Here is a 56287-nt window from a genome sequence, read left to right on the forward strand (position 1 = left end):
TCGCCTCTTACGGCTGGTATTCGTTTCGCCCGACGCGCATCGATCCTCCGGATCTGCTGCTGCGCTTCAACCGCGACTACGTCTATATGTACAAGGGATTCACGCATGCTCGCTATCGCGGGCAGCGGCTCCACGCGATCGGGATGACGCTGGCTCTGCAACACTATCTCGGTAAGGGATACAGGGGACTGATCTCCTACGTCGAGTCGAACAATTTCGACTCGCTCAAGTCGGTCTCGCGGATGGGATATGAGGAGTTCGGCTCGATCTATCTGATGAGGATTTTTGGCCGCTACCTCACGCATGCGAGCCGCGGCTGCGAAAGCTTTGGCTTCGCCCTCGAGGAACTGTCGGCGGAACCCGCCGGATTGTAGCGGCATCCGGCCCAACCCATTCTCTCCCAGGGAGCCGATCTACAGCGCAGGCCATCGAGGTCAAAAGGAATCAGACGCGACCATTTTGCTTCCTCGGGCTGCCCATCCTTTTCGGAGCGTAGCATGAAATATCCTAGTTTCCGAAATGCAAGCGGCAGGTCCAGAAGTGACCGAATGTGTACGGTGGCGCCTTGCAGTTGCTCCAACGTATGCGAGGTAAGAACCGCAATTACCCGCATGCCGGCTTTCAAACCGGACGCTACTCCGGCCGGGGCATCCTCGAGTACGATACAGCCCTTTGGCGGGACAGGCTCGGAACCGGCGGACGCTTCATGTTCTCAACGGCCGAGGGAGTAGGTCGGTCATTGGGGTATCCCCAAGGCCACGCAGCCTGTACTAAGCCGATAGTGCATCGGCCAGAGCACGCAGCAGTTTCGCGCCGTCGCCGGACCAGGCGCTGCCGTGCATGCACGCCAGGGTGGTCGGCTCGGTGGCGGCCAGCCGCTCGAGGAGCGCATGGGTATCTCGCCCGTGCGAGAAGTAATCCATTTTCTGTCGGAATGCCTCGCTGGGTCCCAGGATGTCCGTTTCCGTGACCGGGGGTAGATTCGCGCCGCCCTGCGTGAACAGATCGCCGCAGAGCAAGGTGCGGGTTCGTTCTTCCATCAGGAAGCCGCATTCCCAGGCATGGGGCAGATGGGGCGTATCGAGCCAGCGCACGCGATGTTTGCCCAAGGTCAGCGTCTCTCCGTCTGCGAGCGCCCGAGGAGCCCGATCGGCCATATCTTGGATGGAGACCATCGCCGCAACCGAACCGCACACGGGCACGGATCGAGGGGACACGGCAAGCCATTCATTGAGTGATCCACACTCGTCAGCCTCCACGTGCGAAAAAGCGATGTAACGAAGCCGTTCGACCGGCAGTATGCTCGCCACGGCTTCACGCACCAAAGGAAACATCTTTCGAGGCCCGGCGTGGAACAGCAAAGGCTCATCGTCGACGATGAGATATTGGTTGAATGTGAAGCCGCCTGCGCCTTCGATCACCACTGGCGTATTGATGCGGTAAATCCCTTCGGAAACTTCATGGACGTTGGTCCCCGATTGGCTATTCGTAACAGTCATGGCATTCTCCTTAATCCTTAATTATGCGGTTCATGATGGGAAAATAGGTCCTCGTTATCCAAGGCTGGCGATAACAGGTTAATTCGAAAAAGAGAAAAACGTTTCCTAAGCCCAGAGTCCCTATTGATCGTCCTTCTTAAACGCTTTTCTCAATGGGCTTTCCCATCACCATGACGCTTTTGTTTTCATGAAATCCTAATGATGAGTAGAAGCGCTAAGGGATATTATCTCTATGGGTAACCAGGTATATTCTTGATACTCCACTTTCTCTTAGCATTTCCTCAAGCGTCATCGTAAGAGCTGTGCCGACTTTTTCCCTTTGAATGGCTTTGCTGATACATATTTCTTTTAGGCAATAAGGCGTAGCGAAATTCCATCGCTTAACTCCTTCAAAAAGAAAGCCACATGTATCGTCGATACTTATTACCTTGATAGCGACTGCTTTAGGAAAAGCTAGAAAGTCACTCGGCTTTTCAAAGGTATTGTTCGGCGTCCATTCTTCATTCCAGGGAAACTCATGAAAACTAGCGACATATAGATCAGAACAACGGACTAAATCACCATCATCAATGTTCGAAAACATTATTTCCATCGTTTTGTTCAAGCTATTGCTTCAGTAGCGAAAAAGGGGGTAGACGCCTAAAATACCAGTATATGACCCTATTTTTTTCCGTTTTGATAACAGACCAAGTCGAACCCGCCGACGGACAATGGTAGCGCCTCGATAAAATTGACGGAAAATTTTGCAAACTTTAGCCTATTCTGAAATTCTTGCAGATAGTCCTCCATGAGTAGTTTCCAGCAACTTTTCTCCTCAAAACGCCGACCCCAAGTTAGTTGTGAGTCCTGCAGTCTCGGCAGACTCTGCATTCCGCAGGGCCTTAGCGAGCAAGAAGTGGAGTTGGTCAGCAGGATCGTGACAATCAATCGCACGCTCGGCAAAGGCGACTATCTCTATCACAGTGGGGAGTGGTTCCACCGCTTTCTGGCGCTGAAGTCCGGCACGGTCAAACTGGTTACCCTGGACGGCGCAGGCAACGAGTATGTCGTCGATTTCGTGATGCCAGGCGAACTGCTGGGCTTCGACGGACTCAGCGGAGAGCGTTATACCTGTTCCGCGATTGCTTTGGAAACGGTCAGCTACTGCGAGCTGCCGCCTCATCAGCTGGAACGGTTGGGACGGGAAATCCCCAAGCTTTCGCAGATATTGTTGCAGCTTTCCGGAAGTCAATTCCAACTGGGCATCCAGCGGGTTGTCCTTAGCCGCCGCCAGGCCGACGAACGTTTGGCGGCGTTCCTGGCGCATCTTTCCGAGCGCCATCGAAAGCGAGGATTCTCGCCAACGGAGTTTCGTCTCAGCATGACCCGGCAGGAAATCGGAAATTATCTCGGTCTGGCACCGGAAACCGTAAGCCGCCTAATGAGTCAATTCGAGGCGAGCGGGCTGATCCTGGTACAAGGCAAGATGGTCCGCATACTCGACATGGACGGCTTGCTGCGATTCTGCCCACAATGATTCATTACCCGCTTTCCCCCGAAAAACTGATCTGGATCAGTTTAGAGCCGCTCAGCGGCTGACCTGAAACAAAATACCCGCCATCCCCTTTCTTTATGATCTTCGCCACGGTCAGACCTCTTCAAGGTCGCGCCGTTGCAATGATCAAGAGCTGTTCGCAGCTCGTTCGACAAGAACCAAAACATATTGATTTTAGGGGAGCACACGATGGCTACTAGCGATTTCGATATGCAGCAAGAGGCAAAAGCGACTCCTGCCGTCGGCGCACAGGAGAGCGATGCGCCGCTGCTCAACAAGCGCAATCTTTTCGGCGGCGTTGCACTGTACATCGCCTTCTACGTCTGGGTGCGCTGGTATGAAGGCGTGTACGGTTGGGCGGCCGGTCTGGACTCGTTTTCACCGGAATTCGAGACGTACTGGATGAACTTTCTATACACCCAGATTGTGATCGAGGTCATTGTGGCGTCTCTTCTGTGGGGGTATATCTGGAAAACTCGCGACCGCAATCTCGCCGCCGTGACGCCGCGCGAGAACCTCCGCAGGAATATGACCCATCTGGTTTGGTTGTGCCTCTACGCCACGGCAGTGTACTTCGGCGGAAGTTACTTCACCGAGCAGGATGCAACCTGGCATCAGACCGTGGTGAGGGATACCGACTTTACGCCCAGCCACATCATCGAATTCTATCTGTCCTATCCGATTTACATCATCACCGGATTCGCCTCGTTTCTCTACGCAAAAACCCGTTTGCCGTACTTCAGTGTGGGCATCTCTCTTCCCTACATTGTCTTCACCGTCGGCCCGTTCATGATTCTTCCGAATGTCGGTTTGAATGAATGGGGCCACACCTTCTGGTTCATGGAAGAATTGTTCGTGGCACCGCTGCATTACGGCTTCGTCGTATTCGGCTGGTTCGCACTGGCCATCTTCGGCGTGCTCTTGCAAATCATGGATTGCGCCAAACAGCTGATGGGTAGGGAAGTGTGCGATGCGATCGACGCCGGTGTGTTGAAACTTAGGTAAGATATCCTCCAAGCTCGCACTTTAGTGCATGAGCAAGGCGGTTTTGCAGAGGGGTGCAAAACCGCCTTTTTTATTCCTTCTTACGTCATAACGCCTCTGGTATTTCTTTGGCTTCGTGCGGGTTATGGCAACGGCATTCCAATCCGCAGAAATGCCGGTCTGGCTTTTCGGCCAATGAAGAACAGTACCGGTATGCTCGCCAAAATGACTGCAACACTCGCTGGACCAAACCACGCGAATTTGTCGGTGCTGATAGATCCATCCTGCACTCCAACATACAGCAGCATGCTGCACACCGCCAGATTGAATAACAAAGCTGTTGCCGTGCCTGGCATGTATTGGCGCAACGCAATGGTTGCCAAGACATGCGGAAAGAAGACATTCAGCAGCATTGCCAACGCGTAGCCGGCTATAGCGTAGGCTGCCATGGCTTGCGGGCCTTGTATCGAGGAGAGATATGCGACTCCATAGGCAAGAAGCGCAAGGACTGCCGCAGCGAATCTGAACTCAAACGCACTCACTGGAGCGCGCCACCGACCGCCGCGCATAGACCACTTCGGTAAAAGCAGCGCTTCTTCGGCATTGTGCAGAGTGACGGCAACTGCAAACAGCCAACCAAGCGTTGAGTAGGTCATGGAAAGCTAATGCCCCGGTTCACCACCGCAGCCACCGGAGGGGACGCCGGCGAATCGCGTAGAGTTGCTTCTTGCTTTCATGCATTAGCACTCGATCCTCAAGCAGGGCAAGGTGTCCGGGACCAATCCCAAGCAGCCGCTAATCGTTCATCAGTTCAAATGACCCCAAGGGCAAAGCGCATCCGTTCAACAGAACATCGACCCGGTGCGTCCCGGTGTAATGTTTGCGCGTCGTCATTTCGGCCAAGGAAATAGTCTTCCCCAGTTGTACGGTTTCCTGAGGCGCGAGCTCGATAGTTTTTAATTTGAAAACCTTTGGACTGGTCTTTCCGTTAGCCTTCACAAAATGGACGCGGAAATCCACCAACACACGCTGCCGTTGCGAATCGGTGTTTGTGATTTCAAAGGCGATCGCCACCGAGCCCCCAATCATGGGGCGTTCAGGGGTGATGCTCGCTTTGTTTACCGATACCTTTGCATTTTTGCCGAAACCCAGAACCTCAAGAACTCCCGGTTCGGCACGCTTCACGGCTGAACGTAGCGCATGATGGATGAGCCAGCGTCTTTCATCCGTCGCATCCTTCATCCACCGGTGTGCGGTTTCGACAAGTATTAACGGATGGTCTTTACCGATATCGTTCAGATTATTTGCCACGGAACGGCGCACATAAAGTTCCGGGTCGTCCTTTAGCAATTCAAGCAGTGCCAACACCGGTCGGGGGTCTTTCTGGAAAGACCGCAGCCGGGGCGCCCACGGCAAGCGGGGACGCGTTCCCTCGGATACGAGGCGACGAACATGGGGACTTTGGTCTTTCGCCCAAATCGTAAGGCGAGCAAGCGTTGCTTCCGGATACCGCTCCAAGAATGGCCGAATGCTGAACTCGGCAGAAAATCGTTGCGTCAGCTCGTATTGGGCGTGCATCGAAACCTCGAAGTGGTCGAGCCCGTATCCCGCAACAAAGCAAACGTGCGGAAGATACAGGAAGGGCGCCATTCCGAAGTTTTCGGTCTTTTCGAGTTTCGGACCGAGCGAGTTAATCAGTATCTCGACGGCCTCCGCATAGTCGTCAGGCAAATGGCGGCGAAGCGCCTGTGCGATCTTCAATCCACGACGCATCAGATCGAGAGATTCGTATCCGTCAAGAGCGTCTCTGATGAAGGCGTCAGCAGAGAATCGATGAAATTTCGCAGATATCATCCCGGCAATTTTGCCGGGCACGTCCACTCCGAATTGATTCTTGAGCGGTTCAGCCAAGCGAAGACTCCTTGTATAAGAAACTGTTCGAATTCACCGGGTCGTTGTGAGTCGCGCGAAACGCCGCTTTGCGACGAAACCGGCGGGATGACGGCTTGGACGGCAAGCTCATCGGTGATTCACCGCCAGTTTTACGCCGAACTCGACGAGCCGCCCGCCGCAAGCCGAGTCGCGGGTTCGGGATAAACTGGGTCAGGCTATTTTTGTTTGACCCCGCCTGGTTCCGTTTCAGTGAGCATAGCCACTTCGCCTAAAGAAATCTGTACCAAATTACAAACGTCTGATTCTTTCAGCGAAAAACCGCATTCCATCAATTACGCGATGGCGTCGACAGTCGGGCATTCCGTCGTTTCATGCGGCGCAATATCCGGGTACGCCACGTCCTACGCAAGCCGACCCTTGTTGTGACCTGTAAAGTGGTGAGGCGAGACGATGATCCGAGGGCGGACCTCAAGAGCCGGCTGCACCCGGTTGTCGGGCGTCGCCGTGCCCTTTCTCCCATTCGGCGATACCGCCAGGCACAGTGTAAAAAAGCGGGTGCGGTTCCGGAATGCGGACGCGGGCGATCCTAGCCAGCCATCCCGGATCGCGTGCTTCCAACTTACTCAGTAGATGCAGCCACTCGAATTCCAGTTGTCCGCGGCTTACCGCGATACGGCCGTCTGCCCGCGAGCGACTGATCTTTGTCGCCGCAAACCGGTAGCCGCGGCTTGCCGCCTCCGCGTAGACCGCCCTTAGGTACTCGGCAAGGAATCCGACCGGGTCAGGCTGGGTGCGAAAACGATGAAGTTGCGGGTGATGAACGTAGCCCTTCGTTTTTCCTTCGAGTACGGCCTGGGCAAGCAGGGCCTCCCGCCACAATGTGACCAGACCGCATGAGTCGAGATATTTCGGATGCAGACTCCAGAGCCTCATAGCCGCTACTTTTTAACTGTTGTTCAACCAAAAACCGACACCGAGAACGACGCAAGAGTTCGCAGCTTCGAGGTGTATAAGTTGATGGCTAGTTGAGGCGTTTATTGTTTGACTTCGGCCGCTTCCGTTTCACAAAACGAATCACTTGGCACAATCCGAAGCCAATACGAAAGCCCGACCCGTTCACAGGCTGACCCGCCCGACACGGTGAGTTTCCGGGGATATTGGTGGTACGCCCATTACTTTACGCTTGGCGCCGTGATCAGCAACAACGGCCGTCAGGGTCTCGCTGATGCCGGCGCGATCGGAGGACGTACCGTGCCCGGGCACAGGCTTCCGGGAGGACAACGCGACGGCGGCGCCGGAAAGCCATAGAGCGTGTCGCCCGCGAGCGCATAGACCCTTCCGTTGGCGGAGATCGCCGGCGACGAGAGGCCGCCGCCTTCCCAGAGGAACTCCTCCACCACTTGAAGGCTTGCCGCGTCGATGGTGTACAGCTTGTCCACGCCCGAGACGAAAATATGAGTGCGCGATGCCGCCGCGGGCGCGATCGATTCCGACGCGAGCGGGATGTGCGGATCAACGACGCCCACGTTCGGATAGGTGCTCACCAAGGTGACCCCGCCGGCCCGGTCCACCATGACGATCTTGCCGTCTCCGGTGATCGTCGGCGTCGTGCCGGTGTGGGGTACGACAACCTCCGTCCAGTCGACCGGATGCGGTCCCGCGAATAGAACCCAGCCTTGCGAATCCGAATTGCCGCGCACGACCGAATGCCCGTCGCCGAGCATGACGGGCGAGGACATGCTGATTCCCCTTTCATCGTTGGTGATGTGCTTGCGGAAGTTCTCTTGAAAGCCGGCCTCCGGCGAGAAGGTGTAGCCGACGATGTTCTGATAATTGTCGGCAACGACCACGAACGGCTCGTTACCGATCGATGTGAACAGGGCCATGCTCGGCATTGGCGGATTGACTTCGGGCGGCAATTCGTTGGGCTCCGGTATCGGTACCGTTTCCTCGAGAAAACAAGGAGGAAGAAAGAAGAATATCCCACACAAAGTCTCGCCGACGCTCGCGCCGCCCGTTATGTCGCCGTAATCCACGGTGGTGACCGGCTGGTTGAACAGAACGCCGCCGCCGGTGGAAAACGCCACGATGCTGATCACGTGGCCGTTGTAGCTACGGTGAAGGACCGGCACGAGGATGACTTCGGTCGCACCGGAGCGCCAGATGTTGGGCGCCGCGCTTGTCACACCCGTTCCGAATTGAGCCGGCGTGAGGGTGCCTTCCGGAAAGGGGGCCGCCCAAAGCATGGCGGCGGTGGAAGTGAATCGATACAGGGTCAACTCGTTACGGGTGACTACCTGGCCGCCGCGATGATCGCGCACGGTCCTCGCGCCGATCACATAAATCGAGCCATCGGCGCCGATGACCGGCGAGGCCACGATTTCATGGCCTGGCGTGTCGCGCATCCATTTCAACGTGCCGTCCGGTGCGAACGCTTTCAGCAGACCGGCCCGATTGCCGAGATAAACCGTACCATCCGCGGCGATGACGGGGCCGGCGCCTATTGCAAACGAGCCGAGATCGGCGACGCGCACCAGGTCGTTTGCAGCGGGTGCCGTATCCACATTGACGAATCCCCTGTTGGCGGCATCGCCGTGCGCATGGTCCCAGGTTGCCGTCGCGCCCGACACTGCCGAGAGCAAGAACGCGGCAAGGATGATGTTTCGAACCGAACAGAGTTGCCTGTGCAGCATGGCTTATTTCCGCTCGTCCAGATTCTCTAAAGGGTCAATGGACGGATCAGACGTTTACCGTTCATTTCGGCGGCTTCCGTTTCACTCGGCATCGTCGTTTCGCGCGAAGAGATCCTAGGCCTATAGCAAAAGTCTGCCCCCCAAAAAGAAGGACCGCGATGGCCAAACCTACGGGCCCCTTTGCTTCCGCAAATCAATAAGCCCACCAGTATCCCGGTCCCCACAGTTCCCAATTCATGGCGGCATCCTCGTTCATTTCGGCGGCCATTCTTTGGTCTTCGGCGATTCTCTGTTGCGTTGCCAATCGCTGGTAGCGCTGGTAAGCCTCCTCCGGCCCCCAGTAAACGCACCGGCACGTCGTGGCATCGGCGTAGACGTAATACACCGTGCCGTCCTTCTCGTGCGGCACCAGCTTGTGCTGGGTCAGGCTCTTAACATGGGCGAGCTTGTCCGGGGTGTCGGCGGGTTTTACCTTGAACCCTGCCGCGGCCAGCAATTGCTCGGTGTCCCTCGCCCGGTCGGCCTCCATCGTTGCACAAGACGAACAAAGCCCACCCAGCATCGCAAAGGCCAAAACCCCGGAGAAAATGCGCGGGTTGAAAATACGCTGCGTGTCCATGTTTGAATCACTCCTTTGATCGAAACCTGTCAGCCATTCCTTGTGTGACACCTCTCCACCGGGAATATATCCACAGATATCTACAAATAAGCCCGACCGTTTCCCGCCGTACCCATTTGCCAATTCGGCAATACTGCCGGGTGCCGGGTAACACAAAGCGGGTATGGCTCCGGGGTGCGAACGCCGATGATCCCAGTCATCTCGGATCGCGCGTTTCCAACCGACTGATGAGATGCCGCCATTCGAATTCCAATTGTCCGCGGCTTACCGCAATATGGCCGTTTGCTTGCGAAAGCGCTGAAGTTGTGGGTGATCAATAGCCATGTCTTTCCTTCAAGTATGACCTAGGTACGCAGACCCTCTGGTCGTAAAACAATTAGGCCGTATGGGTCGTGATATTTCGCAATAGGTGGGACATTCGTTTTACTGGCAAACTATGCCGGGTTTCCTAGGCGTTGATTTGAGGTGCATCGAACAGCTTGAGAACCGTCTTGCGCGAGGCGGACCAGCTATGCCCAGAAAAATGAACTCCGAAGCTTCAAAAAAAGAATAAGGACAACATCATGCCCAGCATTTACCAACTCAAACCCCTGTTCCAGCAAAGCCTGAGCGGCATCGTTCGAAAACTGGCGGCTATCGGTGTTACGGCCAATCAGATCACGGTATTGGCGGCGGCGCTTTCCGTCGCTCTGGGCGCGGCGCTGGCGTGGTTTCCGCAGAGCGCGTCATTGTGGCTGAGCTTGCCGGTCTTTTTGTTCGTGCGCATGGCGCTCAATGCCATCGACGGCATGCTGGCGCGGCAGTACGACCAGCAAAGCGCGCTGGGCGGGCTGCTCAACGAAGCGGGAGATTTGGTCTCCGATGCCGCGCTGTATCTGGCGTTCGCGATTTTGCCAGGCGTCCATGCCTGGCTGGCGGTGGCCGTGGTCCTGCTGGCCTGGCTGACCGAGTTCGTCGGCGTGTGCGCCGTGACGGTCGGCGCCTCGCGCCGCTATGACGGTCCCATGGGCAAGAGCGACCGGGCGTTCGTGTTCGGCGCTTGCGGGTTGGTCATCGGGTTGGGGTGGCCTGCCGGGTCCTGGCTCAATGTCGTGCTGACGGTCGTCGCCTTGTTGTCGCTGGTTACGGTGTTGAACCGCGCTCGCGCGCTCCTGGGGGAGGTTCAAGCATGAATTTGACGCACCTGCCCGATGTGTTGCTGTATGCGCTGGCCGGCATATTTCTGCTGCTCGCCATCGCTTCGATAATCACTTTCCTGCTCCCGAAGCGGTATCCGAACAAGGACTACACCGAGCTGCGGCTGCGTGTACGCACCTGGTGGCTGATCGTCGCCGTGTTCTGCCTGGTGGTGGTGTCCAGTCCGTCGATGGCGGTGGTGGTGCTGGGGCTGGTGAGCTTTCTCGCCTTCAAGGAATACCTTTCGCTGATCCCGACGCGCCGTGCCGATTATCGCGTTCTGTTCTGGGCCTATCTCGCCATCCCGGTTCAGTACTACTGGGTGCACATGGCTTGGTACGGCATGTTCATCATCTTCATTCCGGTATACATGTTCCTGTTCCTGCCGTTGCGCATGGTGCTGGCCGGCGATACACAGGGGTTTCTGCGATCGGCCGGCATCATCAGCTGGGGTTTGATGACCACCGTGTTCTGTCTCTCGCACATGGCTTATCCGCTGGTGTTGCCGCAGCCGGTGGGCGCGCATTACAACGGCGCGACGCTGCTGCTGTTTCTGGTGGTGCTGACGCAACTCAACGATGTCGCGCAGTATCTCTGGGGAAAGAGCCTGGGCAGGCGCAGGATCGTCCCGAACGTCAGTCCCAACAAGACCTGGGCGGGTTTCCTCGGAGGCGTTGCGACCACGACGCTGCTGGCCTGGCTGATCGCACCCTGGCTGACGCCGCTGACGGAGATTGAGTCGTTGTTGGCGGGGCTTTTGATCGGGATTTGCGGTTTCGTCGGCGACGTGGTCATCTCGGCGCTGAAGCGCGACATCGGCGTCAAGGACAGCGGCAGTTTGCTGCCCGGTCACGGCGGCATCCTCGATCGGTTGGACAGCCTCACCTACACCGCTCCGTTATTCTTCCATTTCATCCGTTATCTGCACTACTGATCATGCAGCGCCTGCTCCGCCTGTTATTCGTCCTCTTGGTGGCGCGTCCCGTCACCCTGTTCGTGCTCGGCCTCAATATCCGCAATCGGGAACGGCTGCCGGTGCGCGGCCCGGCGATCGTCGCCGCCAATCACAACAGCCACCTGGATACCCTGGTGCTGTTATCGCTGTTTCCGTTGCGCGATATTCACCGGGTACGTCCCGCCGCAGCGGCCGACTACTTTCTCAGCAAACCCTGGCTCGCATGGTTTTCGCGCAATTTCATCGGCATCGTGCCGGTCACGCGGGGCGGCGGGAACCGCCATCACGATCCCTTGAGCGAATGCCACGAGATACTGGCCCAGGACGGTGTACTCATCATCTTCCCCGAAGGCACCCGGGGCGAGCCGGAAACCATGCAAAAACTGAAGTCCGGCATCGCCCATCTCGCCATGCACTGCCCGCAAGCGACGGTCGTTCCCGTGTTCACGCACGGACTGGGGCGAGCCATGCCCAAGGGCGAGTGCCTGCTGGTGCCGTTTTTCTGCGATATGTTCGTGGGCGAACCGATGCGCTGGACCGGCGACCGGCGCAGCTTCATGGAACTATTGGAGTCGCGGTTCAGGTCCTTGCAATCCCAACTGAATCCGGTAAATCACCTGTACGAAGGCGCCACCAATGCCCCCGAGTCGCACCAATGAGCGCCGCTTTACAGCCACGGCGGAGAATTCCGGCATTTTTGACAGGCTGAGTCCCCATCGCCGGTTCTCGGTCATGCAGCCGTGCCGGCGCTTAGAGCGTTTTCTTCTCGTTCGTACGACAAAACAGGCTCGGCGGAAGTGGTTGGCGCCTTCGGCTGGGGTGAATTGATTCAAGCCTTCGTAGGTCGGCAATCCTTTGCCGACGAAGACGCTCGGCCGGGACGTGGCGTCGGGAAGGGGGGCTTCGGCGCTCCAATCGCAAACGGTCATCCCAGGAGCGCTGGGATGACCGTTTGCGATTGGAATGGATTCCCGACCGACTCGCGAGTGCCCGTATAGCCGACGTAGCCCGGATGAAGCTTGCGGAATCCGGGATGATCGGCGCTTCTACCTCCCCGGATTTCGCTGCATTTCATTCGGGCTGCTCGCTGTATGGGACTCATTCCCGCACGACATGCCATCCCGATTCGCTGGGCCGGAATTTCAGTTGACCGTGCTTGAGCGGAATCACGGCGCTGCCGCTCTCGACCAGCGGCAAATCGGTGGGCAGTTGTTCGAGGTCGGGCGAGAACCATTTCCAGCCGCTCCCGCGCGGCAGCTCGGTGCCGAACTCCAGCGGGTTCTGCAGCCAGACCAGGTCGGGCAAGCGCTGCTGCTCCGGCAGGCTCATATACCACCGTATCCAGCGGCTGTCGCGCGAATATCCCTGCTGCACGTATTCCTCCTGCCATGCGGGCAGTTCCGGCGCGGATTGCATGACGATGACCGTCGGTTCGATCGAGACGATGAAGAAGCGATAGGGCGCCACGCGCTGGGAATAGGTCACGATGGTGTTGCCGTAATCGTCCTGGTGGTGCACGTCGCCGGGCTGCAGCTGTTCATAGACGCTATAGGTTTCGAAGGTGCCCGCTGCGGGCCAGGCATTCATCGCGCGGTGTTTCTCTAGGAAGGCAAAGGCCTTGTTTGCCGTGTCGAGCGGGTACTCCTTGCGCCACGAGTTGGAGCCCCACGCGGGGACGCGGGTGATCCCGTTGTTCCAGTCCCAGGATTTGAGCGAATAGTAGCGTGCCTTGCGGCCGGGCGCCGCCCATGGCAGGTCTGAGTTCGTGGCGATTTCCTTGGCGAAAAAACTATTGAGCACGGCAACCTCGATCCAGGGCAGGGCGGCCAGGAAAACCCCGAGCGCGAGCAGTGCGCCGAGTACCAAAAGTATGATCGTGACGATTTTCATGGGCGCTGCGCCCGCATCCGGCGTGTCATAAGTCAGCAATCGTAGCCCCCTTCCTGTTTCACGGTCACTCCGGGAAAGCCGGCGAGCATTTGCGCGGCGTCGCGGATGGCGCGCGAGCCGTGTCGCCCGTAAACGGACCAGACTCCGAGCTGCAGCATCGCATAGCCGGGCCCCTTGGCCGGCTGCAGGTCGACCCAGGTGGCCTGCACCGGTTGCCCGAGCTCGAACATCACGCTGTCCCGCAAAGTCGAGGCGCACCAGATGCCGTTCGACTCGCTGCTCCAGAGTGCGAAGCTGTGCGGGTTGAGCTTGGCGGCGATATTGGCAGGGGTATCCAGAAGTGTGGGTTGGTACAGGCTGATACGCGCCTGGCGTGCGGCCAGCGCCTGAGGTGTGGCGTCTCCCGTCAGCCAGTACGCGTTCTGCGGCCAATCCAGCACGAAGGTCCGCAACTGCGACGGCCGTTCGGCCATGGCCGTCAGCCGGGCGACGCGAGCACGCCATTCCTCGATATAGGGTTGCGCGGCCAACTGCTCGTTCCAGCTCAACCACAAGGTGCCGGCGGATTGGCCGCCGTCGACTTTACGCAACCCGCCGTAGATCGAGAGACCGACGCTGGTCTCGGGACGTACCCAGCGGGCATAGAACGGCACGCAGTCGGCCGGATCGGCATAGGACGGGATTTCGGAACGGCTCACCTGGTCCGGTGGTCCCAAGCGTTCGGACAGGGGCGCGGCCCAGATTTCGGGCTCGGGCGTTCCGGTCCCTGCGGGCGCCAGCTCGAAATCGACGCTCGTCACCGGGCGATCCGTCGCGGGTGCCTCCAGGTGGACGTTCACCGCCGCAAAGCCGTAAGCGCTCGCGCAGAGCAGCCTGACTTCTTCCGCCCTGTGGCAACCGTGCCCCGGCTGAATGCCGAGCTGCCGGCACGCTTCCTCGAGCGTCGCGCCCCAGGGAACGAACTGATCGCCGATCCCAAAGCCCTTCTGCAGATTCAGCATGTGGATTCCCCCTCCCGTAACGAAAACGATGCGGCGAGTATAGTCAACGGGGCGGGTGTCGGCGTAGCGTGCGCCCCGGCCGTAGTGCGGAATAGGGTATTCCCGCATTCCGCCGATGGAGCCGCTTCCCATGCGGCGGAATACGCGGGTGCGCTGGCATTCTACATGAGCTGAATTTTGAGTGAGGGGATTTCTATGTCCTTGAGGAAGCTCTGAACAAGTGGATTCCGTTCATGTCCCTTCGACAGGCTCAGGACAGGCCTGTCGAAGGGCTTAATCAGAGCTTCCTTAACATGGTAGTCCAGCCGACATTTGGAGCGCGGCGCAAAACGGTCGGCTGGAATGACAAACTAGGCCCTGTGCTCCCGATGTGCCACCGTATCCGATTGGTAAGCCGCTCAACGGCGCCCCTCGCATTTGACCTCTTCCTTGAACTCCTCACGGCTGGCTTCAAGCTTAACCTTTCGGGGGCACCAGCATTGCTAAGAACTTGCGCAAATGGAACACCGCGGAATTCGCGTCCGTGCTGACGGGTTTGTTAGGACTCCCGTTTCGCTTCCCCCCATGGGTACAGCTTCGGGATATACAGTGTCAGCGCCGTTGCGATGACAACAGCAACGACGGTGCCGACAATAAACAGCGTCCAGCTCATTGGCCGGATAGCGCCAAGCGCGACTATCAAGAATAGGATGGGCAGATCAAGAAAATGTGTGAAAGTGGGAATCCCTTCGCCCCGGGCCTTCTCGAGCTCCGGCGTAATCGCGCCCGCCTGCAGGGCCTCTCTGGTGATGCGCCGCAGGCGCATGAAGTAAAAGCGGGTGACCGTATTGCCCTCGACAAACTCGAAGGCGAAGAGCACAACCATTCCGAGCAACCAGGGAACTTGCACGAAATTCCAACCGCCATAGAACTCGATCATCATCCAGGTTCCAGAAGCCAGCAGAAGAAGGGCTCCCGGTACAACCAGTCCATCGTAGAACACTATGGCCAACGCCTGTGCTCAGCCGCTGGCAAACCGCACATCGGTTTACCAGTTGGTTGGAGCGGATTTTTGGGTGCGATGGACCTCAATGAACCACTTCGGCCTGATTCGCCAAAAGTCCGTGCGGACATGGCTTGCAAGCGCCTTCTTGGAGTCCAGCACAACGGGACCACGAGGCCCGCGCCAGAAAACAGCCCAATGCCAGAAAGGCCGACCCTGCTCCAAGTGCCACCTGGTGGAGAGAAGGGCAAGTGTAGGTAAAGACTCCCAAGACTGAAACAGCGACTCATCGGGCGAAGCATCAAGCCCGAACTGCCGCAGAAGCGTGCGAACATGATGCGTTTCTGACCAGAGGCGCCGATCCTCCGCGAAAATGCCGAGACTATTCGCCACAGCCTTCGCCTGTTTGTAAGTGACTCCAACGAGTGCAGCGACGTTCGCGATGCCGCATCCCGTTATCTCCTCCTGAATGACCGGTTTCATAGCAAAACCTTCAGTTTGCGCCCGCCGGTTATGGAAAAGCCCTCGCGTTCATAGAACGCCAGAGTTCTGTCAAATTGTGGCAGGGGAGGGGTTGTTACCTCCAATCGAGTCCAGCCACGTGACGAGCCGAACCCCTTGGCCTGAGATACAAGGCGAAGACCCAATTCATCCGAGCGGTACTCCGGCCGAACGTAAAGTTCGGGAATGGTGCCAAATGCTCCCTCCGCGTAGAGGGCGTAGCTTTCATAAAGGGAAATGAACCCTGCTGGCCTTCCATTTTCGTTGCGAGCGACAAAGACGAAATATTTCTCTTGATTAATGAAGTCCGTCAGCCTAGATGCTGTTTCGGCAAAGTTGAAGTTGAACGCCTGAATTCCGATGGCGTTCGTGATTTCAGCCAGCAATTCGCCAACCATTTCGGCGATTTCCACTGCATCCTTGGCAGTGGCTCTTTGGATGGTGATCTCTGTGCTCATTTCATGACACCCAACGTTCGCCATAACCGGCGTGGTTAGGCGGTTTATCGTTTTGTGCTTTCATGTTGCTAATGCTCGTCTTCGAACTGTGACCATTGCCATTAATGACATACATGCCGCAGCTATAGCTGCGGGAAACAGAACCGTCGTGACCGAGTAACTTTCAAGGGCCAAAATTACGAGGACATTACGGGCCGCGAACAAGGCGAAAAATAGCAATGACTCTGAATGCGGGGAACTATATGCCTTCCTCACCGTTGGTCCAAACCCCAGAATATCTACAGTGGTAAGAATGACGACAGCCCACAGTGGGTCTGATGTAAAGTACCAAAGCGGTAACGAAGACAGCGCCGAAACGAAAAACATCCAATCGGTTCTTGTGATCGTAATGTCCGTGCGCTTCACGTAAGCCAAGACCGCGACAAAAATGGTGATGCTTCCCGAAACCCCGATGGGCCAAGCACCAATTCCACCTTTTCCTTCAAGTTGGGCAAGAAAAACAACGAAGGTTGTCGCGCCCCAAATGACCCAGGAAAAAACATGGGGTCGGGTTGCGCCGCTAACGATTGCGCGGATATAGGGAACAAAGGCCGCAAAAGTGAGAGCAATTGCGACGGCGCTCAAAATCTCTTTATACGGTTGGGTCCCCATGCTTTTATTCGCCTAACGATGCTGTGGAAAAAGCCAGTTTTCGAACATTTTTGCGTCTGTAACTCGTTGATTGGTTGTGGACTGGGTTTTCGAGTAGGGCGTTTTTCTACATTCTCAACGTGAAGCTTGAGGTGCGTGGAAACAGGCGGCAAAGCCGGCTGTCGGAGTGCCTCGCTCGAAGTGAAAGTTAGGGTTATAACTGGCCACAGACTGGACCGTATTCATCCTCATCCTCCATTATGCAGCCAAGCCAAAGACGAAGCGCCTCTGCACGTCTTCCGGTCTGATTCTTCTTACACCAGTTGACTGCGCGGTTTGTCCATTCTGTAGGAGCCATTGTAAGCGCCCCCTGTATTTCACAACTCTTGAGCCAAGCCCTTTGTACGGCCACTATTGCCAGCGCAAAAACGACATGTGCCAATCTCGGTGACATACCTGCCCCCAGTGACCAAGCTCGGCCGCAGCCTTACCGGAGCGAAGCGAAGCGGAATCAAGGCCGTCGACCGAAGCGACCCGTTATGTCTTCCCCTGCGGGAGGCCTTGCACGAACCAATCAAACATTCCGACGGATGTGACGACACCATCAGAGTCTCTGACCTCTACATCGACGGTGATGGACGACCGCCGTTTCTTTTCAAACTGCTCTTTGAATTTTGAAACGGCCTCTTCGGATACGGCTGGGAACGCGAAAATAGCACTGCTTGCCGGCCTTTTGAATTTGACATGGGATTCTCGCAGGACCGGCACAACCTTCCCCGCAAGCTCGGGAAACAGTCGTTGCAGTGCTTCGCCACTGGCTGTCTCGGCAAGCGCGAACTGTGCGCTCGCATGTATCGTGTTCAAGTGGTTTTGCGTTGACGTGCTGAAGGGCAGTTTAAGCGTTCCTTCTTCCGTTCGGCATATCCCGACCTTCTCTATAAAGGGAATTGCAGTAACATCCATGCGTCTTTCCTTTTAAGGTTAAGGCGGGGGGCGCGCCCCTCTTGTCGGAGGGGGGCAATCGACGACGCTCGTGAGGTCCGGAGACTTTGTCCCGACCGCAGGCGAGCGGCCTTACCACGGCGTTCTTCCATCTCGGATTCCCGAATTCACCGCACGGCGTTCTGGTAAGCCGCGAGCATGTTTGGGTCCTCGATTGAGCCGTGATGGTGAAACTGCAGCCACCGTCCTTTCACTCTGCGGAAAATCCGTGTCGTACGGATCGCCAAGTCCAGCCTCATACCATCAACCTCGATCCAGCCTCGCTCTCGGCCCACTACGTAGAACAGATCGCCTGCCTCGTGCAGCGTATAGTCGTAGAACTCGAAATGGTACTGCGAGCGGAACCTGAAGAGACGCTCGTAAACCGAGCGAATCTCCGGCCAGCCCCGTTTGACGCCGCCCAGGGGGTTGTCCATGACCGCTTCCGCAGACTGGTCCCAGTTTTGGGCCATCAAGTTCAAGTCGCGGTTGTTGATGGCTCGATAGAACTGGGCGAGAACTTGGCGAGGCTGGCCTAAATCACCTAAATCCTCCTGACCGGTAACCGGCGCCTGGGTGGGCTCAATGCGGCCCAAGGGGGTATCTGCCTGTCGTGTCCTTGCCGCCGAGGCATTCGGCGGCAAGGACTTCGCCGATGCCACGGCAGCTATCGAACCTAATGCCGCGAGAACGATCACAAACGTGCGAATCATTCAATGTGTCTCCTAAATTTCACGAGGGACTCCTCCGTTGCTTTTGTCGCCGGCTGAGGTTTGACATGAGAGGCGACCGGGCCGCAGACCGGGGGAAGTCCATTGATGGAAGGCTTAGGTGCCCGGTTTGTCATAGAGAACCATTTGCGTGCAGCGGAAAAGTGCAATGGTCTTGCCTGTCTCTCGGTGAATGACGATTGCATCCCAGAGCTGGGTTGTCTTGCCGAGGTGAACCGCCTTCGCGATACATTCGATCATGCCTTCGCGGGCGGTTCCGACATGATTGGACTTGAGTTCGATCGTCGTGAACCCTATGGCTTCTTCAGGGAGATTGGCGACGCAACCATAGCCTGCCGAGGTATCGGCGAGCGCGACGACGCTTCCTGCATGAAGAAAACCATTCGGTGCCATGAGCGACGCCTTTACCTGGAGTTCAGACCGTACTTCCGCTGGTCCCACATGAGTGACGACGATGCCAAGATAGCCTGGCAAGTTTTGCGCGCCGAGCTTGTTGAAGTGATCCGGGGTAAGCATTGGGCACCTAAGGATGGTGTAGAAGAAACCAGTTTTCGAGCATTTTTGCGTCTGTAACTTGTTGATTGTCTGTGGGCTGAGTTTTCGAGTAGGGCGTTTTTCTGCATTCTCCAGGTTTGGATTCACCGGCACTGCGCGGTGTTATCGCGCAGCATCCGGCGGAATCATGGGTTGGGCTTCTTGTTCTATTTTCCTAGAACGGCCGACTGGTACTCGGCCAATAATGCAGGATCGTCGATAGATCCATGGTGGTGTATCTGGTGCCATTTTCCGCAATCCATTCGGTAAAACCGACTGGTACGGATGGCAAGGTCAACTTGCTTCCCATTAGCGCGGAAATATCCTCTTTCTCGACCGACAGCGCAGAACATGATTCCGGCGTGGTGAATCGTATAGTCGTAGAACTCGACATACACCTCGGCAGGGCCTGCGAAAATTCTTGAATATGCTTCTTCTATCGCTTCCCACCCTCTACGCACTCCGCCAAGGGGATTGGACATTGATGCCTCGTCGGAATTTGCCCAGTTGGCGCTCATGAGTTCCAAGTCTCGGGTATTAAACGCACGGTAAAACTCCTCAAGAGCATTAAGTGGCTTGCCATCGTTTTCCGTAGATTCGAATCCGGTAATCGGATTAGTTGTAAGGTTCATCCCGTATCTCCATTAATGGTTGTATGAGCAACTTTATGGGCAAAAAAATCACGACAACAATCGAGCGGTTTTGCGAAGTTGTGCCACGAGGGCTTTCATTTCAGCTTCGCCCAAATTACCGCACATCCTCCTATATAAAGCATCGCATGTTGCCTCCAGCGCTTCCTTCATGCTCTTGGCCTTGTCGGTAGGAAACACTCGCTGTTCGCGATTGTCTTCAGCCCCAAGTTTTGATCTTTGGACCAACCCCTTTTCCTGTAACGAATCAACAAAACGGGTGATAGTAGATTTCTCGAGCTTTAGCTCACTAGCGATCGCCTTATGGGATATTCCAGGTGACGCCAGCACGAGTCTGAGCAAATAGGCATGCGCAGGCGACAAGCCAAGTTCCTTGAAAGCCTCGTCCCAAATGCGATTCACTGCTCTTGCTAGAGCATTGACATTGAAATACAGACATCTCTCAAACACTGTCGTAGTGTAGAGTATTGTGGTTGTATGTACAACCTTGCGCCCTGCGCATGGCGCCGCGGTTCAGGCGCGCCCGAGCGCCCAGCGCGAGGGCGTCGCCTGGAACCGCTTGTGTACGCCCGACATGGGCATGAACTGATGGGGTGAGAGTCCCCTGTAGGAGTACCTGTAATGCCCATTCTTTGGGCCAATGTAACTACTAGCCGACGGCAAGGGCAACTCCGCGAGGAGTGGTCTGAAGGAAGCCCGAGCGCAAAGGTGCGAGCCGACGAACAGAAACCGCATAGAAGGCTCAGTCTCCGGGTGAGTCAGCACATGATGACGAAACCCGCCGGGTACGGGAGATAGGGTAAATGCGGCGGTTGTGCGCTGAAAGCTCATGTTCTTATTCGGGGAGATCTGTCCGGCGAGCGGCTGGGACAGGTTATGGGAGTCGGACTGAGGTCCAGGGCGAAAGCCTTGGAATAGCCACCGGACCCTACGACCTGTCTTTGGCAGCGCGTCTTGCGGCAACGCAGGGTGTGACCGGGCAGAAGTCAGCAGAGGCCATACTAGCCGCATCGGCCTGGAAGACCGGACGGTGAAGGGCCGAACACAAGAAGACAAGGAGGAGCCGTGAGCGACTCGGTATCGACGATGAACCCGACCGGGGGAGCCGATGTCCGGCGTGGCGTCACGCAGCCAGCCTTGCACGACGATCTGATGGAGCGGGTGTTGGACCGTGCGAACCTGCGACGGGCCTGGAAGCGGGTGAAGGCCAATCGGGGTGCGCCCGGCATGGACGGGATGCGCATCGAGGACTTCGCCGAGTTTGCGCGCTCGCATTGGGCCGAGATTCGCCAGCAACTGGCCGATGGCAGTTATCAACCCCAAGCGGTACGACGGGTGTCGATCCCGAAGCCGGGAGGGGGCGAACGACTGCTGGGTATCCCGACCGTCATGGACCGGGTGATCCAGCAGGCCATCGCGCAAGTATTGACGCCGATCTTCGACCCCGGCTTTTCGGAGTCGAGTTTTGGTTTCCGACCGGGACGCTCCGCCCATGGAGCGTTGAGGCAGGCACAAGGTCATCTTCAGGCCGGCTACCGCATCGCCTGTGACCTGGACTTGGCGAAATTTTTCGACAACGTCCGGCACGATGTCTTGATGGCTCGTGTGGCCCGCAAGGTTGGCGACAAGCGGCTGTTGGCGCTGGTTGGCCGGTATTTGCGGGCGGGTGTTCTGGTCGGCGAGTCCATCCAGGTAACGGCGTTGGGGACGCCGCAAGGCGGACCGCTGTCGCCGTTGCTCGCCAACATCCTGTTGGATGACTTGGACAAGGAACTGGAAGGGCGTGGCCACCGGTTCGTCCGCTATGCGGACGACCTGCTGATCTTGGTCAAAAGTCAGCGGGCCGGCGAGCGGGTGAAGGATAGCGTCACGCGCTTCCTGACCGGCACGCTCAAACTGGTGGTCAACGAGCAGAAGAGCCGGGTGGTCAAAACCGACCAGGCCAAGTTTCTCGGATTCAATTTCCGGGGAACCAAGCTGCGTTGGGGCGACCGGGCATTCGAGGACTTCAAACACAACATCCGGACACTGACCGGGCGTAGCTGGGGTGTCTCGATGGCTCACCGGTTTTACAAGCTCGCCCAGTATATCCGCGGTTGGATGGGCTACTTCGGCATTTCGGACTACTACCGCCCGATCCCCGAACTCGACCACTGGCTTCGACGCCGGGTACGCATGTGCTACTGGAAACAGTGGCGCTACGTGCGTACCAAGGTCAAGAACCTGTTGGGTTTGGGGACGAGCAAGCGCCAGGCAATCCTGACGGCGATCAGCAGCAAGAGCTACTGGCATCTGTCGCGGACGCTGGCGACGCAGACCGGGATGACCAACCAATGGCTGAAGACCCAGGGGCTGATCACTATCCGTGATCTTTGGATGAAGGCCCATGGCTACACCTGACATCGTCGTGTGCTCCCTTTTCGTGAACCGCCCGGTGCGGACCCGCATGCCGTGGTGGTGTGGGGACTGGGGGTTAGAAACCCCTGGTTACCCGATTAGGCCGGATGGTATTTCCAAAATGGCGGTTAATGCTGTTACCAGCCCACCGCCCTATGCGCTGGTATGATCCAGCCATTCTATTTTCCTGCTTTCAGAATTCATATGAACGAGAATTAACCTTCCAATGTGTTTTTTTTCTTCAACGCCGATCTCTTCTAAGACCTTAACTCCATTATGAAAATCATTAAGGAAATCTAAAAACTTATAGATTATTTCTGTGTAATCTGTTGATTTGTTTGGTTTTGGAAGCAAAAGCTTAAACTTATTTCCATCATTTGCTTCCGCATAGATTGATAACGCAAGTGAATACGGATTATTTTTCCTAATTTTTCCTTCGGATGAGGCAATAATAATTGGCTCAATTTTTGGTATAGACATCGTTTTCTGAGTTAATCCAGAAAGCAATTCTTTTAGTTTGTTATAGTGATCCTTTCCAGCTTCTTTAAGAAAACCATCGAAATATGATTTTCCAATATACACCATTGCCGCTGTCGGTAAAAACCACTCAAGCCCGGCATATGGACCTGATATTGGTCGAACCTCGACAACTACATTAAGCTTTTCCTCTTTTAACGAATTTCCAACATCATCAAAAAGATCAGCAGGCAGACTTTCTTCGTAAACAATTGCAATATCTGGTGGTTTCATATTGATTATGCCGTGTAACTGCCTAACGTTAAAGCTCGTGTAGGGCGCATTAGCGTTAGCGTAATGCGCCGAATGGAGCGTTGTCATCCGGCGGAATACGCGAGTACGCTATTCCGCCCTACACGGGATGACAGTCGGACAGTTTCCGGTTTGTTCCAACTTGCCAACATGACGGCTCAATGCATCGAGGCAGGAGAAAGTAATGGAATTCCGCGAATCAATGCGCCTCATCCCAATTAGCCCCGATCCCCACATCCACGACCAAGGGCACCGCAAGCTGCGCCGCGCGGCACATGCGGTTGCCGATTTCGCGGGCGGCTTCGTCGACATAATCCTCCGCCACTTCGAATACCAATTCGTCGTGTACCTGCATGATCATGCATACCGGAGCGCGGGATTCCTGAATCCAGGCGTCCACGGCGATCATCGCGCGCTTGATGATGTCCGCCGCGGTACCCTGCATCGGGGCGTTGATGGCGGTGCGTTCGGCGTATTGGCGGCGCTGGGCGTTGCGGGATTGGATCTCGGGGATGTATAGCCGCCGGCCGAACAGGGTTTCCACGTAGCCTTTCTCCCGCGCCATGTCGCGGGTTGTTTCCATGTAGCCTTTGACGTCGGGATAGCGGGCGAAATAAAGGTCGACGTAGCGCTGTGCCATGCTGGTGGGGATGCCGAGCTGTTTCCCCAGGCCAAAGGCGGACATGCCGTAGATGAGGCCGAAATTGATCGCCTTGGCGGAACGGCGCTGGTCGGGCGTGACCTGTTCCGGCGGCACGCCGAATACTTCTGCGGCGGTGAAGCGATGGACGTCGGTATTGTCGTGGAAGGCGGCGCGCAGGCTGGGATCGCCCGAAATATGCGCCATGATCCTGAGCTCGATCTGCGAATAGTCCGCCGCGAGGATCTTGCGGCCGGGCGGTGCGATGAACGCCTGGCGGATGCGGCGGCCTTCCTCGGTGCGCACCGGGATGTTCTGCAGGTTGGGGTCGGAGGACGACAGGCGGCCGGTGGCGGCCACGGCCTGGTGATAGGAGGTATGAACGCGGCCGGTGCGGGGGTTGATTTGCTCCGCGAGCTTGTCGGTGTAGGTCGACTTGAGCTTGCTCATGGAGCGGTAGTCCAGGATCAGTCGCGGCAGCTCATAACTTTCCGCCAATTCCTGTAACACCGATTCGTCGGTGGACGGCTGTCCGGTCGGCGTTTTCTTGACTACCGGGATGTTCAGCTTGTCGTACAGGATGGTCTGGATCTGCTTGGGCGATCCCAGGTTGAACTGGCATCCCGCCGCCTTGCAGGCGTCCTGTTCGATCTCCAGCATGCGCTTTTCGAGCTCGCGGCTTTGCTGGGCCAGCTTGTACACGTCCACCAGCACGCCGGTGCATTCCATGCGGGACAGGACCGGCACCAGCGGAATTTCGACGGTTTCGTATAGCGATTTGAGCGAATCTTCCGCCTCGAGCTTCGGCCAAAGATGGTGGTGAAGCCGCAGGGTGATGTCGGCGTCTTCCGCCGCGTATTCGGTGGCGCTTTCGATGCCGACCTGCTGGAAGGGAATCTGTTTCGCGCCTTTTCCCGCCACGTCTTCGTAGTGGATGGTCCGATGATTGAGATAGAGTTGGGCCAGGGAATCCATGTCGTGCCGGGTGGCCGTACTGTTGAGCACATAGGATTCGAGCATGGTGTCGTGGCGGATGCCGGTCAGCGCGAGGCCGTGATTCGCAAGGACATTGGTATCGTATTTGAGATTTTGTCCGAGCTTCGGGCGGTTCCGGTCTTCCAGCAAAGGCCGGAGTTTTTCCAGAACGTAATCGCGGCTGAGCTGCGCCGGTGCGCCGGGATAATCGTGAGCGACCGGGACGTAGGCCGCTTCGCCCGGTTCCACCGCGAACGACAGTCCCACGACTTCCGCGCGGCTGTAGTCGAGGCTCGTGGTTTCGGTGTCGAAAGCGAAATATTCCGCGGCCTCCAGCTTTTTCAGCCAGCGCTCCAGTTCATCCTCGGTCAGGATCGTTTCGTAGTTACCCTTGGTTGAGGTTTGCTCGATAGGGGCGGCTGGGTTTTCGGCAGTGTTCGAAGCATCCAGTTGCCGGAGCCAGGAATTGAATTCGAGCTGGACCAGCAGCTCCCGAAGGGCGGCTTGATCCGGTTCGGTTCGTTTCAAATCGTCCGGTCCGATCGGCAGATCCACGTCGCACTTGATGGTGGCCAACTGGCGCGACAAGGGAATTTGATCGAGACTGGCGCGAAGATTCTCGCCGACCTTGCCGCCGATCTCGTCGGCATGGGCGAGAATGCCGTCCAGCGAGCCGTATTCATTCAGCCATTTTGACGCCGTTTTCGGTCCCACCTTGGGAATGCCGGGAATATTGTCCGAGGTGTCGCCCACCAGTGCCAGATAATCGACGATGCACTCGGGCGGCACGCCGAACTTGGCTTTTACGCCCTCGACATCCAGGCGGCTGTCGAACATGGTGTTCTCCAGCATCACCCGGTCGTTGACCAGTTGCGCCATGTCCTTGTCGCCGGTGGAAATGACGACCGAAAACCCCTGTTCGACCGCCTTCATCGTGAGTGTGCCGATGACGTCGTCCGCTTCCACGCCGGATTCGATCAGCAAGGGCAGGCCCAGCGCCCGGATAATGGCGTGCAGCGGCTGAATCTGCGCCCTGAGTTCGTCCGGCATCGGCGGCCTATGGGCCTTGTAGTGCTCGAAAAGATCGTCGCGGAAGGTCTTTCCGGGCGCGTCGAACACGACGCCGATATGGCAAGTCTCATACTCTCCGATGAGCTTGCGCAGCATATTGGCAACGCCCAGAACCGCACCGGTCGGTTCGCCCCGTGAGTTGTTCAAGGGCGGCAGAGCGTGAAACGCGCGGTACAGGAACGATGAACCGTCGACGAGGACAAGTTTTTTTTCGGCTGGTTCGGACATGTTTCTTATGGAATAGGGCGGGACGGAAAAATCATTTTAACAGTCCGATGATGGTTACCGGCATGGGGCGGGCAGTTTAGTGTGGGTGAAAAAAGCGGGCTGTCGGCAAAGGGTTGCCGGCTCCCGAGTTCTCCCGTCCCGTTTTGCGCATAAAGAAAGCAAAGCCCTATTCGGATCGCCCCCACCGTAACGGCTTCGCCCCCTCGCTTCGCTCTCCTCGGATGAGGGTGGCAAAAGCCCTCTCCAGCGGGAGAGGGTTGGGTGAGGGGAGTTTAAAAGGTATTGATTCTTTTGATCCCCTCATCCCAACCTTCTCCCGGAGGGGAGAAGGAGTAACATCTTTTGCGACACCCTCAGAGAGCTTTTGGCTTTACTTTCTTGGCTATCGGCAAGCCAGGTTTTGAGTGTTCGCACCGATGTTTTGGCTACAGTCCGCTCCCCAATAGCGCTTCGCCACCTATGGCCGAGTTTCGTTATCGTGGCGGTCCGAAAGGTGGCGGGGGCGGATGTCCCTCGGGCACACAGGCGAAATAGGCGTGGACCTGTTCACAGCGTCCCCGTGACGGTGGCCTGTCCGGAGGATGGAGATTACAGGCCGTCCCCGCCGTCCTGCCTAGACAGGCCTCGATGGCATGGCGAGGCGGCGGGTAGGGAGGATGATCGAAGCGGTGTACGAATTCGGGCTGTCCCGGTTGCCTGTTCTCCGGTCCCCAGGCTTCGGGCGCCCTTTCCGGCGGAAACGGCGGCGGCGCCGGAATAACAGCGGGCTCTTCCCTTGGAGGTGGTGGGGGCGGGACGGGTTCTTTCCACGAGGGCGGAGACAATGGAGCCGCCGCGGGTTTTTCCGCCGGGGCGATGACGGGTTTCTCGCTTGTCGCGGGAGGGTTCTCCGGTCGTCGGGACAGGTCTACCGGCCCGAAAATGACGAGACCCCAAACCAGCAGAGCCGTTCCGAACAGCGCCCACAGCCAGGCGGGAACAGAACGACTGCGCTTCAGCAGTCCGAGATTTCTGCCGCACTTTGCACAGCGGAAATGGCTCGGATTCGCATCCATCGGAACGGATGTTGCCGTTTTGCAGTGAGGGCAGTTCAGACGGGTACGACCCGACGATGGCGGCATTGGCTTTCGCGGAACCGCGGTCGATTCGGACTGTCCGGGGCCATTGGCCGGTACGGGAGGCATGAGCATTGCCCGAAGTTCCGGGATGGTCTGAGGGCGCCGTTCCGGATCGACGGCCAAGGCCATCATGACGGCTTGGCTGAAGCGGGTCGTTATGGATGGAATCCGCTGATGCGGAGGCACCATTTCATCCTTTTTGTACCGGCTGATCGCCTCCTGCGGCTTTACGCCGGTCACCAGATAATAAAGCGTGGCGCCGATGGCGTAGATGTCGGCGGCAGGGGCGAATTCGTGCTTTTCGAGATATTGCTCGAAAGGAGCGAAGCCCGGCGTCAGCATCACGGAGAGCGTCCGGCTTCTTTGCCCGTGCAGGGCGAGTCGGGCGGCGCCGAAATCGAGCAGGATGGGAGTTCCGCCTTTCGTCAGATAGATGTTGGAAGGCTTGATATCCCGGTGGAGAAAGCCTTTTTCATGGACTTCCTTCAAGCCGTCCAAAACGGGAAGCATTAGGGCTGTTGCCGTGGCCTCGTCGAGCTTGCCGCCATTGCGCTTGAGATATTCTTCGAGAGAAATGCCTTCGTAGTAGTCCATCACCAGATAGGCGGTGTTGTTCTGCTGAAAAAACTCCCTGACCCGCACCACGTTGGGATGGCTGAACTTGCACAGGGTTCTTGCCTCCCGCAGAAACTGTTCCAGTCCATAGGCGAATTCCTCGCTGCCATCGAGCGTGTGTGGCGTAACCGTCAGGCTGTTGGCCTCCCGTGCCACCAGGTCGCGGGGCAAATATTCCTTGATCGCCACCGTGGTGTGCAGCACCAAGTCCCAGGCGAGATAGGTCACGCCGAAACCGCCGGGTTTGCCCAGGATGCGTCCGACGAGGAATTTGTTGTTCAGGACGGCCTGATAAGGCAGTGCGAAAGGGCTGCGCCGATGATCCGGCCGATACCCGCAGGCGGGGCAAACCGCGGATTCGCCCTTGTCCTGCATGCAGCCCATGCATAAGTTGCCGAAATTGTCGACAGCCATGTGTTTGCCGACTATGGACGGTGGATTTTTGGCAAAAACACGGGATTTATGCGTTTACCCACGGCCGCGAAAGACAACCGTCCGGTTTCTGCCCGCATTTTTGGCCTGGTATAGCGCGCTGTCCGCACGTTCTATCAGGTTCCGGGAAGAGCAGGTTGCCGCCTCGGCCGGTCCGAAGGAGGCGGCGCCCAAGCTGATGGTAACCTTGATTTCTTCTTCATCCTGGACGATGGCGGCGGTTTCGACCGCGTACCTTAACTTCTCGGCCGTGAATTCTGCTTGCTCGGCATCGCTATCCGGCAGGACGATGGCAAATTCCTCACCCCCGTAGCGGCTGAAAATATCGCTGTTTCGCAGATGGGTTTTCACTGTGTTGGCGACGTGCAGCAGGACCAGGTCACCGGTCTGGTGACCATAGGTATCGTTGATGCGCTTGAAGTGATCGATATCGAACAGAATGATGGCGAATTTCGTCGGAAATAACTGGCTGTAACTGCATTTTTGTTCGAGATAGTCCAGAAAGAATTTTTTATTGAGGATCTGCAGCACGGGATCGAGCATCGCGAGCTTGTGCAATTCCTCGTGGTAAGCGAGTTCCAGGCTGTTGTTGGCGATGAATTTGAAAAGGGTGTTTCCGAAAGTGATCAGATCCTGGTCGCGTAAGACGCATAGCATCTGTTTTTCCATATTGACGAGAGTTCCGTTCTTGCTGTTTTGGTCCTCGATGATGAATTCGGATCCCCGCTTTCTGATGACAGCATGTTTCCGGGATACGGAACTCTCGTCGATTTGGGCGTCTGCGCTTTTGGATCGGCCGATGACCATTTCGTCTTTATTCAGAACGATCCGTTTCCCCACATGGGGACCTCTAATCATGATCAGGCAAGCCACCAACTCGTTTCGGCCGCTTTTTCTTTCGGACCATTGTGTGGCGGATGGCCTCGTTGTTTCATCTGGCGATGTCTCGTTTCCCATATTTTCTCCCGGGAAGATAGCGGACTTTTGCGTCGGCATTTTTTAAAGGATAGGAGTTTATCGGCGGATCGGGCGGGTAACGTTGGTGGGGCCTCGGCTTGCCCGTCCGAAAGCCAAATGTGAAAATACCCAATCCATTCGGATCGGCGCCCGCGATTGATGACCGATACCGGTGTTCCCAGTTGGATTTTAGCCGGAGCGTTATGAACGTTCCGTTTTTTCTTTAGAGAGCCATCGCCTATGAACGAACTCTGGATTGCGCCTTCGATTTTGTCCGCCGATTTTGCCCGCCTCGGCGAGGAAGTGGTAAACGTTCTGAACGCCGGCGCGGACATCGTCCATTTCGACGTGATGGACAACCGTTACGTCCCCAACTTGACCATTGGCCCTCTGGTGTGTGAAGCGCTGCGCAAGCATGGCGTCACCGCGCCCATCGACGTGCATCTGATGGTCAAGCCGGTGGACCGCATCATTCCCGATTTCGCCAAGGCCGGAGCAAGTTACATCACGTTTCATCCGGAAGCTTCCGAACACGTGGACCGTAGTCTTCAGCTGATCAAGGACTCGGGCTGCAAAGCGGGGCTGGTGTTCAACCCGGCAACGCCGCTCAATTATCTGGACCACGTGATGGACAAGCTCGACATGATTCTGCTCATGTCCGTCAACCCCGGTTTCGGCGGCCAGTCTTTCATTCCCTATGTGCTGGACAAACTGCGCGAGACCAAGCGGCGCATCGAGGCCAGCGGGCGCAACATCCGGCTGGAAATCGACGGCGGCGTCAAGGTGGACAATATCCGCGAGATCACCGCGGCCGGGGCCGATACCTTCGTGGCCGGATCGGCCATTTTCGGTGCCGGAAAGGACAGCGATCCGAACCGCTACGACACGGTCGTGCGCGCATTACGCGAGGAAATGGCCAAGGCCAGAGCCATTTGATAATGCTGGATCGCACGCCGGAGCTCATTGCTTTCGACCTGGACGGCACGCTCGTGGACAGTTCGCCGGATCTGGCTGCTGCCGTCGATGCCATGCTGGGCCGGCTGGGCTTGCCGCCGGCCGGGGAATCGCGGGTGAAAGGCTGGATCGGCAACGGCGTCGACATGCTGGTGAAGCGCGCGCTGACCGGAGAAATGTGGCCTCAAGGCGAGCCGGCGCGATTCGCCGAGGCCTTGCCGATGTTCATGGATCTGTACGAGGCGAACGTCTGCAATCGCAGTCGCTTGTTTCCGGGTGTTGCCGAAGGGCTGAAACTGCTCAAGGCGGCGGGTTTCCGCCTGGCGTGCGTCACCAATAAGCATTCGAGGTTCACCCGTCCGCTGCTGGATCGGTTGGGCGTACTGCACGATATGGACTTCGTCGGTTGCGGCGATCAATTCGAAAAGCATAAGCCGGACCCTTATCCCTTGCTGAAGACCGCCGAATTTTTCGCAGTCGAGCCTTCCCGCGGTTTGATGGTCGGCGATTCCGCGAATGACGTGAAAGCCGCGCGGGCGGCTGGGTTCATGGTCGTCTGTGTGCCTTATGGCTATCATGGCGGCAACGGCGTCGAGTGTCTGGAGCCGGATGCCGTCGTTTCGTCCCTGACCGAGTTGCCCGCTTTGTTGAAAAAAGCCGCGTGAGCATCATGCATCGACCTATTCTGAAAGAGCGATGGCGTCACTGAACCGGCCTCAAACGTAAACCGGGTTGGGCCGGAAGGCCTTAACCCGAGGAATGGCTTATTGGGTTACGCTTCGCGAACCCGCCCTATCTCGATGGACAAGACATCATGACGCCCGAACGATTTCAGCAGTACGCCGATCAAGGCTACAACCGCATTCCGCTGGCCCGCGAGGTCCTTGCGGATCTCGATACGCCCCTGAGCGCCTATCTCAAGCTGGCCGACTCGCCTTATTCCTATCTGTTCGAGTCCGTGCACGGGGGCGAGCAGTGGGGGCGTTATTCCATCATCGGTCTTCCGTGCCGCACCGTGATCCGGGTATGCGGTTCGGAAATAATGGTCGAGAGGGACGGACGCATCGTCGAGGCGAATCGCGTCGATAATCCCCTGGACTGGATTCGCCGCTACGGCGCACGCTTCAAAGTTCCGCAGATCGAAGGCTTGCCGCGTTTCACCGGCGGGCTGGTCGGCTATTTCGGCTACGAGACGATTCATTACATCGAACCCCAGTTGCACTGCGAAAAACCCGATCCGATCGGGGTACCGGACATTTTGTTGATGGTGTCCGAGGATGTGCTGGTATTCGATAACCTGTCCGGCAAGCTGCTGGTTCTGACTCATGCCGATCCCTCCGAGGCGAACGCCTACCATCAGGCGCAGGACCGGCTGGAAACGCTGATCCAGGGGCTTCGGCAAAACCGTTTGCCGGCGAATCGGGGGCAGGGGACGCAAAGACGGGTCGATGAAAGCGACTTCGTCTCCGGCTTCACCCAGGAGGGTTTCGAAAACGCGGTGCGAAGGGTGAAGGAATACATCGTCGAAGGGGATGTGATGCAGGTGGTTCTTTCCCAACGCTTGTCGATTCCGTACTCCGCCTCGCCCATGGATTTGTACCGTGCCTTGCGCTGTCTGAATCCCTCGCCTTACATGTTTCACCTGAATCTCGGGGATTTTCACGTCGTCGGTTCTTCGCCGGAAATCCTGGTGCGCGTCGAGGACGAAACCGTTACCGTCCGGCCGATCGCCGGCACCCGGCGGCGCGGCAAGACCCACGAAGAGGATCTGGCCCTGGAGCGGGAGCTTTTGGCCGACCCCAAGGAAATCGCCGAGCACCTGATGCTGATAGATCTCGGCCGCAACGACACCGGGCGGGTGGCGGAGACCGGCAGCGTTCGCGTTACCGACAAGATGATCATCGAACGTTATTCCCACGTCATGCACATCGTATCCAACGTCACCGGCCGTCTGGCCAAGGGCAAGGACGCTTACGACGTGCTGGCCGCGACATTTCCCGCCGGCACCGTCAGCGGCGCGCCCAAGATCAGGGCCATGGAAATCATCGCCGAGCTGGAGCCGGTCAAGCGCGGAGTCTATTCCGGCGCCGTGGGCTACATCGGCTGGTCGGGAAACCTGGATACGGCCATCGCCATCCGCACCGCCGTCATCAGGGACGGCACCCTGCATATCCAGGCGGGAGCGGGCGTGGTGTACGATTCCGTTCCCCGAAACGAGTGGGAGGAAACGCTTAACAAGGGGCGTGCGGTATTTCGTGCGGTCGCCATGGCGGAAGCCGGGATCGAAGGAGGGCGGAGCTTATGAGCGCTCGCGTATTGATGATCGATAACTACGATTCGTTTACTTACAACCTGGTACAGTACCTGGCGGAGTTGGGCGCCGACGTGGAAGTGGTGCGCAACGACCAGATCGACGTCGAGGAAATCGAAACGTTCGCCCCGGACAAGATCGTCATTTCGCCGGGACCGTGCACGCCGAAAGAGGCGGGCATCTCGGTGGACGCCATCCGCCAGTACGCGGGCAAATATCCCATTTTGGGCGTCTGCCTCGGCCATCAGAGCATCGGCTACGCGTTCGGCGGCAATATCATTCACGCCAAGAGCATCATGCACGGCAAATGCTCGATGGTGCATCACCGGAATACGGGGGTATTTCGCGGGTTGAACAATCCGTTCCAGGCGACCCGGTATCATTCCCTGGTCATCGAGCAGGAAACGCTTCCCGAGTGCCTGGAAGTCACCGCCTGGACCGAGGACCGGGACGGCAAGATCGAGGAAATCATGGGCGTCAGGCACAAGCAGCTCGCCATAGAGGGCGTGCAATTCCATCCGGAGTCCATCCTGACGGAGCAGGGCCACGACCTGCTGCGAAATTTTCTGAATCAGTAAGGATTCGCGATGGAAATGCCTGTCGTCCTGCAGACTCTGTTGGATAAGAAAAATCTCGGCGCGTCGCAGATGCGCAAGGTGATGCGCACCATCATGAGCGGCGGCGCCACGCCGGCGCAGATTGGAGCCTTTCTGGTCGCGCTTCGCGCCAAGGGCGAAAGCGTGGAGGAAGTGGTGGCGGCGGCCAAGGTGCTGCGGGAGATGGCCACCAAGGTTCCGGTGAGGGGCGATCATCTCATCGACACCTGCGGCACCGGCGGCGACGCCAACCACACGTTCAACATCAGCACCACGGCGGCATTCGTGGTAGCGGCGGCCGGCGGCAAGGTGGCCAAGCACGGCAATCGCTCGGTTTCCAGCCGTTCGGGCAGCGCCGACGTGCTGGAGGCGGCGGGCATCAATCTCGATTTGACGCCGGACCAGGTCAAGGCCTGTATCGACCGGATCGGCCTGGGATTCCTCTTTGCCCAGCGCCATCACGGCGCCATGAAATACGCCATCGGCCCGCGGCGGGAAATCGGCGTGCGGACCTTGTTCAATCTGCTCGGACCGCTTACCAATCCGGCCGGCGCGCCCAATCAGCTGGTGGGCGTTTTTTCCGACGTCTGGGTGGAGCCGCTCGCGGAAGTGCTGCGGCAGCTCGGCAGCAAGCATGTGCTCGTGGTGCATGCCGAGGACGGGCTGGACGAAATCAGCATCGGCGCGCCCACTCACGTCGCGGAACTCAAGGACGGTCAGATCACGACCTATAGGCTGACGCCGGAACAATTCGGCATAAAGCGCGCGCCCTTGAGGAAACTGACCGTCGATACCGCTGCCGCGAGTCTGAAGATGATGCTGAGCGTGCTCGACAAGGAACCGGGTCCGGCTCGGGACATTACCGTTCTCAACGCGGGCGCGGCGATTTATGCGGCCAATCTGGTGGACAGCCTGGAGGCGGGCGTCGAGCGTGCGAAAGCGGTCATCGACGCCGGTTCTGCCCGACGGAAGCTGGACGCCTTGATCGAATTCAGCCAATCCATAGCCATTCATGAATAATCCCCCCGACATCCTGCAAAAGATTCTGGCCCGCAAAGCGGAAGAAGTTACCGAGCGCCGTTTGCGTACGCCGCTGGAGGAACTCCGGCGACAAGCGGAGGAAGCCGGCGCTCCTCGCGGTTTTGTTCGCGCTCTACGTAGCAAGGTCGACAACGGCGCGGCCGCCGTCATTGCCGAAATCAAGAAGGCTTCGCCCAGCAAGGGCGTGATGCGGCCGGATTTCCGCCCGGCGGACATCGCCCGGAGCTATGCCGATCACGGCGCGGCTTGCCTTTCGGTGCTGACCGACCGGGATTTTTTTCAAGGCTCAGAGGAGTACCTGAAAGAGGCCAGAAGCGTTTGTTCGCTGCCGGTGCTGCGGAAGGATTTCATGATCGATCCGTACCAGGTGTTCGAGGCCCGCGCGATCGGGGCGGACTGCATTCTGCTGATCGCCGCCGCCTTGAATGACGGGGCCATGCAAGAACTCTCGGATGTCGCCGTCGACCTCGGCATGGACGTGCTGGTTGAGGTACACGATGCCTCCGAATTGGAACGCGCCTTGCGCCTAGACCTGCCGCTTGTCGGCATCAACAATCGGAATCTCCGCACCTTCGAGACCCGCCTCGACACGACGCTCGACCTGCTGGAACGGATTCCCCCAGGCCGCTTGGTCGTGACCGAGAGCGGCATTCATACGCCGGAGGACGTATCGCTGATGCGGCGTCACGGCGTCCACACCTTTTTGGTCGGCGAAGCGTTCATGACGGCGGAAGATCCGGGCGTTCGTTTACAGGCCTTGTTTGCTTCAAATTAAGGTGGATTCTGTGCCGCATCGTCCTGGGAGGGTGTCGCAACGGTAGGCCGGGATGACGACCGAATCGCGGCAACCCCGGGGAAATGCTGGGTTTCGTTCATCAACCCAGTCGACGTGTTAAGCTCACGACATTAGCCCTCTCGGAGAGGGCAGGGGTGAGGGTAATCGAAAGATCGCTTTCTTTCCGTAATTTGCAGTAACACGGTTGTTGGACACTCATTCACCGAGCCCACCGAGGCATAGCCTTCATGCTTCCTCATCTCGACGATCTCGCGATTCTGGTTAAAGCGGTAGCCGAGGAAGAATTGCTGCCCCGGTTTGCGGGAACCGAACGCCGGTTCAAACCCGACGGCAGCGTCGTTACCGAAGCCGATTTCGCCGTGCAAAAGCGGCTGACTATTGAATTGCGCGAGCGTTATCCGGAATTTGAACTGCTGGGCGAAGAAATGGACGCTCAGCGGCAACAAGAACTGCTGGCGCAAAACGATAACGGGCTCTGGTGTCTGGATCCCCTGGACGGAACCAGCAACTTCGCCGCAGGTCTGCCTTTTTTCGGTATTTCGCTGGCTTTGCTCATCGAGCGCAAACCGGTCTTGGGGATCGTCTACGATCCTATCCGCAATGAATGCTTCACCGCGCAGCGCGATCATGGCGCCTGGCTGAACGGCGTCCGACTCAGGGTTCGCCCCACGGATCTGCCGCTGCGGCGCAGCTTGGCAGTGGTGGATTTTAAACGCTTGGGGCCGCTGGCGGCGAAGCTGGCCGCCCGTCCCCCATACAGTTCGCAGCGCAATCTAGGTTCGGTGGCTTTGGAGTGGTGCTGGCTCGCAGTCGGCCGATTCCATGTTTATCTGCACGGCAAACAAAAGCTCTGGGACTATGCCGCGGGCGCGCTGATCTTGTCCGAAGCCGGAGGCCATGCGGAGACCCTGCAAGGTGAGCCGATTTTCAGCCCGGAATTGCAGCCCCGTTCGGTGGTCGCTGCCGGCGATGCACGTCTGTTCGAGGAATGGAAGACCTGGCTGGTTGAACAGTCGAGCGGCGTCGATTCTCCCTGATCTTTTTCATGCGGCAGGACTTCCGTTTCCGGCCTGATGTCTCTCGGCCGCAGAGCCGATTGCGAAATCACATTGTCCGTTTATCCCTCGATATGGTCCGATCGTCGCCGTGAGCCGGGATATCGGCGACATGCGGCGTTCGATGCCAGTGATATCCTATCGCAACCTTGAGCATGGAGATGGGGCGGAACGGAAGCCGAGTCGATGCCGATAACGACGCACCGCGAAATCGATGGCCCAGATATGGAGTGGTATGGGCATGTACCTTGCATAAACGGCTATTTTTTGGCCAGACGCGGAGGGGTTAATATCGTGAGTGATGCTGTTCTTGTACGCCAAGGCGCGCCATATTCGGATCGTCCGGTACACGCCGGCGATTTCAATCGCACAAGGGCCTTTAGTCAGCCCATCGCTCAACTGCGCTTGCCGCTGCTCCTTCTTGTCGCCGGTTTTCTTCACGCCTGCGCTTGGTCGCCTTTCCGGCAGGAAGAGCCGAAAGCCCCTCCCGAGCCGCTGGTCGAAAACATCGAGGGCAACCGCTTTGCGTTGGGAAAAGACGACAGTGTCGTCGGACAACTGGCGACGGTGAAGATAGCGGAAGGGGATTCTCTTCCGGACGTGGCTCGACATTTCGGTCTGGGCCTGGAAGGGGTCGGTGAGGCCAATCCCGATATCGATCTATGGGCGCCGCAGCCGGGCAGCCGGGTTATATTGCCGATGCAGTTCACCCTTCCGGATGCTCCACGCAAGGGCATAGTCGTCAATCTCGCCTCTATGCGCCTTTTTTACTTCCCGAAGAAGAAAGGCGGAGAGGTGGTCACCTATCCTGTCGGCATCGGCCGCGAAGGCCGCTCCACGCCGACCGGCGAAATGCTGGTCGAGCGAAAGACCAGTCATCCGACCTGGCACGTTCCGGAGTCCATTCGCAGGGATCACGAGAAGAAAGGCGATCCTCTTCCGGCGGTGGTGTCGCCTGGCCCCGACAATCCCCTGGGCGACTACGCCATGTATCTGAGCCGTCCGAGCTATTTGATTCACGGCACCAACAAACCGTATGGCATCGGACTTCGTGCGAGTAACGGCTGCGTCCGACTTTACCCGGAAAATATCGAAACGCTTTATCGGGAAGTGCCGGTCAAAACGCCCGTGCGCATCGTCAATCAGCCCTATTTGGTGGGGTGGCGCAACGGCGAACTTTATCTGGAGGCCCATAAGCCTCACGAGGAACTCAATGCAAAGCAGCTCAAGAAAAATCTGATGGCCGCGCTCAAGAAAATCGAAAAGAAGCAGGAGCGAAAGCTGGATTGGCCACGCATCGAGCAGATCGTGAGCGAGGCTCGGGGCATTCCGGTACCCATTTTCGAGAACAGCGAAAATCTCGCTCGGCTGGTGAGTCAAGCCGTGGCTCTGAAATATCCCGATGAGCTATACGGTCGGCCGAAAACGCCGGCGATGACCGATAGCGGCTGGTACATCACGGCGCTGGAATCCGGGGACGAATTGAGCGCTCAGCGTTTGGCGGCGGTTCTGAATCATCAGGGACCGCAGATTCCGGCCCGGGTGGTGGCCCTGGAGAACGGACGCTTCAAAGTCATCGCCGGCCCCTTCAAAGACAGCAAGGCGACCAAGGCGGCGGCGAAGCGGATGAAGATCGATCTGGATATCACGGGCGATATCGTGTCGCCGAAAGAGCGCGTGAGTCTCAAATAGCGTTTATCCCCGAGGCGGCATCCGAACGCCGGTAACGGCTGCCGCCTCGTCCCGGCGGCGTCGATCGCCTCGGGCGAGATGGTCCGATTTCAGGTCGTAGGTCGGCAATCCTTTGCCGACGACCCTCGCTAAGTACATTCCGCAAATATTTGCGGAATCTCGACAGATTGGCTTGATTGGCGGGGTTGTCCTGCAGGTTGCCTATGCCGCAAGACTTCCCTGAATGTACTTAGAGCATTTTCATACCGATTGTACGGGCACTCGCGAGTAGGTCGGGAATCCCTTCCAATCGCAAACGGTCGCTTTAGTCGCGACCCTTCCCGACGCCGCCGTTGGGCCAACGGGTTCGTCGGCAAAGGATTGCCGACCTACGACTGTAGCACCCTGTAGGTCGGGAATCCTTTCCCGACGCCATGCTCCGGCCGAGCGTCTTCATCGGCAAAGGATTGCCGAATGCTTGAATCCATTCACCCGAGCCGAAAGCCCAACGACTTCCGCCAAGCCGGTTTTGCCGTACGAGCGAGATAAAAACGCTCTAACTCCAAAGCGCTTTAAATCAAGGAGTCAATTCTTGTAGGGGATTGGGCCGCGAGGCCGTAACCTACCGGGCGAGGTTGCGGAATCGGTGGGTTACGGCACGCGGAGACATCACCGTAATTTTCCGGAATCGGCGCAATGCGTGCCTAACCCACCCTACAAAGGTATCAAAACTCCGGAGCGGCGCGGTAAGTCCAGGTAACGGCCAAATTGCCGAAAAAGCCGTCCCCCAGTTGGACCTGGTCGAATTCGCGGCGGGGATTGGCGAGCACTACGTGCTTGGTGTTCAGATCTTCATAAATCGGCAAGCCGACCGATCCGCGCAGCTTGAAGTTTCCGCCGAAAGCGTTGAGAAAGCGGTAGTCGAAGACGAATGCAAGATTGGTCACGGTGCCGCCGCTGTTCCCGATCTTGTAGCCGCGGTCTTCGCTTTTTTGCGTGTAGCTGGCGTCCATCTCGATGCCCACCATCAGATCGTAGTTTGGAGTGTAGTGGAAGGCCGCGCCGACAGTGGCGACGTCGCCGAAGGCGAAGTGGTTGTCATTTTCCGGGTTGACGGTGTAGAGGGCCGAACCGTGAAACCAGAAATCTTTCCAGCGCTGCGAATAGAGCAGTCCTCCGGTGAAAGTGGCGGTGTCTTTGCCCAGCTGTAGAGCGGGGCCGGTGGAAACGAGCCTTCTCCCGGCCACGGGATCCGTGGTCGCTCCCCGCTCGCCGTCGAACTGTCCCGTCGGCAAGGTGGTGCCGAGCAGAATGGTCCCGAATTTGTCCCAGCGGGTGCTGCGCCAGAAGTTATAGCGTCCTTCCAGGGTAATGTCGCCGATGCCGTTTTCCTCGCCGACGGTTTCCCTGACGCTGGTGGGCGACGTTCTGACTAGCGTCTTGGTTCTACGTTCGAACCAGGGGACGTTGACGAAAAGAGAGAGATTGTCGGTGGGCGAGTAGTTGACGATCAGTGCCTGCTGATGCGCCTGGACTTCTTTCGGAGCCCGCGGCTGGGTCCTGTTGCTGTTGATGAACTCGCTGGGATCGGTACTGTTTGAGCCTGCTTTGACCTGGTCTTTCTGCATGTAGCCGTAGACGGCACCGATGCTGAAGGCTCCCGCTCCCGGTGTCACTGCCGTACGGATACGGAATGGCGCGGTGGTCCCTACCGGCGAGACATCCTGATAGGCGATCCCGAAGTCGATCACGTCACCCCCTTCCTTGGCGGCGAATGCCTCGGCCTCTTCCCGGTTGGCGAAAGCGATATAGTTCGGAACCATATCCGGAATGACGCGGCTGCCGATGACATAAATGGCGTCTTCGGCATCTATCAGCTTGCCGGAGACCCAGTCGTGCACTTTTACCGATTCGAAGGCGGAAAGTCCGCCGGCATCGTCGACCTCGCGCAGCATGCAGGCGACGCCGCAGGTGAATTTTTTCTTGCCGTCCTTGTAAACCAATTCGGCGGCACTCTTTAGGTACTGATCGATGTACATACCACAGACCCGGCAGCTTTCCCGTTCATGGGGCTCCTCGGCCGAGACCGCAAACGATATGAGCAGAAGCTGGCATATCGCCAATGCTGGCCCCAAGCCAAATCTAATGAGTGCCGTCATAAAATCCCCCTTTGTATAGCACTGTGGTCAAAAGCTTTTCGAAAGTGTCGATACTGGCTTCCCCGGTGATCTTCTCCCGCACGATGCCTTTCTCGTCGAGCACCAGGGTCGTCGGCAAGCCGATTACGCCGAACTGCCGGGCCACTTTTCCGTATTCGTCCACCAGCATCGGATAAGTGACGTGATCGAACTTCCGGAACCGCTCGTCCGCCTCGACGGGCAGGCTTTCGTGTATGGCGACCGGCAGGAAACCTTTGTCCTTATATTTTTGATAGAGGGTTTCCAGGGCCAGGACGGTTTCTTTGTTGCAGTGGGAGCAATCCATAGCCCAGAAGCGCACCAGGACCACCTTGCCCCGGATGTCCTTGGGCAGCGTCACGGGATTTCCGTGAAAATCGGTGAGCGCGACGACGGGCGCCATGTCGCCGATCTGCAAGCCCGGCCGTCGACCGTTGCAGGCGCCGAGCGACGCCACGATCGACGCGGCCAATAAAAGTCGAATCCAAAATGTGATCGTCATGAACGCCGGTCCAGCGATTCGATGACGGCCGGGGTCACATCCTGAAAGCGCAAGATCTTGGTGCCCTTGTGGTCCTCCAGAAATTCCTGGGCGGACTCTTGATCCCTGAAGGGCAGCAACTCATGGCCCATGGGGCCCAGCACGTCCGAGCCGATCACGTAAAATGCGGGCTTGGCTTCGATCAGTTCGACTTCGTAATAATCCGTGACGTAAATGGCGACGATTTGGTCCGCCGTTTTCCCCGGTGTGTATTTGGACGTGTCGAAGATATGCTTGAACATATCCTTGGCGCCGTCGTAGAAGTACGAGGTGCCGTCCTTAAAAACGATCTGCGCCACCCACTTCGGATATTTGTAGACGAACATGCCGCAGACCGGGCAGCGGTCTGTCTTCTTGAGCACCGCCTTTCCTGCTGCGTCGGCGACGGAGCCGGCAACGAGCCGCAACACACCCAGTGCCGCCAGGGCGCGCAAACAGTTCCTTCGGGATCGATCGGTCATGAGGGTTACCTTGCTTACATAACGAGATTGGAGATCGCAATTCGATAGGTCACGACGGACGCGAAAGCCGTGTAGGACACGATCGAGGTCAATGCGAGTCTTCTTAGCAGCGATGGTATTGCCGAGCTCAGGCTTGCTATCCCGCGGAACGGGATCAGGACGGCGATGCCCGCGCCGGCGACTACGGCGCTGAACAACAGGATGTATAGCAGATAACCGATGTAGTTATATTCCTCCATGATGATGCAGAACGGACAATGGTGGGTCGGCAATTCGTAGATATAAAGCGAGATGCAGGAAATGATCGCGACTATGGAGACGAAGAAGGCCACTACCGCCAAAGCGGAATAGACATAGCCGCCTTTTCCCCGAAGATAGAAATAATTGCCGGAGAGCAGCGCCGCGGCAATGCTGATATAAAAAGCCCAGAGCGTGGGTAATGCCGGCAGGGCCGCGATTTCCGAGCCGAGTCCCTCGACCCGTTCGCTGCTGAAAAGGGCGCCGCAGCACGAGGTGATGACATTGGCGTCCAGCTTCAGGAAATAAGCCAGTTCCACAATCGTTTCGGCCACGATGAACGGGGCGATGACCGCCAGCAGGAGGTATTTTTTTCTGATAAGGGGGTAGTCGTAAGCCTGGTTGTCGGCGTGGTTCAGCACCAGCCAGAGTCCCGCCAGCAGGAAATTGCCGACCTTCAGGATCAGCGTCGGATAGCCAAAAGCGTTGACGCTCAAGGCGCCCGCGGCGCACATGGCGCCGACGAACAACGGGTAGAGCGTGTCGGCGGTGAACACGTAAAGGAACAGGGAAATCAGCTGCAGCCCGAAGGTATAGGACAGCAGCGTCGAAACCAGATAGGTCCGCCGCTCCAGGGTCAATTGCAATTCGCTGCCGCTTTCGATGTTCCAGTGCCGGTAGATTTGCAGCCCATAATAGGCGGAATAAACCACCATAAGGCTCACCGTCAGCGCGGCGATGATATTGGCGATCACCGCCGGATGCATGATCACGGCGCTTCTCCTTCGAGCCGGCCGTCCCGCAGCCGGACCACCTCGTCGACGACGCTGGCCTGGTACACCAGGGGGTCGTGGCTGGTAATCAGGACCGTTTTGCCGTCTTTTTTGAACGTTTCCACGATTTCGAGGAATCTGTAAGAGAGCTTGGTGTCCAGGTTGGAGGTTGGCTCATCCGCGATGATGACGGACGGGTCGTTGATCAGTGCTCGGACGATGCCCACCCGCTGCGCTTCGCCGCCGGACAGCCACTCGATGCGCGAGTGTGCCTTGCGGGAAAGGTCTAGCCTGTCGAGCAGATGCATCGCGCGCTCCTTGAGCGGCCCATGCCGTTCGCCCAAGGGGTAGGCGGGCAGCATGACGTTTTCCAGTGCAGTGATCCCCTTGATCAGATTGTGCTGTTGGAAGATGAAGCCGAAGGTCTTGCGGCGGATATCGGTCAGAAAGCGTTCCGGCAAGCTGGTGATTTCGCGTCCGCTCAGTTTCACCCGTCCGGCGGTAGGGCGCGACATGCAGCCGATGATGCTGAGCAGGGTGGTCTTCCCCGAGCCGCTGGGGCCGGTCAGAACGGTGACCTTGTTGGAGCTGATGTTGAGGCTGATGCCGTTGAGCGCCGAGTATTCGCTCGGCTTGCCTGTGTTGAATACTTTGCGGACGTCGAAAAGCTCGATCATGAATCACTCTCCCGTATGGCGCATGGCGGCGTCCGGATCGATGGTCGCCGCCCGCCAGGCCGGAACGATGGTGGATACCGTGTAGGGCACCACCGTGAGGAAGAAGAGGGTGGTCAATTGCTCGGCGCTTACGAAAGGCATCAGCTTGAACTGCGGATACAGGGTCGACCAGCCTTTCAAAGCCGGTTCGAACACCAGGGAATGGGTGAAGAATACGTGGATGTAAGCGAGGATCACGCCGGCGAGAAACGCGGTCAGCGAAATCACCGCGCCTTCCCAGAATTTCATGCGGATGATGTCCGAGGTTTCCCAGCCGATGGCCTTGAGTATGCCGATTTCACGCCGTTCCCCGGCGCTGAGCCCGGAGGCCTTGTCCCAGGCGAAGATGACGAATGCCAGGACCGCCGCGGACAGGATCACGATCATCATGCCGCCGCGCCAGTTGAAGATCGAGTCGTAGGTGCGGAGGATCTCGTCCCGTATGATCGGGCGGGAATCGGGAAACAGCCGGGTGATCTTGGCGGCGATCGTGGAAAGCTCCTCGGGATTTCTGACCGAGACCGCCAGATCGGTCACATAGTTCTCGGGGATGCCGAAAAATCTGCGGAAGTCGGGCTCGGTCATCAGGATCAGATCGGAGGAGACAAGTTCCGACGCGGAGGAAAGCGTGTCCTTGATTCTCAAGGGCATTCCTTCGCCGGCATGGGTGCGGAACAGTATGAATTCGCCCTTGCCGGCATTCCGCACCCGGGCGATGCCGTTGCCGATGACGATGTTTCCCGCGCCGATCGTTTCGGCGCCGACGAGAGGCATGGCTTGCTCTTCAGGGCCGTGGCGGTGCTCGTTTTCGGTCACGACCGTGCGCATCGGCTCGGTCTCGGCTTGTTCCGTCGCTGTCGTGGCGGGCGGCACCAGCAAGGTGTAGTTGGCTCCGAAAACAGGGTCGAAATAATAGCCCCAGAGCCGCCCCTCGACTGCCTGCACGCCCCGGATTTTCAGAATTTCGTCCCGATAGCGCAGCGGCATGAGGTCGTGGCGTCCCGCCACGACTTTTTGCACGATCATTTCCGGCGACTCTCGAAGGACGAGGGATGCCTCTTTCTTGATCGCGTGGGTAAAGAACATCACCGAGGCCAGGATGAACACGATCAAGGCGTACAGGATCAAGAGGCCAATATTCTTCACCTTGCGCCGCAGCAGCGACGACAGGGTGAAATCGATGATGTATTTCTGCTTCTCAATCCAACTCTTCATTGATTTTCCGAATGTTTTCCGGTGCGCCCAGGAAGGAGCCGGAAGGGAAATGCTCCAGGGACATGGGATGGTCCTGAAAGGGTGTGCTCAAGTCCGCTTGCGAGAGATGACGCGTGTAGCGGGCCTCGGTAAACAGGCACAGATCGGTGAGATGGAGTGCCTTTACCAAAGCCCGTTTTTCAGTCAATTCCGGCGGATGCGTCCGAGTGGAGATTGCGGCGTGCAGGAGCAACAAACCGAGGACGGCCGATTGCGCTGCGATCGCCGATAAAAAAACGCTCGATTTCCTGGTCATTGTTCTTGTGAATTGTCTTGTGTTTCGGTCTGCGGCGCGTTTTTCCTCAAACTATGCTCTGCCGCTGGGGGGGGGCGAAGAGAAGAGTGTGACCGCTACGCAACAGGTATGCCTAAATGAGGACCTCTTTTCGGTCGGGTTTTTCCGATTTTCATGCGAGTTGATCGCGACGGAAGTGCGGGAAATCCCGCAGCGGTAGTGTAAATCCCACAGTTTTCGGCGATGCGCCGATCACTCGGCAGCTTCGCTCATTCGGGCGGGCGACGGCCGGATTGCTCGTCGCTCGTCCCCTGTTCTGGGCTGGCGGCGTCTTCTTGCACGATGAAGCTGCCGGGAATCATGCCCATCCAACAACTCCAGGGAATCACGCCTGCCTGTTGCGGCGTGAACTCGACGGTTTGCTCGCCTTTTACCACGTCGAATTCGAGCCCCAGAGACGGGACAATGATCCGATGGTTGCAGTAGTTCAGTTCTTTGCCCTGGACGATCCACTTCACGGGAACGCCTTTTTTCAGTACGAACGTGTCCGGTTTAAAACCCCGTTTATTGACCTCCATGCGGATCACCTGGTAATCGCCTGCGGAGGCCGTGAAGTCCTCTTTCTTGGTCAAATTTTCCAGGCGGGTTGCGGCCAAGGTCGCCAAGGTCCGGAAGTCGTAGCCGGAGCCGCTCATGATCAGGCCTCGATTCAGCATGATGAGTCCGAGAGCCATCACCAGAAAGGCGGACGCTTTCAAGAGTCCTCGGGTCGCCTGGGCGGAAATCAGGCTGGTCAGCACCCCGAAGCCGAACAATATCGGCAATGTGCCTAGTCCGAAGACAAAAAGGAGCTTGGAACCTTCGATAAAGCTGCCGGTGGCGGCGGCCATGATGTACATGGCCTGGAGCGGACCGCAGGCGATCATCAGACCGTTCAGCAGGCCGATCAGGAATGGACTTTTGCTTTTTTGCGTCCTGCCGTATACGAAGCGGTTCAAGAATGTCGGTATGCGAATGTGAACGCGCCGGAGGCTCTTGAACCAGTCCAGCATGTTGAGGCCGAACACGATCAGGAAGATGCCGGCCGCGATCGCGGCGATGCCACGGATTTCCGGGGTAAAGGCTATGAACGAACCGAGCAGCCCGAATAGGCCGCCGATCAGGGTATACGATAAGGTCTTGCCGACCCCGTAAAGGACGTGGGAGAGCACCAAGGAACGTTTGCCGGTCGCGGCGGCGCTCGCGGTATAGCCGACAACGAAACCGCCGCACATTCCCACGCAGTGAAAACCGGTGACGAAGCCGATCAGAAACAAGAGGCCATAGCTCATGCTACGATCGAACTCTGGCAGGTGCATGCGCTCGGCGAGCTGATCGCCTTGGATCAGGAGTGCGGCAATAACGGTTAGTGAGAGCAGGGCGACCAGCAATCGTCCGAAGGCGCGGAGCCGCGAAGAACCGCCGGCCGGCGCCGGTGAGCATTGATAACCCTGGCTATCGATGGCTTCGATGATTTTTCGGGGATCGGTTCGAGCGGGGTCGAAGCTGACGGTGGCGGTCCCGGCCGCAAAATCGGCCTTGATATCTTGGACCCCGGAAAGTTGGGCCACCGCTTGCTCGATCGTCGTTTCGCATCCCTGGCAGTGCATGCCGTCGACGCGGAATTTCCGGGTTATCATCGCCATCCAATAGTACCTGCTGGGAAATTTCAGCCCGTTACCCGCGGAGCTCAGTAGGGGTCAATTATATTAGCGGATTTTAATGATGACGTTACAAGAGTGTTTCATCAATGTATCGTTTTCGGGCGAATGAGGAGCCTTGAAACAAGGAACCGCGGTAATGATGGCGTTTCTCGTTTTCGGCAAGGATGAATGGCTGCAAAAACTACGCCTCTCGATGAAGCGTGTTCAAAGCACGGCTCGGATAATAGTTGGCGGGAAACCGCGAAAGGCGTTATGAGTCAGTCTTCACGCTTAAATTCGCCTTCTATCGTGTGCCGGGTTTCGCGTGTCGTCTTTCCGGGAGGGTGGGAAATGCCGCTTTCGAGAATACGTTGCGCGATTCGTTTCCGGGTGGCCGGCAGCAGGCAGAACAATGCCAGCATATCGCTGATGAAGCCGGGTATCAGCAACAGCAAACCCCCGGCGGCTATCAAGCCGCCTTCGATCATCTCGCGGGCCGGCAATTCGCCACGCGCCAAGGCTTGCTGAACCCGGAACCAGGTGGTCCAACCCTGTATTCTCAATAAAAAGCTGCCTAGCGCCGCAGCACCCAGCAACAGGAATAAAGTGGGGAAAAAACCCAGAGAACCGACGAGTTTGATCAGTAAATAAATCTCCAAGACCGGCAAGCTCAACAGCGCGAGCAATAACCATTGACCGATGTTCATTAAGCCCTCATACGTTTAGAATTCCGATTAATCCAGTGCTTTTTGCCATGTCTACCCAATACTGTCTAGTTTTGTGCACTTGTCCGGATGCGAACACCGCGGAGACGTTGGCTAGGGCGGCGGTCGCCGAACGCCTGGTCACCTGCGCCAACATCGTTCCCGGACTGACATCCGTTTATCCTTGGGAAGGCAAGATAGAAACGGCTCAGGAGCATCTCCTCCTGATGAAGACCGAAACGGCTTCTTTGGAAGCATTGGAAGTCTTTGTGCGCGAGAAACACCCGTACGAACTTCCCGAATTCATTGCGGTCTCCATACTGCATGGTTCGACCGCGTACCTCGATTGGATCAGCAGATGGCTGCCCCCCGAAAATTGATGGACCGTCCGGACAGATTGCTTCCGGACAGAGTCCGCATCCCCGACCTTCTTCCTACTGAGTGATTTTGTTATGCCGCAGTTCCCCGACAAAGGTATCTACACAGATCGTCACCCCGGCAGGGAGTGCCGGGGTCCAGGCGCCAAGGATGGCAAAGGCCTTTCACATCCCTGTGTTCTGGATTCCGGCAATCCATGCCGGAATGACGGCTTTGCAAACGTGTGCATATACCTTTGGTTCCGCGAGTGGGTTTTTGGGTTGTTGTTTGTCTTTTTGCCGGCCTGGACAGGTACGGTTTGGGCCATCAGCAGCGAAGAGCTTCTGCCACCCGAACAGGCTTTCCGGGCATCGGCAAAGATCGAGGGCGATGAGGCCTTGGTCGGATTCGACATCGCGGACGGCTATTATCTGTACCGGCAAAAATTCAAGTTCGCGTCCAAGACTTCGGGCGTCGATTTGGGCGAGCCGGTTTTTCCGAAGGGAGAAACCAAACACGACGAATTTTTCGGCGAGATGGAGATTTATCGCGGGCACGTCGATATCCGTCTTCCGTTGATGCGGAGCGGCGGCACCGCCGATGCACTGGCTCTCGACGTAACCTCGCAGGGCTGTGCCGATGCCGGAGTATGCTATCCGCCGTACAAGCGGACGGTGAACGTGGCGTGGCCTCCGACTGGCGCAGGCGGTGCCAAGACCGATTCGCTCGGAAAATTGGCCGAAGCCTTCAAATCGCTGGGCGTGAAAACCCAGCCCGTCGATTTGCTGCCCCCGGACGAGGCGTTCCGTTTCTTCGCCGAGGTCAAGGATGCCGGTACGCTGTGGGTCAGCTGGCAGATTGCCGACGGGTATTATCTTTACCGGGAAAAATTCAAGCTGGCCTTGCTCGGCGAGAGCGGGGTAAAGCTCGGGAGCTATGAGATTCCGCACGGCGAACCCAAGCACGACGAAGAGTTCGGGGCGGTGGAGGTATTCCATCGGGAAGTCGGTTTTGCCGTTCCGCTGTCGCGTGCCGCTGGCAAGCCGGTCAATATTCAGTTGCAGGCGAATTATCAGGGCTGCGCGGAGAAGGGTGTGTGCTACCCGCCGATGCAGAAAACCGCGAGCCTGGATTTGCCGGCCGGTGGTACCGGAAAAATCGCGTCGGTAGCAAATCCTGCCGAGCCGGTATCGGAGCAGGACCGAATCGCCTTCGCGCTGCAAAGCGATTCCCCCTGGGCGACGGTTCTCAGTTTTCTCGGGTTCGGGCTGCTGCTGGCGTTCACGCCCTGTATTTTTCCGATGATCCCGATTCTGTCGGGCATCATCGTCGGGAATGGCCACACGATCACGACCGGCCGGGCTTTCATGTTGTCCCTCAGCTACGTATTGGCTTCGGCGTTTGCTTATACCGTCTTCGGCGTTTTGGCCGGGCTGTTCGGCAGCAATCTTCAGATTCTGTTTCAAAAGCCCGAAGTCATCGTGGCATTCAGCGCTTTGTTCGTGCTGCTGGCCTTGTCGATGTTCGGCGTTTATACGCTGCAAATGCCCGAATTTATCCAATCCCGCGTGGTTTCCATCAGCAATCAGCAACGCGGCGGCACTCTGACTGGAGCGGCGATCATGGGCGCACTTTCCGCCTTGATCGTCGGGCCGTGCGTGGCGGCGCCCCTGGCCGGCGCGCTAATCTATATCGGCCAGACCGGCGATGCGGTGCTTGGCGGGCTGGCTTTGTTCGCGCTGGGCTTGGGTATGGGTATCCCCTTGCTGGCCATTGGCGCATCGGCAGGCAAGTTGCTGCCCAAGGCCGGGACCTGGATGAACGCGGTGAAGGCCGCTTTCGGCGTGGGTCTTTTGGCGATCGCGGTTTGGCTGCTCGAACGTATTTTGCCCGCCGCCGTATCCATGTTCCTTTGGGCACTGCTGCTGATCATTCCGGCCATTTACCTCGGCGCCCTGGATGCCTTGCCTCATCCGGCCTCCGGATGGCGCAGACTGTGGAAGGGCGTGGGCATCGTCATGCTCACGTACGGGGTGCTGCTGTTGATCGGCGTTGCCTCGGACAGTACCGACCCGCTACAGCCGTTGCGCGGGATCTATGCGACGACCGCCAAGGCGTCGCCGCAGTCGATCGCGTTCCGAAAGGTCAGGACCATTGACGACCTGAATCAGCAGGTGGCGGCGGCCGAGGTCGCCGGAAAGTGGGTCATGCTGGATTTCTATGCCGATTGGTGCATCTCCTGTAAGGAAATGGAGCGCTATACCTTCGCCGATCCCAAAGTACAGAATGCGCTCAGCAACGTGGTATTGCTGCAGGCCGATGTCACGCAAAATTCCGCGGACGATCAGGCGCTCTTGCAACGCTTTGGTCTCATCGGTCCGCCGGCGACGTTGTTCTTCGGACCTGATCGGGAGGAGCGGAAATCGTTCCGCGTGGTCGGCTATATGAATGCGGATGAATTTTTGGGACATTTGCAAAGGGCGTTGCAGTGAAATCGACAAAGTTTCTCTACGGATTGCTCGCATTGGCCGCGCTTCTTCTCGGCATTCTCGCCCAAAGCTGGCTGAGCGGAGAGTCGACAGCCCCGAGGAATGGGGCGCCTCCGGAGCCTGTGACGCTCAGGGATCTCGATGGCAATCCGCACGATATCGCCGAATTGAAAGGCAAGATCGTCGTACTCAACTTCTGGGCGACCTGGTGCGCCCCCTGCCGGGAGGAGATGCCGGAGTTCGTCCGATTGCAGACGGAATTGGGCGACAAGGGCGTCCAGTTCGTCGGCATTGCCATAGACGAATCGGAAGCCGTGCAGGACTTCTTAAGAGAGACGCCGGTCAACTATCCGATATGGCTGGGTGACGAACGTGCCGCCGCCTGGGCGGAGAGTCTCGGAAACCGGCTTAACGTCTTGCCGTTCTCCGCCGTTTTCGACCGTGCCGGCCAGCAGGTGGACGCCCATACGGGGCCATTCTCGAGAGAGCAGCTCATGAAGGTTCTCGAAGCGCTGCTTCATTGACCTTTCCGCCAAAACGCGCTAACTGCGTCGAATGTAAGCGAAATCCTTCATTTGTGGACAGATTTTGCGCATTTCGGCAAAATAGCCGCGGTTTTTCGGCTTCTGCGGTAATCGGAAACGGGGCTGCTCTCGTAATATGGCAAACATCCTTGTGCTCAACGGCCCGAATCTCAATTTGCTTGGGTTTCGCGAGCCGGGGTTATACGGCAGTCAAACGCTTGGCGACATCGAGTCTGCACTGGACTCCAAGGCGCAAGCGCTGGGTTGCCATCTGGATTTTTTCCAGAGCAATGCCGAGCACGAGCTTATAGACCGTATCCACCAGGCGTTCAGGGAATCCATCGACTTCATACTCATCAATCCGGGAGCTTACACGCATACCAGTATCGCGCTTCGAGATGCGTTTCTTGCAACCCGCATTCCTTTCATTGAAGTCCATTTATCCAACGTTCACGCGCGGGAGCCTTTCCGCAAACACTCATATTTATCCGATATCGCCAAAGGCGTTATTTGCGGATTCGGCGCGCTCGGTTATGAGCTCGCCTTGACTGCCGCCATACACATCCTAAAAACAGGCTAAAACATGGATATTAGAAAAATAAAAAAGCTCATCGAAATGATCGAAGAGTCGGGCATTGCCGAAATCGAGATTCGCGAAGGGGAGGAATCGGTACGCATTAGTCGGTACAGCAGTACGGCGCCGCAACCGGTGCAGGTATTGCAGGCTGCTGCGCCGGCCGTTGCGCCACAGCCGACCGCAGCGCCTCAGTCGGCCGAGGCGACGGCGGATAAACTGACCGGGCACATCGTCCGATCGCCCATGGTGGGAACCTTTTACCGTTCGCCCTCGCCAGGAGCGAAGGCTTTCGTCGAGGTCGGCCAGCGCGTGGAAGTAGGCGATACGCTCTGCATCATCGAGGCGATGAAGATTCTGAATCAGATCGAGGCGGACAAAGCCGGTGTGATCGCAAAGGTGCTGGTGGAAAACGCCCAACCGGTGGAATACAACCAGCCCTTGTTCGTCATCGAGTAACGGCTTATCGCTGTTGCTTCTAATTCGGCCCATCCACCAGGTGTCAGTTCATGCTCGGTAAAGTTCTCATCGCCAACAGGGGCGAGATCGCCCTGCGCATTCTTCGTGCTTGCCGCGAACTCGGTATCAAAGCCGTGGCCGTGCATTCCGAGGCCGACCGCGACCTAAAGCACGTGCGGCTCGCCGACGAGTCCGTGTGCATCGGTCCTGCGCCGTCGAAGGAAAGCTATCTCAACATTCCGGCTATCATCAGCTCCGCCGAAGTCACCGATTCGGTGGCTATCCATCCCGGTTACGGGTTTTTGTCGGAGAACGCCGACTTCGCGGAAAAAGTGATCCAAAGCGGTTTCATTTTCATCGGCCCTCGTCCGGAGACCATCCGGCTCATGGGGGACAAGGTGTCTGCCATCGAGGCCATGAAAAAGGCCGGTATTCCGTGTTTGCCCGGCTCGGATGGCCCTTTGAGCGAAAATCACGACGAAAACCTGAAAGTCGCCCGCCGAATCGGTTTTCCGGTCATCATCAAGGCGGCGGGCGGCGGTGGAGGACGCGGCATGCGGGTCGTCCACAGCGAGGCGAATCTTCCGAGCGCCATCACGCTGACTCGAGGGGAGGCCGCGGCGGCATTCGGCAACGACATGGTCTATATGGAGAAGTTCCTGGAAAATCCGCGGCATATCGAGGTCCAAGTGATTGCCGACGGACACGGGAATGTGGTTCATCTGGGCGAGCGCGATTGCTCCACTCAGCGTCGGCATCAGAAAGTCGTCGAAGAGGCGCCGGCGCCCGGCATTACCGAGGAGCAGCGTCGCCAAATCGGTGAGCGTTGCGTCAGAGCCTGTCAGGAAATCGGCTATCTGGGCGCCGGAACCTTCGAGTTTCTTTACCAGGACGGCCAGTTTTATTTCATCGAGATGAATACCCGGGTACAGGTGGAACATCCGGTGACGGAAATGGTGACGGGCTTCGATATCGTCAAGGAGCAGCTTCGCATTGCCGCCGGCGAGGTATTGGCGATCAGGCAGGAGGATGTTCAGATGCGGGGCCATGCCATTGAGTGCCGGATCAACGCCGAGGATCCGCAAAGTTTTATCCCGAGCCCCGGCGTGATCGAGCAGTTCCATATGCCCGGAGGTCCTGGAATCCGGGTCGAAACGCATATCTATAACGGCTATCGGGTACCGCCTTATTACGACTCGATGATCGGCAAGCTCATCGCCCACGGCGAGACCCGGAGCGGGGCTATCGCGCGTGCCCGCATGGCGCTTCAGGAAATGGTCATCGGCGGTATCAAGTGCAATATTCCTTTGTTGCTCGATATCATCAACGATGCGGCTTTTAATGCCGGCGGGCAGAATATCCATTATTTGGAGCAGAAGCTCGGATTGAAACACTGATGTGGCGTCAGCTGGCGATTACGGTCGATGAGTCTTTGGCGGAGCCGGTTTCCGATCTTTTGTCGAATCTCGGCGCCGTTTCCGTCAGCTTCGAAGATGCCGGCGACCAGCCTCTGTTCGAACCCAGGCCGGGGGAGACGCCGGTTTGGCGGCAGACTAAAGTGATCGGGTTATTCGATGCCGACGCCAATACCAATCGCATACGGAACTCGGTCGCGAACCAATTCGGCGAGCGAGTACTTCAATATCAGCTCGAGGATTTGGAAGACCGTGTATGGGAGAGAGCGTGGCTGGATCATTTTCAGCCGATGCGCTTCGGCCAGAGGCTCTGGATTTGCCCGACCGGCTTCGAGCCGCCGGAACCCGTGGCCGTCAACGTAGTGCTCGACCCCGGCTTGGCTTTCGGAACCGGCACTCATCCCACGACAGCGCTTTGCCTCGAATGGCTGGACGGCCAGGATCTCGCAGGCAAGACCGTGATCGATTACGGCTGCGGATCGGGAGTTCTGGCTGTGGCTGCATTGAAGCTGGGTGCGGCGAAAGCCTATGGCGTGGATATCGATCCCCAGGCGCTCACCGCCTCGGACGAAAACGCGCGCAAGAATGGCGTGGAGGACAGGTTGGCCCTCGGGTATCCGCGCGAGCTTGCCGCTGTCCGCGCTGATGTGCTGGTCGCCAACATTTTGGCTACGCCTTTGATCGAACTGGCGGCGGAAATCAGCGAAAAAGTCCGGCCCGGCGGGAGTTTGGCATTGTCCGGTATTTTGGCGACGCAGGTCGAAAACGTCCGCGCGGCCTACGCGTCGCAGTTCGATTTCTCTCCCCCCGTGGTTCGCGAGGAATGGGCATTGCTTACCGGCGCCAAGCTTCGAGGTTGAATCGTGTTTACCCGCTGTCCCGAGTGTAAGACCGCATACCGCATCAGCGTCGGCCAATTACGGGCTGGACGCGGAGAAGCGCTTTGCGACCGCTGCCATATCGTTTTCAACGTCTTAGTATCCTTGGGGCAAGCCGTGAAGGATGCGGTTCCGGAGGACACGCCTCAAGCCAGACCTCCGGTTTTGGGAGATCGAGAAGCGGTCCTCCTCCGAAAATTCGAGCGGGAGCTGTCCGAGGAGTCGGGTGGCGAGCAATCGGGGACCGAGCACAAAAGCAAGGCGTTTGACGGGGAAGCTCGGGCAGGCCATGGCAAAGGAAAGTCCGGTCCGTCCTCGGTAACGCCGGGTGCTTTGTGGGGGCTGGGCGTGTTCGGGCTGCTGGGTCTCCTGATTGCTCAACTGGTCATTTTCGAAGGAGACAGAATAGTACAGAGCGCACGACTGCGTCCCTGGCTGGACATGGCCTGCAAGACGATCGACTGTTCTTTGCCGCCCTATAAAGACGTGCGCCGCATCCAGATTTTCGATCGCGCCTTGCGGCCGGACTCGACCCGCGATGACGCACTGGAATTCCAACTCGTCTTTGCGAATCAGTCCAACTTGCCGCAAATGCTCCCCAATCTGAAGCTGGTTCTCACCGAACTCAACGGAAGCCCGGTGGCGGAGCGGATATTCACGCCTGCGGAATATCTTCCCGAAGGGGAAAAAACCTCGCTGATGCCTGTCGGCAAACCGTTTGAAATTCGCTTGCTATTGGCCAAACCCACTAACGACGTGGGCGGCTTCACGTTCGAACTGCTCTGATCCGGGTCTTTCATGCTTTCCGATAGCGAAATAGCTATCGGACGTCAAATCAGCTGCAAGAATGCGCACAGGCAAACGGGTGAGTCGAGCCCGAGCCTTGCTGTTGATGGGCGAGGCCGCCTGCCTGGAAATGAAAAGAAATCGGCACTCCGCTAAATTTCGGGCAGGCGGCATTAAATGGGCTTATTTCAGCCGCTTGGCTAGCATCCTCTTGAAACACGGACCTCGGAATGCGAGCCCGAGTCTTTAGATTTTGCGGGAACGTCTTGAGATCAGGCCCAGCCCGGCGATGGCCGAGCCGAACAGCCAGACCGCGCCGGGAACCGGAACGGGCGACGGCGCTACTCCCGGGCCGTCGCCGCCGCCGAAATAGCCGCTCGTGATCTCGCCGTTCTGGTTGCCGTTCATGGCCGGTTCGGGGCCTGAAAAGTCCGTCACGTGGGCGGCGTACCAAGCGTTTCCTTGGTCCGCAGTTCCGGTAGAGGGGGCGTGGTAGGAGTCGGGCGTATCGCCGTTGATGTCGGTGATGCTAAAGCTGAGCGGCTCCTGGCGGTTACTCCCGGTGCCCGACACGACTACGTCGAATCTGCCGAATCCGTTTAGTGTCCGGTTGAAATCGACGTTCCAGCCGGCGGGTAAACCGGTGATATTGTCCGATTCCAAGCTGGTTCCGTTTGCCAGATTGAACCCGAACGATTGGATGCCGAAATTGGATAATTCCTTGTCCGCAAATGACTGGCCCGGATCATTCAGTGCATCGACGTCAAAGGTAACATCGTTCCCCGATGTGCCCACATTCACCGTCAAGTAATTCGTCCCGTCGGTAAAGGGGGCTTGGTCGATGTTCGTTTGATCCAGGAAATAGGATGCTGCCTGGGATTGGCCCGTCACGGCCAATGCCGCTCCCAAATAAAGCGGTGCGAGTCTCATGATTCTCTCCTTGAAAATCCAGTTTGGCCAATTCGGTCGGCGGATACAAACCGGGTCTATCCGGACTATCCCTGATCCCGGTTACGAGCGTGAGCCCGTAACGGTGTTGACGCACTTGAATCGCCAGAGTTCCCGATTGTGAGCAAGGTTTTACGTTCCGTCTCACGTTTGCGACGGATGCCTTCGAAGCATTTGAGAGAGCGGGAAGCCGGTTTCGACGGTTGAAGTTGTATTCCGAGGGAGGAGGCGACGGAACGAAGGCGAAGCGATTGGGCGGTGTGCGCCGTTTGAGACAACAGCCGATTCGCGTCCGAATCGGGCAAATCTTCCTTGGAGCGCCGAAAGTTCTTGGCTTATTCTATCCGGCGACCGTGGGGCATTCCTTTGTGTCAGGGCTCCAAACGTTGGTCATTTAGTATAAGTAAGTCTTATTACAGTAATCATAACAACTGAATTTTTTTTATGAACGGAACGGCTTATAGTTCCTCGCTGTGAAAGGACAATACGATTTGCGGTCCAAGTAGGACCAGAAAAACATTCCTGAGAACAATCCACAGATGTGGTAGGAGGAAAGTATGGCTGTAAAGACCTATAGCGCGGGCGTAAAAGAATACCGCGAGACCTACTGGATGCCGGATTACACCCCGGCGGATACCGATATCTTGGCTGTATTCAAAATTACGCCTCAGCCTGGCGTGCCTCGCGAGGAAGCGGCAGCGGCAGTCGCCGCAGAATCGTCCACCGGCACCTGGACTACGGTTTGGACCGACCTTCTGACCGATCTCGACTATTACAAAGGCCGCGCCTACCGCATCGAAGACGTTCCGGGCAGCGACGAGCAGTTCTATGCCTTCATCGCTTATCCGATCGATCTGTTCGAGGAAGGGTCGGTGGTAAACGTTTTCACTTCTCTGGTCGGCAACGTGTTCGGCTTCAAGGCCGTCCGCGGATTGCGCCTGGAAGACGTGCGCTTCCCGATTGCTTATGTGATGACCTGCGGCGGTCCGCCCCACGGCATTCAGGTCGAGCGCGACATCATGAATAAGTACGGCCGTCCGCTCTTGGGCTGCACCATCAAGCCGAAACTGGGGCTGTCCGCGAAGAACTACGGACGCGCGGTTTACGAGTGCCTGCGCGGCGGCCTGGACTTCACCAAGGATGACGAGAACGTAAACAGCCAGCCGTTCATGCGCTGGAAGCAACGCTTCGATTTCGTCATGGAAGCCATCCATAAGGCGGAGCGCGAAACGGGGGAACGCAAGGGCCATTACCTGAACGTGACCGCGCCGACCCCGGAAGAAATGTACAAGCGTGCGGAATACGCCAAGGAAATCGGTGCGCCCATCATCATGCACGACTACATTACCGGAGGGTTCTGCGCCAATACGGGTCTTGCCAACTGGTGCCGCGACAACGGCGTTCTCCTGCATATCCACCGTGCCATGCACGCCGTGATCGACCGCAACCCGAATCATGGCATCCATTTCCGTGTGTTGACCAAGATTCTGAGACTATCGGGCGGCGATCACCTGCACACCGGCACCGTCGTCGGCAAGCTGGAAGGCGATCGGGCGTCCACCTTGGGCTGGATCGATCTGCTTCGCGAGCGCTACATCAAGGAGGATCGCTCTAGAGGCATCTTCTTCGATCAGGATTGGGGCGCCATGCCGGGAGCGTTCGCCGTCGCTTCGGGCGGTATCCATGTCTGGCACATGCCGGCGCTGTTGTCGATTTTCGGCGATGACGCCGTGTTCCAGTT

At 57.6% G+C, this 56287-nt stretch carries 56 protein-coding genes (2 of these 56 running past the window's edge); 24 read left to right on the plus strand and 32 right to left on the minus strand.

All coding sequences use genetic code 11. The features are described from left to right. Positions 1-374, plus strand: partial view of a hypothetical protein gene (locus tag ACWJJK_RS05280; RefSeq protein WP_077729444.1) — the 3' portion only. 307 nt of this gene lie to the left of the window's left edge; the window shows 374 of its 681 coding nt (coding positions 308-681); the start codon falls outside the window, past its left edge; its stop codon occupies positions 372-374. A gap of 396 nt (positions 375-770) precedes the next feature. Here ACWJJK_RS05280 and ACWJJK_RS05285 read toward each other — a convergent pair whose 3' ends face one another. After that, positions 771-1499, minus strand: a complete 729-nt coding sequence (locus ACWJJK_RS05285) for an oxygen-binding di-iron domain-containing protein (RefSeq protein ID WP_156880700.1) — start codon at positions 1497-1499, stop codon at positions 771-773. 214 nt (positions 1500-1713) lie between these two features. Further along, positions 1714-2103 (minus strand): GNAT family N-acetyltransferase, encoded by a 390-nt coding sequence (locus tag ACWJJK_RS05290; protein WP_156880701.1) that lies wholly within the window; start codon positions 2101-2103, stop codon positions 1714-1716. A gap of 312 nt (positions 2104-2415) precedes the next feature. On the opposite strand from ACWJJK_RS05290, the gene ACWJJK_RS05295 reads away from it, so the two are divergent. Next, on the plus strand, positions 2416-3015 hold the full coding sequence (locus ACWJJK_RS05295; protein ID WP_434101558.1) for a helix-turn-helix domain-containing protein: 600 nt from the start codon (positions 2416-2418) through the stop codon (positions 3013-3015). Between the two features lie 207 nt (positions 3016-3222). Beyond that, the gene (gene amoC, locus ACWJJK_RS05300; RefSeq protein WP_454128715.1) at positions 3223-4038 is read left to right on the plus strand and encodes a bacterial ammonia monooxygenase, subunit AmoC; all 816 of its coding nucleotides are present in this window, start codon (positions 3223-3225) and stop codon (positions 4036-4038) included. Positions 4039-4160: 122 nt separating this feature from the next. Here the strand turns inward: amoC and ACWJJK_RS05305 are convergent, their stop codons facing one another. From ACWJJK_RS05305 to ACWJJK_RS05325, 5 genes are all read right to left on the minus strand, one after another. Then, positions 4161-4673 (minus strand): HXXEE domain-containing protein, encoded by a 513-nt coding sequence (locus tag ACWJJK_RS05305; protein WP_156880702.1) that lies wholly within the window; start codon positions 4671-4673, stop codon positions 4161-4163. Positions 4674-4812: 139 nt separating this feature from the next. Then, positions 4813-5898, minus strand: a complete 1086-nt coding sequence (locus ACWJJK_RS05310) for a hypothetical protein (protein ID WP_454128716.1) — start codon at positions 5896-5898, stop codon at positions 4813-4815. 480 nt (positions 5899-6378) lie between these two features. Then, complete coding sequence (locus ACWJJK_RS05315) at positions 6379-6843, minus strand: pyrimidine dimer DNA glycosylase/endonuclease V (RefSeq protein ID WP_156880704.1); 465 nt, start codon at positions 6841-6843, stop codon at positions 6379-6381. A 278-nt stretch (positions 6844-7121) separates the two neighbouring features. Beyond that, positions 7122-8603, minus strand: a complete 1482-nt coding sequence (locus ACWJJK_RS05320; protein WP_156880705.1) for a PQQ-binding-like beta-propeller repeat protein — start codon at positions 8601-8603, stop codon at positions 7122-7124. Between the two features lie 193 nt (positions 8604-8796). After that, a complete protein-coding gene (locus ACWJJK_RS05325) occupies positions 8797-9222 on the minus strand; it encodes a hypothetical protein (RefSeq protein WP_205780704.1) in 426 nt (141 codons plus the stop codon). A 563-nt stretch (positions 9223-9785) separates the two neighbouring features. Between ACWJJK_RS05325 and ACWJJK_RS05330 the strand changes: the two genes are divergently transcribed. From ACWJJK_RS05330 to ACWJJK_RS05340, 3 genes are read left to right on the plus strand one after another with little or no spacing between them, the layout of a single operon-like run. Beyond that, the gene (locus ACWJJK_RS05330; protein ID WP_454128717.1) at positions 9786-10394 is read left to right on the plus strand and encodes a CDP-alcohol phosphatidyltransferase family protein; all 609 of its coding nucleotides are present in this window, start codon (positions 9786-9788) and stop codon (positions 10392-10394) included. After that, complete coding sequence (locus ACWJJK_RS05335) at positions 10391-11332, plus strand: phosphatidate cytidylyltransferase (protein WP_156880707.1); 942 nt, start codon at positions 10391-10393, stop codon at positions 11330-11332. The genes ACWJJK_RS05330 and ACWJJK_RS05335 overlap by 4 nt, the downstream gene beginning before the upstream one ends. 2 nt (positions 11333-11334) lie before the next feature. Continuing rightward, positions 11335-12012 (plus strand): lysophospholipid acyltransferase family protein, encoded by a 678-nt coding sequence (locus tag ACWJJK_RS05340; RefSeq protein ID WP_077729463.1) that lies wholly within the window; start codon positions 11335-11337, stop codon positions 12010-12012. A gap of 439 nt (positions 12013-12451) precedes the next feature. On the opposite strand, the gene ACWJJK_RS05345 is transcribed toward ACWJJK_RS05340, so the two are convergent. The 11 genes from ACWJJK_RS05345 to ACWJJK_RS05395 all read right to left on the minus strand — a co-directional run bounded on the left by ACWJJK_RS05345 (position 12452) and on the right by ACWJJK_RS05395 (position 20113). After that, complete coding sequence (locus ACWJJK_RS05345; protein WP_156880708.1) at positions 12452-13282, minus strand: hypothetical protein; 831 nt, start codon at positions 13280-13282, stop codon at positions 12452-12454. Continuing rightward, positions 13276-14376, minus strand: a complete 1101-nt coding sequence (locus ACWJJK_RS05350; protein WP_086134316.1) for a hypothetical protein — start codon at positions 14374-14376, stop codon at positions 13276-13278. The genes ACWJJK_RS05345 and ACWJJK_RS05350 overlap by 7 nt, the downstream gene beginning before the upstream one ends. A gap of 406 nt (positions 14377-14782) precedes the next feature. Further along, positions 14783-15226, minus strand: a complete 444-nt coding sequence (locus tag ACWJJK_RS05355; protein ID WP_454129032.1) for a DUF2269 family protein — start codon at positions 15224-15226, stop codon at positions 14783-14785. Positions 15227-15271: 45 nt separating this feature from the next. Continuing rightward, positions 15272-15709 carry a hypothetical protein gene (locus tag ACWJJK_RS05360; protein ID WP_454128718.1) on the minus strand — a complete coding sequence of 146 codons (438 nt, stop codon included), beginning with the start codon at positions 15707-15709 and terminating at the stop codon, positions 15272-15274. Continuing rightward, positions 15706-16185 (minus strand): GNAT family N-acetyltransferase, encoded by a 480-nt coding sequence (locus ACWJJK_RS05365; RefSeq protein WP_077728917.1) that lies wholly within the window; start codon positions 16183-16185, stop codon positions 15706-15708. Before ACWJJK_RS05365 ends, ACWJJK_RS05360 begins: the two co-directional genes overlap by 4 nt. A gap of 60 nt (positions 16186-16245) precedes the next feature. Then, complete coding sequence (locus ACWJJK_RS05370) at positions 16246-16836, minus strand: hypothetical protein (RefSeq protein WP_077728755.1); 591 nt, start codon at positions 16834-16836, stop codon at positions 16246-16248. A gap of 516 nt (positions 16837-17352) precedes the next feature. Beyond that, positions 17353-17778 (minus strand): YiiD C-terminal domain-containing protein, encoded by a 426-nt coding sequence (locus tag ACWJJK_RS05375; protein WP_156880711.1) that lies wholly within the window; start codon positions 17776-17778, stop codon positions 17353-17355. A 146-nt stretch (positions 17779-17924) separates the two neighbouring features. Continuing rightward, positions 17925-18509: a nuclear transport factor 2 family protein gene (locus ACWJJK_RS05380; protein ID WP_156880712.1), complete on the minus strand. Its 585-nt coding sequence runs from the start codon at positions 18507-18509 to the stop codon at positions 17925-17927. A 114-nt stretch (positions 18510-18623) separates the two neighbouring features. After that, positions 18624-19169 (minus strand): PaaI family thioesterase, encoded by a 546-nt coding sequence (locus ACWJJK_RS05385; protein WP_205780673.1) that lies wholly within the window; start codon positions 19167-19169, stop codon positions 18624-18626. A 59-nt stretch (positions 19170-19228) separates the two neighbouring features. Beyond that, complete coding sequence (locus tag ACWJJK_RS05390; protein WP_077728759.1) at positions 19229-19693, minus strand: YybH family protein; 465 nt, start codon at positions 19691-19693, stop codon at positions 19229-19231. Between the two features lie 48 nt (positions 19694-19741). Beyond that, positions 19742-20113 (minus strand): MarR family winged helix-turn-helix transcriptional regulator, encoded by a 372-nt coding sequence (locus ACWJJK_RS05395; protein WP_168175345.1) that lies wholly within the window; start codon positions 20111-20113, stop codon positions 19742-19744. Positions 20114-20776: 663 nt separating this feature from the next. Between ACWJJK_RS05395 and ltrA the strand changes: the two genes are divergently transcribed. Then, a complete protein-coding gene (gene ltrA, locus ACWJJK_RS05400) occupies positions 20777-22111 on the plus strand; it encodes a group II intron reverse transcriptase/maturase (RefSeq protein WP_205780748.1) in 1335 nt (444 codons plus the stop codon). 150 nt (positions 22112-22261) lie between these two features. Here the strand turns inward: ltrA and ACWJJK_RS05405 are convergent, their stop codons facing one another. The 4 genes from ACWJJK_RS05405 to ACWJJK_RS05420 form a co-directional block, all read right to left on the minus strand. Next, a complete protein-coding gene (locus tag ACWJJK_RS05405) occupies positions 22262-22858 on the minus strand; it encodes a hypothetical protein (RefSeq protein ID WP_156880330.1) in 597 nt (198 codons plus the stop codon). A gap of 217 nt (positions 22859-23075) precedes the next feature. Continuing rightward, positions 23076-25790, minus strand: coding sequence for a DNA polymerase I (gene polA / locus ACWJJK_RS05410; protein ID WP_454128719.1), 2715 nt, complete (start codon positions 25788-25790; stop codon positions 23076-23078). 473 nt (positions 25791-26263) lie between these two features. Next, a complete protein-coding gene (locus ACWJJK_RS05415; protein WP_156880334.1) occupies positions 26264-27937 on the minus strand; it encodes a serine/threonine-protein kinase in 1674 nt (557 codons plus the stop codon). 54 nt (positions 27938-27991) lie between these two features. Continuing rightward, positions 27992-28813, minus strand: coding sequence for a GGDEF domain-containing protein (locus ACWJJK_RS05420; RefSeq protein WP_168183830.1), 822 nt, complete (start codon positions 28811-28813; stop codon positions 27992-27994). A 339-nt stretch (positions 28814-29152) separates the two neighbouring features. Here ACWJJK_RS05420 and rpe point away from each other — a divergent pair, with 339 nt between their 5' ends. The 8 genes from rpe to ACWJJK_RS05460 all read left to right on the plus strand — a co-directional run bounded on the left by rpe (position 29153) and on the right by ACWJJK_RS05460 (position 37357). Next, positions 29153-29848: a ribulose-phosphate 3-epimerase gene (gene rpe, locus ACWJJK_RS05425; protein ID WP_454128720.1), complete on the plus strand. Its 696-nt coding sequence runs from the start codon at positions 29153-29155 to the stop codon at positions 29846-29848. Between the two features lie 2 nt (positions 29849-29850). Beyond that, the gene (locus tag ACWJJK_RS05430; RefSeq protein ID WP_086134324.1) at positions 29851-30531 is read left to right on the plus strand and encodes a phosphoglycolate phosphatase; all 681 of its coding nucleotides are present in this window, start codon (positions 29851-29853) and stop codon (positions 30529-30531) included. A gap of 149 nt (positions 30532-30680) precedes the next feature. Next, on the plus strand, positions 30681-32171 hold the full coding sequence (gene trpE, locus ACWJJK_RS05435; protein ID WP_086134325.1) for an anthranilate synthase component I: 1491 nt from the start codon (positions 30681-30683) through the stop codon (positions 32169-32171). Then, positions 32168-32755 (plus strand): anthranilate synthase component II, encoded by a 588-nt coding sequence (locus ACWJJK_RS05440; protein WP_156880336.1) that lies wholly within the window; start codon positions 32168-32170, stop codon positions 32753-32755. The genes trpE and ACWJJK_RS05440 overlap by 4 nt, the downstream gene beginning before the upstream one ends. A 9-nt stretch (positions 32756-32764) precedes the next feature. Beyond that, a complete protein-coding gene (gene trpD, locus ACWJJK_RS05445; protein WP_454128721.1) occupies positions 32765-33793 on the plus strand; it encodes an anthranilate phosphoribosyltransferase in 1029 nt (342 codons plus the stop codon). Then, a complete protein-coding gene (gene trpC, locus ACWJJK_RS05450) occupies positions 33786-34589 on the plus strand; it encodes an indole-3-glycerol phosphate synthase TrpC (protein ID WP_454128722.1) in 804 nt (267 codons plus the stop codon). The genes trpD and trpC overlap by 8 nt, the downstream gene beginning before the upstream one ends. Before the next feature lie 248 nt (positions 34590-34837). Then, on the plus strand, positions 34838-35647 hold the full coding sequence (locus ACWJJK_RS05455; RefSeq protein ID WP_454128723.1) for an inositol monophosphatase family protein: 810 nt from the start codon (positions 34838-34840) through the stop codon (positions 35645-35647). A 312-nt stretch (positions 35648-35959) separates the two neighbouring features. Continuing rightward, on the plus strand, positions 35960-37357 hold the full coding sequence (locus ACWJJK_RS05460; RefSeq protein ID WP_454128724.1) for a L,D-transpeptidase family protein: 1398 nt from the start codon (positions 35960-35962) through the stop codon (positions 37355-37357). A gap of 704 nt (positions 37358-38061) precedes the next feature. On the opposite strand, the gene ACWJJK_RS05465 is transcribed toward ACWJJK_RS05460, so the two are convergent. The 9 genes from ACWJJK_RS05465 to ACWJJK_RS05505 all read right to left on the minus strand — a co-directional run bounded on the left by ACWJJK_RS05465 (position 38062) and on the right by ACWJJK_RS05505 (position 46119). Then, positions 38062-39495 (minus strand): nitrous oxide reductase accessory protein NosL, encoded by a 1434-nt coding sequence (locus tag ACWJJK_RS05465; RefSeq protein ID WP_156880344.1) that lies wholly within the window; start codon positions 39493-39495, stop codon positions 38062-38064. Beyond that, positions 39479-40015, minus strand: coding sequence for a TlpA disulfide reductase family protein (locus tag ACWJJK_RS05470; protein ID WP_156880346.1), 537 nt, complete (start codon positions 40013-40015; stop codon positions 39479-39481). Before ACWJJK_RS05470 ends, ACWJJK_RS05465 begins: the two co-directional genes overlap by 17 nt. Then, a complete protein-coding gene (locus ACWJJK_RS05475) occupies positions 40012-40515 on the minus strand; it encodes a nitrous oxide reductase accessory protein NosL (RefSeq protein WP_156880348.1) in 504 nt (167 codons plus the stop codon). Before ACWJJK_RS05475 ends, ACWJJK_RS05470 begins: the two co-directional genes overlap by 4 nt. Before the next feature lie 14 nt (positions 40516-40529). Beyond that, positions 40530-41519 (minus strand): hypothetical protein, encoded by a 990-nt coding sequence (locus ACWJJK_RS05480; RefSeq protein WP_156880458.1) that lies wholly within the window; start codon positions 41517-41519, stop codon positions 40530-40532. Positions 41520-41521: 2 nt separating this feature from the next. Next, complete coding sequence (locus ACWJJK_RS05485) at positions 41522-42202, minus strand: ABC transporter ATP-binding protein (RefSeq protein ID WP_077728780.1); 681 nt, start codon at positions 42200-42202, stop codon at positions 41522-41524. 3 nt (positions 42203-42205) lie between these two features. Further along, on the minus strand, positions 42206-43456 hold the full coding sequence (locus ACWJJK_RS05490; protein WP_077728781.1) for an ABC transporter permease: 1251 nt from the start codon (positions 43454-43456) through the stop codon (positions 42206-42208). Further along, on the minus strand, positions 43440-43751 hold the full coding sequence (locus ACWJJK_RS05495) for a hypothetical protein (RefSeq protein WP_156880350.1): 312 nt from the start codon (positions 43749-43751) through the stop codon (positions 43440-43442). Before ACWJJK_RS05495 ends, ACWJJK_RS05490 begins: the two co-directional genes overlap by 17 nt. Before the next feature lie 248 nt (positions 43752-43999). Further along, positions 44000-45415 carry an urease accessory protein UreH domain-containing protein gene (locus ACWJJK_RS05500; RefSeq protein WP_156880352.1) on the minus strand — a complete coding sequence of 472 codons (1416 nt, stop codon included), beginning with the start codon at positions 45413-45415 and terminating at the stop codon, positions 44000-44002. 275 nt (positions 45416-45690) lie between these two features. Further along, positions 45691-46119, minus strand: a complete 429-nt coding sequence (locus tag ACWJJK_RS05505) for an FxsA family protein (RefSeq protein ID WP_077728784.1) — start codon at positions 46117-46119, stop codon at positions 45691-45693. Between the two features lie 47 nt (positions 46120-46166). Between ACWJJK_RS05505 and cutA the strand changes: the two genes are divergently transcribed. The 8 genes from cutA to ACWJJK_RS05545 all read left to right on the plus strand — a co-directional run bounded on the left by cutA (position 46167) and on the right by ACWJJK_RS05545 (position 53598). Then, the gene (cutA, locus tag ACWJJK_RS05510; RefSeq protein ID WP_077728920.1) at positions 46167-46496 is read left to right on the plus strand and encodes a divalent-cation tolerance protein CutA; all 330 of its coding nucleotides are present in this window, start codon (positions 46167-46169) and stop codon (positions 46494-46496) included. Positions 46497-46715: 219 nt separating this feature from the next. Next, entirely contained in the window at positions 46716-48965 is a 2250-nt protein-coding gene (gene dsbD, locus ACWJJK_RS05515) for a protein-disulfide reductase DsbD (RefSeq protein ID WP_454128725.1), read from the plus strand. Continuing rightward, the gene (locus ACWJJK_RS05520; protein WP_156880356.1) at positions 48962-49486 is read left to right on the plus strand and encodes a TlpA family protein disulfide reductase; all 525 of its coding nucleotides are present in this window, start codon (positions 48962-48964) and stop codon (positions 49484-49486) included. Before dsbD ends, ACWJJK_RS05520 begins: the two co-directional genes overlap by 4 nt. A 136-nt stretch (positions 49487-49622) precedes the next feature. Beyond that, a complete protein-coding gene (gene aroQ, locus ACWJJK_RS05525; RefSeq protein WP_077728787.1) occupies positions 49623-50066 on the plus strand; it encodes a type II 3-dehydroquinate dehydratase in 444 nt (147 codons plus the stop codon). Positions 50067-50069: 3 nt separating this feature from the next. Further along, the gene (accB, locus tag ACWJJK_RS05530; protein ID WP_077728788.1) at positions 50070-50519 is read left to right on the plus strand and encodes an acetyl-CoA carboxylase biotin carboxyl carrier protein; all 450 of its coding nucleotides are present in this window, start codon (positions 50070-50072) and stop codon (positions 50517-50519) included. Positions 50520-50569: 50 nt separating this feature from the next. Next, positions 50570-51916 (plus strand): acetyl-CoA carboxylase biotin carboxylase subunit, encoded by a 1347-nt coding sequence (gene accC / locus ACWJJK_RS05535; RefSeq protein ID WP_077728789.1) that lies wholly within the window; start codon positions 50570-50572, stop codon positions 51914-51916. After that, entirely contained in the window at positions 51916-52794 is an 879-nt protein-coding gene (gene prmA, locus ACWJJK_RS05540) for a 50S ribosomal protein L11 methyltransferase (protein ID WP_156880358.1), read from the plus strand. Before accC ends, prmA begins: the two co-directional genes overlap by 1 nt. Before the next feature lie 3 nt (positions 52795-52797). Further along, entirely contained in the window at positions 52798-53598 is an 801-nt protein-coding gene (locus ACWJJK_RS05545; protein WP_077728791.1) for a zinc-ribbon and DUF3426 domain-containing protein, read from the plus strand. Positions 53599-53844: 246 nt separating this feature from the next. Here ACWJJK_RS05545 and ACWJJK_RS05550 read toward each other — a convergent pair whose 3' ends face one another. Beyond that, complete coding sequence (locus ACWJJK_RS05550) at positions 53845-54528, minus strand: hypothetical protein (protein ID WP_454128726.1); 684 nt, start codon at positions 54526-54528, stop codon at positions 53845-53847. Between the two features lie 575 nt (positions 54529-55103). Here ACWJJK_RS05550 and ACWJJK_RS05555 point away from each other — a divergent pair. Then, positions 55104-56287, plus strand: partial view of a form I ribulose bisphosphate carboxylase large subunit gene (locus ACWJJK_RS05555; RefSeq protein ID WP_077728793.1) — the 5' portion only. 238 nt of this gene lie beyond the right edge of the window; 1184 of the gene's 1422 nt are visible here — the first part of the coding sequence; the start codon lies at positions 55104-55106; the stop codon falls past the right edge of the window.

This window comes from Methylocaldum gracile, from assembly GCF_053646815.1.

Excerpts from the sequence above, each read along its gene's own strand:
- ACWJJK_RS05285 (WP_156880700.1), bottom strand. The coding sequence starts at position 1,499 with ATGACTGTTACGAATAGCCAATCGGGGACCAACGTCCATGAAGTTTCC.
- amoC (WP_454128715.1), top strand. The coding sequence starts at position 3,223 with ATGGCTACTAGCGATTTCGATATGCAGCAAGAGGCAAAAGCGACTCCT.
- ACWJJK_RS05305 (WP_156880702.1), bottom strand. The coding sequence starts at position 4,673 with ATGACCTACTCAACGCTTGGTTGGCTGTTTGCAGTTGCCGTCACTCTG.
- ACWJJK_RS05315 (WP_156880704.1), bottom strand. The coding sequence starts at position 6,843 with ATGAGGCTCTGGAGTCTGCATCCGAAATATCTCGACTCATGCGGTCTG.
- ACWJJK_RS05320 (WP_156880705.1), bottom strand. The coding sequence starts at position 8,603 with ATGCTGCACAGGCAACTCTGTTCGGTTCGAAACATCATCCTTGCCGCG.
- ACWJJK_RS05325 (WP_205780704.1), bottom strand. The coding sequence starts at position 9,222 with ATGGACACGCAGCGTATTTTCAACCCGCGCATTTTCTCCGGGGTTTTG.
- ACWJJK_RS05330 (WP_454128717.1), top strand. The coding sequence starts at position 9,786 with ATGCCCAGCATTTACCAACTCAAACCCCTGTTCCAGCAAAGCCTGAGC.
- ACWJJK_RS05335 (WP_156880707.1), top strand. The coding sequence starts at position 10,391 with ATGAATTTGACGCACCTGCCCGATGTGTTGCTGTATGCGCTGGCCGGC.
- ACWJJK_RS05340 (WP_077729463.1), top strand. The coding sequence starts at position 11,335 with ATGCAGCGCCTGCTCCGCCTGTTATTCGTCCTCTTGGTGGCGCGTCCC.
- ACWJJK_RS05350 (WP_086134316.1), bottom strand. The coding sequence starts at position 14,376 with ATGGGAAGCGGCTCCATCGGCGGAATGCGGGAATACCCTATTCCGCAC.
- ACWJJK_RS05360 (WP_454128718.1), bottom strand. The coding sequence starts at position 15,709 with ATGAAACCGGTCATTCAGGAGGAGATAACGGGATGCGGCATCGCGAAC.
- ACWJJK_RS05365 (WP_077728917.1), bottom strand. The coding sequence starts at position 16,185 with ATGAGCACAGAGATCACCATCCAAAGAGCCACTGCCAAGGATGCAGTG.
- ACWJJK_RS05370 (WP_077728755.1), bottom strand. The coding sequence starts at position 16,836 with ATGGGGACCCAACCGTATAAAGAGATTTTGAGCGCCGTCGCAATTGCT.
- ACWJJK_RS05375 (WP_156880711.1), bottom strand. The coding sequence starts at position 17,778 with ATGGATGTTACTGCAATTCCCTTTATAGAGAAGGTCGGGATATGCCGA.
- ACWJJK_RS05380 (WP_156880712.1), bottom strand. The coding sequence starts at position 18,509 with ATGATTCGCACGTTTGTGATCGTTCTCGCGGCATTAGGTTCGATAGCT.
- ACWJJK_RS05390 (WP_077728759.1), bottom strand. The coding sequence starts at position 19,693 with ATGAACCTTACAACTAATCCGATTACCGGATTCGAATCTACGGAAAAC.
- ACWJJK_RS05405 (WP_156880330.1), bottom strand. The coding sequence starts at position 22,858 with ATGAAACCACCAGATATTGCAATTGTTTACGAAGAAAGTCTGCCTGCT.
- polA (WP_454128719.1), bottom strand. The coding sequence starts at position 25,790 with ATGTCCGAACCAGCCGAAAAAAAACTTGTCCTCGTCGACGGTTCATCG.
- ACWJJK_RS05415 (WP_156880334.1), bottom strand. The coding sequence starts at position 27,937 with ATGGCTGTCGACAATTTCGGCAACTTATGCATGGGCTGCATGCAGGAC.
- ACWJJK_RS05420 (WP_168183830.1), bottom strand. The coding sequence starts at position 28,813 with ATGATTAGAGGTCCCCATGTGGGGAAACGGATCGTTCTGAATAAAGAC.
- rpe (WP_454128720.1), top strand. The coding sequence starts at position 29,153 with ATGAACGAACTCTGGATTGCGCCTTCGATTTTGTCCGCCGATTTTGCC.
- ACWJJK_RS05430 (WP_086134324.1), top strand. The coding sequence starts at position 29,851 with ATGCTGGATCGCACGCCGGAGCTCATTGCTTTCGACCTGGACGGCACG.
- trpE (WP_086134325.1), top strand. The coding sequence starts at position 30,681 with ATGACGCCCGAACGATTTCAGCAGTACGCCGATCAAGGCTACAACCGC.
- ACWJJK_RS05440 (WP_156880336.1), top strand. The coding sequence starts at position 32,168 with ATGAGCGCTCGCGTATTGATGATCGATAACTACGATTCGTTTACTTAC.
- trpD (WP_454128721.1), top strand. The coding sequence starts at position 32,765 with ATGGAAATGCCTGTCGTCCTGCAGACTCTGTTGGATAAGAAAAATCTC.
- trpC (WP_454128722.1), top strand. The coding sequence starts at position 33,786 with ATGAATAATCCCCCCGACATCCTGCAAAAGATTCTGGCCCGCAAAGCG.
- ACWJJK_RS05455 (WP_454128723.1), top strand. The coding sequence starts at position 34,838 with ATGCTTCCTCATCTCGACGATCTCGCGATTCTGGTTAAAGCGGTAGCC.
- ACWJJK_RS05465 (WP_156880344.1), bottom strand. The coding sequence starts at position 39,495 with ATGACGGCACTCATTAGATTTGGCTTGGGGCCAGCATTGGCGATATGC.
- ACWJJK_RS05470 (WP_156880346.1), bottom strand. The coding sequence starts at position 40,015 with ATGACGATCACATTTTGGATTCGACTTTTATTGGCCGCGTCGATCGTG.
- ACWJJK_RS05475 (WP_156880348.1), bottom strand. The coding sequence starts at position 40,515 with ATGACCGATCGATCCCGAAGGAACTGTTTGCGCGCCCTGGCGGCACTG.
- ACWJJK_RS05480 (WP_156880458.1), bottom strand. The coding sequence starts at position 41,519 with ATGCATCCGGCGGTGATCGCCAATATCATCGCCGCGCTGACGGTGAGC.
- ACWJJK_RS05485 (WP_077728780.1), bottom strand. The coding sequence starts at position 42,202 with ATGATCGAGCTTTTCGACGTCCGCAAAGTATTCAACACAGGCAAGCCG.
- ACWJJK_RS05490 (WP_077728781.1), bottom strand. The coding sequence starts at position 43,456 with ATGAAGAGTTGGATTGAGAAGCAGAAATACATCATCGATTTCACCCTG.
- ACWJJK_RS05495 (WP_156880350.1), bottom strand. The coding sequence starts at position 43,751 with ATGACCAGGAAATCGAGCGTTTTTTTATCGGCGATCGCAGCGCAATCG.
- ACWJJK_RS05500 (WP_156880352.1), bottom strand. The coding sequence starts at position 45,415 with ATGGCGATGATAACCCGGAAATTCCGCGTCGACGGCATGCACTGCCAG.
- ACWJJK_RS05505 (WP_077728784.1), bottom strand. The coding sequence starts at position 46,119 with ATGAACATCGGTCAATGGTTATTGCTCGCGCTGTTGAGCTTGCCGGTC.
- cutA (WP_077728920.1), top strand. The coding sequence starts at position 46,167 with ATGTCTACCCAATACTGTCTAGTTTTGTGCACTTGTCCGGATGCGAAC.
- aroQ (WP_077728787.1), top strand. The coding sequence starts at position 49,623 with ATGGCAAACATCCTTGTGCTCAACGGCCCGAATCTCAATTTGCTTGGG.
- accB (WP_077728788.1), top strand. The coding sequence starts at position 50,070 with ATGGATATTAGAAAAATAAAAAAGCTCATCGAAATGATCGAAGAGTCG.
- accC (WP_077728789.1), top strand. The coding sequence starts at position 50,570 with ATGCTCGGTAAAGTTCTCATCGCCAACAGGGGCGAGATCGCCCTGCGC.
- prmA (WP_156880358.1), top strand. The coding sequence starts at position 51,916 with ATGTGGCGTCAGCTGGCGATTACGGTCGATGAGTCTTTGGCGGAGCCG.
- ACWJJK_RS05550 (WP_454128726.1), bottom strand. The coding sequence starts at position 54,528 with ATGAGACTCGCACCGCTTTATTTGGGAGCGGCATTGGCCGTGACGGGC.